This window comes from Nonomuraea jiangxiensis, from assembly GCF_900099965.1.
Classification (GTDB): Bacteria; Actinomycetota; Actinomycetes; order Streptosporangiales; family Streptosporangiaceae; genus Nonomuraea; species Nonomuraea jiangxiensis.
Genome location: NZ_FNDJ01000027.1, coordinates 57,672 through 115,342, shown reverse-complemented (window position 1 = coordinate 115,342; position 57,671 = coordinate 57,672). Strand labels below are relative to the sequence as shown.

Genomic DNA, 57,671 nt, shown 5'->3' with positions numbered 1-57,671 from the left:
CCAGCGAACTGTAGTGGTCGAGATTGTTCTCGCGTGGGGTCGCGACATCGCCCGCTATACGCGTGTATACGAGATGCTCGCGAAGGTCGTCGCGGCTGAGCACAAGTTCTCTTTCTCGTTAGGGCATCGGGTCAAGGCCGTGCAGGGGAAACACCGCATTTCGCGTAGCCAGCACCGAACGGTCTATGGGGTCCGCTGGGTCATAACCATCTGAGAACGGATGAAATTCCGGATTTCGCCCATCTGTCATGGTAAGGGGTGGAGCTTCTCCTGTACGGTCCCTGACCAAACGGCGCCACTCTTGACCCGTGGGAGTGGATGGATCGACGGGATGACCCGCCACCTCGGCGATGAGGTGGGTCCACGCCCGCGGCACCACCTGCACCAGCTCGTAACCGCCGCCCCCGGTCGCGATCCACCGGCCGCCCGCCGTCTCGTGGGCCAGGCGGTGCAGGGCGGCATATGCGGTCCGCTGGCCGTCCACGCTGAGCATCAGGTTGGCCAGCGGGTCGAGGGCGTGGCTGTCGCAGCCGTGCTGGGTGACCAAAATCTCCGGCCGGAACTCGCGCAGCAGCGGCGGCACGACCGCGTCGAAGGCCCGCAGCCAGCCGGAGTCGCCACAGCCGGCCGGGAGCGCCACGTTGACCGACGTGCCCTCGGCGCCGGTCTCCTCCGGGAACCCGGTGCCGGGGAACAGCGTGCGCGGGCTCTCGTGCAGGCTGATCGTCAGCACGCGGGGGTCGTCGTAGAAGACCGTCTGGACGCCGTCGCCGTGGTGCACGTCCACGTCCACGTACGCGACGCGGCCGGCGCCCTGGGCCAGCAGCCACGCGATGGCCAGCGCGGGATCGTTGTAGACGCAGAAGCCGCTGGCCAGCGCCGGCATGGCGTGGTGCAGCCCGCCTGCGACGTTGACCGCGTGCTCGGCGGTGCCCTCCCAGACCGCGCGGGCGGCGGCCAGCGAGGCCCCGGCGATCAGCGCGGAGGCCTCGTGCACCCCCTGGAACGCGGGATTGTCCGAGGTGCCGAGCCCGGCTTCGAGATCGGGCCGGCCAGTGGCGGACACCCGCTTGACGGCCTCGATGTAGCCCCGCTCATGGACCATGGCCAGCTCGGCGTCGGTCGCGGGCTCGCAGCCGGCCACCTCGACCTTGTCGAGCACGCCGAGGTCACGGGCGAGCGCCATGGTCAGCTCCACCCGGATGGGGGCGAGGGGATGGCCGGGACCGAAATCGTAGGAGATGAGGGCGTCGTCCCAGATCACCCGCGCCGACCGGCCCATGCAAACTCCTTCGCCTGATCCCTAGCCCGCCTGATGGTCGCTCACCGCTCGGTGTGTCGGGCTCGCTCCCTGCGCCGACGTTACAGCAGCGCAGACACCTCCTTATAGCCCTGGTCGGAAGGCGGCAAAACCGATCGGCATCCCTGGAACGCCGGTGGCTTAGGGTTTGAGCGTGCGCCCGGCGCGAACCCTCCTCAAGATCGTCCGCTATTTCAGACGTCCCAAGGTCTTCGACACGACGCTCGTGGTCGTGCTCGCCTTCCCGGCGATCGTCGGGGTCCCCATGATGCTCCTCCTGGGCGACCCCTCGGACGCGAAGGGCGGGGCGGTCTACCTGGCGGGCATGGCGTGCCTGCTCATGCGGCGCGGCCGGCCGGTCCTCACGGCGGCGCTGGTGGCCGCGGTCGACGCCGTGGGCGTGGTCACGGGGATCGTCACGGGCTCCAACGTGCACTCGCTCATCGCGCTCTACAGCCTCGGCCGCTACACCTCCGGCCGTACGGCCGTGATCGCCTCGGCGGGCGCGTACGCGGTCTACGCGGCTGTGATGGTGTGGCGCGATCCCGGGCAGGCCGCGTGGGTGGCGACCCTGTTCCTGGTCGGCGTCCCCGTGGGGCTGGGCCAGATCGTCCAGCTCCGCGCCGAACTCGACGAGCGCGGCCGGCGCGAGGCCGCCGACGACGCGGTCCGCACCGAGCGGCGGCGCATCGCCAGGGAGCTGCACGACGTGGTCGCCCACCACATCACCGTGATCAACGCCCTGGTCGGCGGCGCCCGCGCCACGCTCCCGCCGGAGCAGGAGATCACCAGGAACGCGCTGGAGAGCGCCGAGCAGACCGCCCGCCAGGCGATGTCGGAGATGCGCCACCTGCTCGACGTGCTGAGGGCCGACGGCAACGAGGGGCCCGACGCCGCGACGGGGGTGGGCGCCGACCGCCTGCCCGAGCTGATCAAGGAGGCCGGGTCCGCCGGCCTGCCCGCCCACCTGTCGGTCACCGGGGAGCCCGTCGCACTGCCGACGGCCGTGGACCACGCCGTCTACCGGATCGTGCAGGAGGCGCTCACCAACACCCGCAAGCACGCGCTCAGCGCCAGGGCGAACGTCCTGCTGACGTACGAGCCTGCGGCCGTGGAGGTCGAGGTGATCGACGACGGCCTGGCCAAGGACTCGGGCGGGATCGGCGGCGCGAAAGGCGGGGGCGCGCCGGGATTCGGGCTGGGCGGCATGGCCGAGCGGGTCGCGCTGTGCGGCGGCCAGCTGTCCACAGGCCCCCGCCCCGAAGGAGGTTTCCGCGTGCACGCCCGTCTCCCCCTGGAGCAGACATGACCTTCCAAGAGCGGATCAGGGTTCTCCTCGTCGACGACCACGAGCTGGTGCGCAAGGGGTTCAAGCTGATGCTCGACGCCCAGCCGGACCTCGCCGTGGTGGGCGAGGCCTCCGACGGCGAGCAGGCCGTGGAGCTGAGCAGGCGGCTCAAGCCGGACGTGGTGCTGATGGACCTGCACATGCCGGGTCTCGACGGGGTCGGCGCCACCGCGCTGATCACGTCGGAGCTGCCTCAGGTGCGGGTGCTCGCGCTGAGCACGTTCGACCTGGACGAGAACGTGGTCGCCGCCCTGCGCGCGGGCGCCGACGGCTTCCTGCCCAAGGACGTCTCCCCCGAGGAGCTGATCGAGGGCGTACGCGTGGTGCACCGCGGCGAGTCGGCCGTGGCGCCACGCCTGCTGACCCGGTTGATCGGCACCTTCGTCCGCCCGTCGCGTCCCAGGCAGGTCCCGGTCGAGCTGACCGGGCTGACCGAGCGCGAGCGGGAGATCCTCGTACTGATCGCCCGCGGCCGGTCCAACCCGGAGATCGCCTCCGACCTGTCGGTCTCCCCCTCCACCGTCAAGAACCACGTGACGAGCCTGTTCGCCAAGATCGGTGTCAGGGACCGCGCGCAGGCGGTGATCGTCGCGTACGAGGCCGCCCTCATCCGCCCCGGTGAGTAGGACCAGGGTCCTACCGACCCGCCCCGAGAACCAACCCAGGGCATGACGACATCGCGGCCCCGCGACGGCACGCTGGGTCCATGACCGCCATCCGAGCCACCAACCTGAGCAAACGCTACGGCGGCACCCTCGCCGTGGCGGACCTGTCATTCGACGTCGAGCCCGGTCACGTGACCGGGTTCCTCGGCCCCAACGGCGCCGGCAAGTCCACGACCATGCGCATGATCCTCGGCCTCGACCAGCCGTCCGGCGGGTCGGTGGCGGTTGACGGCAAGCCCTACCGGGAGTGGCGCCGGCCGCTGCGGAAGGTGGGCGCGCTGCTGGACGCCAAGGCCGTGCACGGCGGGCGCAGTGCCCGCAACCACCTGCTGGCCATCGCGCAGAGCAACGCCATCCCCGCCGGCAGGGTGGCGGAGGTCCTGGAGGTCGTGGGGCTGAGCGAGGTGGCCGGGCGCCGGATCGGCGGGTTCTCGCTGGGCATGTCACAGCGGCTGGGCATCGCCGCCGCGCTGCTCGGCGATCCGGAGATCCTGCTGTTCGACGAGCCGGTCAACGGGCTCGATCCCGACGGGATCCTGTGGATCCGCACGCTCATGCGCAAGCTGGCGGCCGAGGGGCGGGCGGTGTTCGTCTCCAGCCACCTGATGAGCGAGATGGCGCAGACCGCCGACCGGCTGGTGGTGATCGGCAAGGGCCGGCTGATCGCCGAGACGAGCGTGTCGGAGTTCATCGGGCGCAGCTCGCAGGGCTACGTACGCGTGCGCTCGCCCCGCCTCGCCGAGGTCGCCGAGCTGGTCAAGGTGGGCGAGCTGCACGCCGACCACCTGCGGGTGACCGCCATGAGCACGCTGGAGATCGGCGCCCTCACCGCGCGGTCCGGGATCCCGCTGGAGGAGCTGACGTTCGTGCGGCCCTCCCTCGAAGCGGCCTACATGGAGCTGACCAAGGACAGCCTGGAGTTCACGTCATGACGCACATCCTCAGGTCCGAATGGACCAAGATCCGCTCGGTGCGCTCCACGGTGTGGACGCTGGCCGCCACCGCCGTGCTGATGCTGGGCCTGTCCGCGCTCCTGAGCGCCTCGGTCAAGAGCCAGGCAGACGGGCCGATCCCGGGCGGTGAGGCGATAGCGACGAGCCTGATGGGGTCGATGTTCGCCTCGCTGTCCATGGCCGCCCTGGGCGTGCTGGTGATCTCCAGCGAATATCGCACCGGGAGCATCCGCACCTCGCTCATGGCCGTGCCCACGCGCATGAGGCTGCTGATCGGCAAGATCGTGGTGTTCACGATCGTCTCGCTGGTCGTCTGCGCGGTCGCGGCGGCCGGGTCGATCGGCGTCGGCCTGGCGATCTCCCAGCCACCGTCGGTCGATCTGGGCCAACTGGTGTGGTCCACGATGGGATGCAGCGCCTACCTGACCGCCTGCGGGCTGTTCGGGTTGGGACTGGGCACACTCATCAGGCACACGCCGGGCGCGCTCGTGTCGGCCATCGCCCTGATGCTGGTGCTGCCCCCGCTGACCTACCAGCTCCCCGGCGAGTGGGGCAAGGCCGTGAACGCCTACTTCACCACCAACGCGGGCCAGCTGATCGTGACCGGCAGGGCCAACGACTTCCTGGGCCCGGTGAGCGGCTTCGGGGTCTACCTCGCCTGGGTCGCGGTGGCCATGGTGGCAGGGGCCGTGCTACTACAGCGCCGCGACGCCTGAGCCCCGCACGCCCGACCCATCACCCCAGCGGACCTCCGCCGGGGTGATCGGCATCCCACGCCACCCTCCGAAGCCCGCACGCCCCACCCCCACCTCCTGAACCCCGCACCTCCCGGCCCACCTCGTAACCCTTGCCCGCCTACCTCGTGAAAGCCGCGCCCCGCCGCCCACCTCCGCGAGTCCTCGCCCGCCCAGCCACCTCGTGAAACCCGTGCCTGCTCGCCCACCTCCTGGAAACCACATCCGCCCGCCCACCTCGTGAAGGCTGTGCGTGCCCGCCCACCTCGTGAGAAGCCCATGCCCGATCCGCCTACCTCCTGGAGGCCGCGCCCAGCCGCATCACCCGGCGCGTAGGGCGACGACGGGGTGCGGGATCCGCCCGAAGTCCCTCGGCTGGCGGTTCGGCTGGAAGCCCTTTTCGGGTTAGCCGGAGGCGAGTTGGCGGCCGCGGTCGCGGGCGGCTTCGATGGCGGCCAGGAACGCCGCGCGTACGCTGTGCCGCTCCAGCTCCGCGATGGCCGCGATCGTCGTGCCGCCGGGTGAGGTGACGGCCTCGCGCAGGATCACCGGGTGCTCGCCCGAGTCGCGCAGCATCACGGCGGCCCCCACGATGGACTGGGTGACCATGTCGAGCGCCGCCGCCCGCGGCATGCCGAGCAGGATGCCCGCGTCCACCATGGCCTCCACCAGGTAGAAGAAGTAGGCCGGCCCGCTGCCGGACAGCGCCGTGGCGGCGTCCTGCTGGGACTCGGGGATGCGCAGCACCTTGCCCACCGGGCTGAGCAGCCCCTCGGTGCGCTGGAGGTGCTCCTCGCCCGCGTGCGCACCCGCCGAGATCACGCTCATGGCCTCGTCGAACCTGATCGGCGTGTTGGACATCACCCGCACCACGGGGACCTCCGAGCCCAGCCGCTGCTCCACGAACGAGGTCGTGATGCCGGCCGCCGCCGTGATCACCAGGCGGTCGGCGGGCACGTAAGGAGCGATCTCGGCCAGGAGCGCGGCCATGTCCTGCGGCTTGACCGCAAGGATCAGCGTGTCGGCCGTCTTGGCGGCCTCGGAGTTGGTGACGGTGCGTACGCCGTAGGCCTCGCGCAGCGCCTGCGCCCGCTCGGCCCGCCGGGTGGTCGCCATGATCTCGTGCGGCTCGAACCCGGCACGCAGCAGCCCGGACAGCAGGGCCTCTCCCATCTTGCCCGTGCCCAGAATCGCAATCATCTTGGCAGCTTATCCGGCTAGCCGCGGGACATCAGAGATCGCAGGAAGAAGGTCAGGTTGCGGGGGCGCTCGGCCAGGCGGCGCATGAGGTAGGCGTACCAGTCGGCGCCGTAGGGGATGTAGACCCGCATTCTCGCGCCCAGCCCGGCCAGGCGGGTCTGCTCGGCGGGACGTACGCCGTACAGCATCTGGTATTCGAAGCCCGTCGGGTCGCGGCCGTCGAGCACGGCCATGGTGGAGGCGATCCGCACCAGCCGCGGGTCGTGGGTGGCGACCATGGGATAGCCGGTGCCGGCCATGAGGACCTTCAGGCACCGTACGAACGAGCGGTCGATGTCGGCGGCCGAGGTGTAGGCGCCGGGCGCCGTGTAGGCCCCCTTGCACAGGCGCACCCGGGCCCCGCCCAGCTTCTCGACGCGATCCAGCGAGTCCGGCAAATAAGCCTGCACCACCACGCCCACGTCCGGATGGTCCCTGCGCAGGGCGGCGTGCACGGCGTGCAACCCGGCGATCGTGTCGTGCTCCTCGGCGTCGAGCGTCACCGTGAGGTCCCTGGGGGCGGCGGCCCGGCAGATGGCGGCGGCGTGGTCGTACGCGAGCCGCTCCGACAGCCGCAGCCCGAGCGCGGTCAGCTTGACCGACACGTCGGCGCCCGCGGGCAGCAGGTCGAGCAGCGACAGGTAGGCGGACACGGCGCGCTCGGCCTGTGCCCGATCGGTCACCTCCTCGCCGAGGTGACCGACGGTGACGAGCAGACCGCGCCGGGTCAGCTCGCGGACCGCCGCGCCGATGTCGTCGGCGACATAGCGCCCGACCACGTCCTTGGTGACGGGCGAGGAGGTGATGACGCGCTCGGCGCGTTGGCTCTTGGAGACGGCGAGCATGGCCTGACGGAGCACGGGAACCACACTAACCCGGCGCCTGGCTGAACCGTGGCCCGGCGTGATTCGTCGTAAGGGGTATGCGGACAATGACAGCGACTCCTTTCGCCGGGACAATGCTCGCAGTAAGCGTGATGCTCGTGACGGGTTGCGGCGCGGCCCCGCCCGCCGAGCGGGCCGCCGCCACGGCCCCGGCCCAGCCGCCGGTCGCGGCGGAGCCGGTCACCACCATGCCCACGAAGGGCCCTGAGCCGGTCAAGCCGACGGGCAACGCGATCAACGTGCACAAGGTCCGCTGGACCAACGCCACGCCGGTTGCCAAGGGCAGGCAGATCAAGCTCACCTGGTGGTCGGGCGTCGCCCCGTGCACGGTCCTGGACCGGGTCAAGGTGAAGGAGACCGCCAAGCAGGTCACGATCACCCTGTACGAGGGCACGTCCCCAAAGGCCAAGAACGTCTCCTGCATCATGATCGCGATCGAGAAGACCACGACCGTCAAGCTCAAGAAGGCCCTCGGCAATCGCAAGCTGGTGGACGGTTCCAGATAGTTTGTCCAACAACGGACATCCCTGGTGACAACTGATCGATTTGTTGCGATACATCGATCAGGCACCGGAGGCGCGGGGGCGTCGAGGGTGACGCCGCGCATCACTGGGGGTCCCGTGAGACGTCTCGGTCACGCCTTGTCCTCGTTCCTGCTCCTGTCCGTCGGCCTGGTCGCGGTGGCGAGCCCGGCGGCCCAGGCGCTGCCGGCCTCGTTCCAGAAGCAGACCGTGTTCAGCGGGCTCAACCATCCCTCGAACATCGAGTTCTCCCCTGACGGGCGTGTGTTCGTGGCGGAGAAGAACGGCCTGATCAAGGTCTTCGACTCGCTCGCCGACACGACGCCGGCGACGTACGCGGACTTACGCACTCGGGTGCACAACTTCTGGGACCGCGGCCTGCTCGGCCTGGCCCTGCATCCGAACTTCCCCGCCGACCCGCGCGTCTACGTCATGTACGCGTACGACGCCCTGCCCGGCGGCACGGCCCCGCGCTGGGGCACGCCGGGCGGCACCGACGATCCCTGTCCCACCCCGCCCGGCGCGACCGGCGACGGCTGCGTGGTCACCGGGCGCCTGTCCGTCATCTCCCCCTCCGGCGCCGAGACCCCGCTGATCACCGACTGGTGCCAGCAGCATCCCAGCCACTCCACCGGCGACCTCGAGTTCGGCCCGGACGGGATGCTGTACGCCACCGCCGGCGACGGCGCCAGCTTCAACTTCGCCGACTACGGCCAGGACAACCTGCCGGGCTCGGACCTCACCCCGGACAACCCGTGCGGCGACCCGCCCTCGCCGGTGGGCACCGCGCTTACGCCGCCCACCGCGGAGGGCGGCGCGCTGCGCTCGCAGGACGTACGGACCACCGGCGACCCCGCCGGCCTCGACGGCACCCTGATCCGGATAAATCCGGACACGGGGGCGGCTGCCGCGGGCAACCCGAACGCCGCCAGTCCCGACCCCAACCTCGCCAGGGTCGTCGCCCACGGCCTGCGCAACCCGTTCCGCCTCACCAACCGGCCGGGCACGCCGGAGATGTGGCTGGCCGAGGTCGGCTGGAACACGTTCGAGGAGATCAACCGGGTGCCCAACCCCACCGCGGGCGTCGCGAACTTCGGCTGGCCCTGCTACGAGGGCGCCGCCAGGCAGGGCGGCTACGACAACCTCAACCTGACCCTGTGCGAGACCCTCTACGCGGCGGGCGCGCCGGCGCACGCGCAGCCGTACTTCGCCTGGAACCACAATGCCCGCGTGGCCCCGAACGACCCCTGCCCGTCGGGCGGCTCGTCGGCCGGCGGCGTGGCCTTCTACGAGGGCGGCCGGTATCCGGACGCGTACGACGGCGCGCTGTTCCTGTCCGACTACAGCCGCCAGTGCGTCTGGGTGATGACCAGGGGCGCGAACGGCCTGCCCGACCCGGCGACCATCGCGAACTTCGACTCCGGCATGCCCACGGTCGAGCTGGAGATCGGCCCCGGCGGCGACCTGTTCGCGGTGGACTACGATCACGGCACGATCGTCCGCTACGTCTACGACAACACCCCGCCCACAGCGGTGATCAACGCGAGCGCGACGTCGGGCGACGCCCCGCTGGCGGTGAGCTTCTCGGGCACGGGTTCGACGGACGGCGACGGCGACCCCCTCACGTACGCGTGGGACCTCGACGGCGACGGCGAACTGGACGACTCCACCTCGGCCACCCCGTCGTTCACCTACACCCAGCCCGGCTCGTACGTGGTCCGGCTGCGCGTCGGCGACGGCCGGGGCGGCCAGGGCGACGCCACGGTCACGGTCAACGTGGGCAACACCCCGCCCACGGCCGCGATCATCGCCCCCACCGCCGCGACGACGTGGGCGGTCGGCCAGACGATCGCCTTCTCGGGCACGGGCACCGACGCCCAGGACGGCACGATCCCCGGCTCGCGGATGAGGTGGACGCTCGTCCTGCACCACTGCCCGGGGACCTGCCACGAGCACGAGATCACCACGGTCACCGGGGCGAGCGGCTCCTTCCAGGCGCCCGACCACGACCATCCCTCGCACCTGGAGCTGCGCCTGACGGCGACGGACGCCCAGGGCCTGACGGACACCAGGAGCGTGCTGCTACAGCCGCGCACGGTGAACCTGACCTTCCAGTCCACGCCGGCGGGCCTGCAGCTCGGCTTCAACAGCGAGCAGGTGACCACGCCGTTCACGCGTACGGTGATCGTGGGCTCGGGCAACTCCGTGTCGGCGCCCTCGCCGCAGTCCGCGGGCGGAGGAAGCCTCTCCTTCGCGTCCTGGTCGGACGGCGGCGCCGCCACCCACCAGATCGTGGCCCCGGCCACCGCGACGACCTACACCGCCGCCTACACCCCGACGCCCGCCGTGCCCGGCCTGGTCGCCGCCTATCCCATGAACGAGGGGGCGGGCACCGCTGTCGGCGACACGTCCGGCCTGGGCAACACGGGCACGGTCACCTCCACCGCGTGGACCACAGGCGGCCGCTTCGGCAACGCCCTGTCCTTCAACGGCAGCTCCAGCTGGGTCACCGTCCCCGACTCCCCCAGCCTGCGCCTGACCAACGGCATGACCCTGCAGGCCTGGGTCCGCCCGGCCGGCGTCACGAGCTGGCGCACCGTCATCATGAAACAACACGCGGGCGGCCTGGCCTACGTCCTGGCCGCCGGCAGCGACACCAACCGCCCCCACGTCACCATCCAGACCACCACCACCCTCGGCGACCTCGGCGCGCCCGCCCAGCTCCCCCTCAACACCTGGAGCCACCTGGCCGCCACTTACGACGGCAGCGCCCTCCGCCTGTACGTCAACGGCATCCAAGTCGCCCAGACCGCCAGGACCGGCAACATCCGCGCCGACAACGCCCCCCTCCGCATCGGCGGCAACAGCGTCTGGGGCGAATACTTCAGCGGCCTGATCGACGAGGTCCGCGTCTACAACCGCGCCCTCACCCCCGCCCAGATCCAGACCGACATGAACACGCCTGTCAGCTGAGCCATCCCCCTCGCGGACCCCCGGCGCGCACCCACCGCGCCGGGGGTCCGCCCTGCGGAACCACCTCCGGCACGCCACCGTTGGGCCCGATGTGTACGGTTTCTTGGGAATGCATCCCCGCTCATGAGGGTTGAGTCGAGTAGGCTCAAGTCGTTTGACAAGAACGACACCCAATCATTAGCTTGAGTCCAACAGACTCAACTTTGACTACAAGGACGTACTCATGGCACGTGCGGTAGGTATCGACCTTGGGACGACCAACTCCGTCGTCTCGATCCTCGAGGGCGGTGAGCCCACCGTCATCGCCAACGCGCAGGGCTCGCGGACCACGCCGTCCGTGGTCGCCTTCGCGAAGAACGGCGAGGTCCTGGTCGGCGAGGTCGCCAAGCGGCAGGCCGTCACCAATGTGGACCGGACGATCCGCTCGGTCAAGCGGGAGATGGGCACCAACTGGTCCCAGGAGATCGACGGCAAGAAGTTCTCGCCGCAGCAGATCAGCGCGTTCGTGCTGCAGAAGCTGAAGCAGGACGCGGAGGCCTACCTCGGCGAGAAGATCACCGACGCGGTGGTCACCGTCCCGGCCTACTTCAACGACGCCCAGCGCCAGGCCACCAAGGAGGCCGGCACGGTGGCGGGCCTCAACGTGCTCCGCATCATCAACGAGCCCACCGCGGCGGCCCTCGCCTACGGGCTCGACAAGGAGCAGGACCAGACCATCCTGGTCTTCGACCTCGGCGGCGGCACCTTCGACGTGTCCCTGCTCGACGTCGGCCAGGAGGACGGCCACGGCTTCGTCGAGGTCAAGGCCACCTCCGGTGACAACCACCTGGGCGGCGACGACTGGGACCAGCGCGTCGTGGACGAGCTGGTCAAGCGCTTCCAGAACGCGCACGGCGTCGACCTGGCCAAGGACAAGATGGCGCTCCAGCGCCTGCGCGAGGCGGCCGAGAAGGCCAAGATCGAGCTGTCCAGCCAGTCCGAGACCAACATCAACCTGCCCTACATCACGGCGTCGTCCGAGGGGCCGCTGCACCTGGACGAGAAGCTCACCCGCAGCGAGTTCCAGCGGATGACGGCCGACCTGCTCGAGCGGACCAAGGGCCCGTTCCACCAGGTCATCAAGGACGCCGGCATCAAGGTCTCCGACATCGCGCACGTGGTGCTCGTCGGCGGCTCGACCCGCATGCCCGCCGTCTCCGACCTGGTCAAGGAGCTGACCGGCGGCAAGGAGCCCAACAAGGGCGTCAACCCCGACGAGGTCGTGGCCATCGGCGCCGCGCTGCAGGCGGGCGTGCTCAAGGGTGAGGTCAAGGACGTCCTGCTGCTCGACGTGACCCCGCTGTCGCTGGGCATCGAGACCAAGGGCGGCATCTTCACCAAGATCATCGAGCGCAACACGACGATCCCGACCAAGCGCTCCGAGGTCTTCACCACGGCCGAGGACAACCAGCCGTCCGTGCAGATCCAGGTCTACCAGGGCGAGCGCGAGATCGCCTCGTACAACAAGAAGCTGGCCACGTTCGAGCTGACCGGCATCGCGCCGGCGCCGCGGGGCATCCCGCAGATCGAGGTCACCTTCGACATCGACGCCAACGGCATCGTCAACGTCTCCGCCAAGGACCTGGGCACGGGCAAGGAGCAGACGATGACGATCACCGGCGGCTCTGCGCTGCCGAAGGACGACATCGAGCGGATGATGCGTGAGGCCGAGTCGTACGCCGAGGAGGACAAGAAGCGCCGCGAGGAGGCCGAGGTCCGCAACAACGCGGACGGGCTGGCCTACCAGACGGAGAAGTTCCTCCGGGAAAACGATGACAAGGTCCCCGGCGACATCAAGACCGAGGTCAACGACGCCCTGACCGAGCTGAAGAAGGCTCTGGACGGCACCGACACCGACGTCATCCGCACCTCCGCGGAGAAGCTCGCCACCGTCAGCCAGAAGATGGGCTCGGCGATCTACGCTCAGAGCCAGGCCCAGCAGGGCGGCGAGGGCGCTCCGCAGGACGCCGCCGCCGGCCAGGGCCAGCAGCAGAAGGCCGATGACGACGTGGTCGAGGCCGAGATCGTGGACGACGACCAGCCGAAGAAGGACCAGTGATGCCGCCGCGTGACAACGGGCACGACGAACCGGTGATCCGCGACAACCGCAAGATCGACCCCGAGACGGGCCAGGTGCGTGAGGCCGCTGCCACCACGCAGCAGGAGGACGTGCCGCCCGCGGAGCAGGTGGAGGCGCAGGACGGCGAGCTGGCGGCCCAGCTCGCCGAGCGCACCTCGGACCTGCAGCGCCTGCAGGCGGAATACACCAACTACCGCAGGCGGGTCGAGCGCGACCGGGTCGCGGTTCGCGAGCAGGCCGTCGCCGGAGCCCTGACGGAGTTGCTGCCCGTACTCGACGACATCGGCCGGGCCCGCGACCACGGCGAGCTGACCGGCGGGTTCGCGAAGGTGGCGGAGTCGCTGGAGGCGGCGGTCACCAAGCTGGGCCTCAGCGCCTTCGGCCAGAAGGGCGACCCGTTCGACCCGATGGTCCACGAGGCGCTGATGCACAGCTACTCGCCCGAGGTGACCGAGCCGACCGCGGTGGAGGTCCTGCAGCCTGGATACCGCATGGGAGACAGGGTGCTGCGCCCGGCGCGGGTGGCCGTCGCCGAGCCCGGGGAAGAGGCCCCTTCCGCGTCAGATGACGACGACAACTAACACGAAGGGCTGGAGATGAGCACCAAGGACTACCTGGAGAAGGATTACTACGCCGTCCTTGGTGTGCCCAAGACCGCCACCGCCGACGAGATCAAGAAGGCCTACCGGAAGCTGGCCAGGCAATACCACCCCGACACCAACCAGGGCGACCCGTCCAAGGAGACCAAGTTCAAGGAGGTCTCCGAGGCTTACGACGTCCTGTCCGACATCAAGCGCCGCAAGGAATACGACGAGGCGCGCACGCTGTTCGGGTCCGGGGTGGGCGGCCAGCGACCGGGCGGTGGCGGTTTCCCGTTCGACTTCGGTGACCTGTTCGGCGGGACCGCCCAGGGCGGCTCCGGCGGTGGTGCGACTGGAGGGCTCGGCGATCTGTTCGGCGGGCTGTTCAACCGGGGCACCACCCGGACGACCACGACCACCAGGCCGCGTCGCGGCCAGGACATCGAGTCCGAGGTCACGCTGACGTTCACCGAGGCAGTCGAGGGCACCACCGTGTCGCTCCGGCTGACCAGCTCCGCCGCCTGCACCGGGTGCAGCGGCACCGGCGCCAAGGCGGGCACGACCCCGAGGGTCTGCCCGACCTGCGAGGGCACCGGCGCGGCCAGCCGCAACCTCGGCAACTTCGCCTTCTCCGAGCCCTGCCGCGACTGCAAGGGCCGCGGGCTCATCGTGGACGAGCCCTGCCCCGTGTGCGAGGGCAGCGGCCGGGCCAAGAGCACCCGCACCATCCAGGCCCGCATCCCCGCCGGCGTGGCCGACGGCCAGCGGGTCAGGCTCAAGGGCAAGGGCGCGCCGGGCGAGAACGGCGGGCCCGCGGGCGACCTCTACATCCTGACGCACGTCAAGCCGCACGCGGTGTTCGGCCGGTCGGGTGACAACCTGACGGTCACCGTGCCGGTGACGTTCACGGAGGCGGCGCTGGGCGCCGAGATCAAGGTGCCGATCCTCAAGGGTCTGCCGGTCACGCTGCGCATCCCCACGGGCACGCCCAACGGGCGGACGTTCCGCGTGCGCGGCCGGGGCGTCACCCGCAAGGACGGCACCAAGGGTGACCTGCTCGCCAGCGTCGAGGTGGTGGTCCCCAAGACGCTCGACGACAAGTCACGCGAGCTCCTCACGGAGTTCAACACCGCCACCGCGGGTGACGACCCACGCGCGGAGCTGATTCAGCGAGCCAGAAGCGAGTAGCCGATGGACGCCAACTATTTCGACCTGTCAGACGACACGCCCGTCTATGTGATCTCGGTGGCGGCGCAGCTCTCCGGCCTGCACCCGCAGACGCTGCGCCAGTATGACCGGCTGGGCCTGGTCAGCCCTGGTCGCACGGCCGGGCGTGGCCGCCTCTACTCGACACGCGACATCATCCAGCTCCGCGAGGTGCAGCGGCTCTCCCAGGAGGAGGGCATCAACCTCGCGGGCATCAAGCGGATTCTCGAGCTCGAGAACGAAGCTCTGCGGCTGCGTGAGGAGGTTCACCGCCTGCGCGCCGAGATGCGCATGGTCAGAGCGCTGATCCGCTACGAGCTGCCACCGGGGGCCTGAGAACAAGATGGACTACAAGCTCACCCAGAAGAGCCAGGAGGCGCTCTCGGGGGCCATGCGGCGCGCCGCCGCGGAGGGCAACCCCGAGATCGCCCCGGCTCACCTGCTGACCACGCTGCTCTCCCAGACCGGCGGCACCGCCGTGCCGCTGCTGGAGGCCGTCGGCGCCGACTGGCGCACACTGCGTGCCCGTACGGAGGAGCAGCTCGCGGCGCTGCCCAAGGCGCAGGGCGCGACGGTGGGGGCGCCGTCGAGCTCCCGCCAGCTCCTCACCGTGATGAACACCGCCGCCCAGCACGCCAACCGCCTCGAAGACCTCTACGTCTCCACCGAGCACCTGCTCGTCGGCCTGGCCGCCGACGGCGGCCCGATGGCCGAGCTGCTCAGGTCCCAGGGCGCCACGCCGCAGGCCCTGCTCGACGCGTTCGAGAAAGTACGCGGCCACGCCCGCGTCACCAGCGAGACCCCCGAGGACACCTACCAGGCGCTGCAGAAATACGGCGTCGACCTGACCGAGCGGGCCCGTAGCGGCAAGCTCGACCCGGTCATCGGCCGCGACACCGAGATCCGCCGGGTCATCCAGGTCCTGAGCCGCCGCACCAAGAACAACCCGGTCCTGATCGGCGAGCCCGGCGTCGGCAAGACCGCCGTCGTGGAGGGCCTGGCCCAGCGCATCGTGGCCGGCGACGTGCCCGAGTCGCTGCGCAACAAGCGGCTGATCTCGCTCGACCTGGGCGCGATGGTGGCCGGCGCGAAATACCGCGGCGAGTTCGAGGAGCGGCTCAAGGCCGTGCTCTCCGAAATCAAGGAGAGCGACGGGCAGATCGTGACCTTCATCGACGAGCTGCACACCGTCGTCGGCGCGGGGGCCGCCGAGGGCGCCATGGACGCCGGCAACATGCTCAAGCCGATGCTGGCCCGCGGCGAGCTGCGCATGATCGGCGCGACCACGCTCGACGAATACCGCGAGCGCATCGAGAAGGACCCGGCGCTGGAGCGCCGCTTCCAGCAGGTCTACGTGGGCGAGCCCACGGTCGAGGACACCATCGCGATCCTGCGCGGGCTGAAGGGGCGCTACGAGGGCCACCACCAGGTGCAGATCGCCGACGCCGCGCTGGTGGCCGCCGCGGCGCTGTCCGACCGCTACATCACCAGCCGCTTCCTCCCCGACAAGGCCATCGACCTGGTCGACGAGGCCGCCTCGCGGCTGCGCATGGAGATCGACTCCCGTCCGGTGGAGATCGACCAGCTCCAGCGCAACGTCGACCGGATGAAGATGGAGGAGCTGGCCCTGTCCAAGGAGACCGACGAGGCCTCCGTCCAGCGGCTCGACCGCCTCCGCCAGGAGCTGGCCGACCGCCAGGAGGAGCTCAACGCCCTCGTCGGCCGCTGGGAGCAGGAGAAGGCCGGGCTCAACAAGGTCGGCGAGCTGAAGAAGCAGCTCGACGAGGCGCGTGGCGCCGCCGAGCGGGCCCAGCGCGACGGCGACTTCGAGACCGCCTCCCGGGTGATGTACGCCGAGGTGCCCCGCCTGGAGCAGGCGCTGCGGGCCGCCTCCGAGGCCGCGCCGCCGGACAACAGCATGGTCAAGGAGGAGGTCGGCGCCGACGACATCGCCGAGGTGATCTCGTCGTGGACCGGCATCCCCGCCGGGCGGCTCCTGGAGGCGGAGACGGCCAAACTGCTGCGCATGGAGGAAGAGCTGGGCAAGCGGCTCATCGGGCAGCAGCAGGCCGTACAGGCCGTTTCCGACGCCGTACGGCGGAGCCGGGCCGGCATCGCCGACCCCGACCGGCCCACGGGCTCGTTCCTCTTCCTCGGCCCCACGGGCGTGGGCAAGACGGAGCTGGCCAAGGCGCTGGCGGAGTTCCTGTTCGACGACGAGCGGGCGATGACCCGTATCGACATGAGCGAATACTCCGAGAAGCACAGCGTGGCCAGGCTCGTCGGCGCGCCTCCCGGCTACGTCGGCTACGAGGAGGGCGGCCAGCTCACCGAGGCCGTACGGCGGCGCCCGTACACCGTGGTGCTGCTCGACGAGGTCGAGAAGGCCCATCCCGAGGTGTTCGACATCCTGCTGCAGGTGCTCGACGACGGGCGGCTGACCGACGGCCAGGGGCGCACGGTCGACTTCCGCAACACGATCCTGATCCTCACCTCCAACATCGGCTCGCAGTTCCTCGTCGATCCCAAGCTGGAGAACGGGGCCAAGCGCGAGGCCGTGATGGGGGCGGTGCGCAACTCGTTCAAGCCGGAGTTCCTCAACCGGCTCGACGACGTGATCGTCTTCGACGCGCTCGGCACCGAGGAGCTCGCCCGCATCGTCGACCTCCAGGTCGAGCGGCTGGCCCAACGGCTGGCCGACCGCAGGCTGACCCTGGAGGTCACTCCCGCGGCCCGCGAGTGGCTGGCGCTGACGGGCTACGACCCGATGTACGGCGCCCGCCCGCTGCGCCGCCTGGTCCAGTCGGCCATCGGCGACAAGCTGGCCAGATCGGTGCTGGCCGGCGAGGTCGTGGACGGCGACAAGGTCCGGGTGGAGCTGGGCGACGACGAGCTCGTCATCCAGCGCGGCTGACCCCTTCCTGAGCCCGGGGATCCATGGTCGGATCTCCGGGCTCCGGCGTGTCATGACACGGTCATCTCGCCCCTTGTTCGGTAAGGTTCGGCCCACTCTTCGGACAAGCCGCGCCCGCGCCGCCGACCGGGTGACTACGTTCAGCGTTCTGTCAGATCACCGAATCGATCAGGGGGACGTGACGTGTCATCTCGGAAGGTCCGCAGCGTCTTGGCGGCGGCCGCTCTGGCCGCGGGTGTCTCCTGGCTGACCGCGGGCCCCGCGACGGCGCGCACCTGCGCGCAGGCCGAACCCGCTCTGCTGGCGATGAGCTCCATCGCGTCCCTCTGCGACGAGCACGCCAGGCTGCGGTTGAACGACGGCACCCCGGGGGGCGGCCGGATGGTCACCGCGGAGAGCAACAAGATGGCCATGGCCGCCGGACAGCTCGCCAGGCAGCTCGGTCTGACCGGCCTGGCGACCGGCAAGACCGTGCTGGGCTCGGCCGACCTCGGCGGGATGGCGGCGACCTGGGGCATGCCGTCGCTGACCTCGGCCTCGCCCGCGCTGTTCCCCGCGGTGCCCGGGCCGGCCGACATGCGGGACGTGTCGACGATGGTCGGCATCCCGGCACTGCCCGCCCTGCCCCAACTGCCTCAGGCGCCGCTGCAGGCCAAGGTGCCGGCCGAGACGTCGTTCGGCCACGGCCCCCGTCACGACCGCGTCACGGGCAACGGCGTGAAGTCGGCGCTGGACCTCGAACGCCCGGTGAACGAGGTCGGCTCCGACGTCATCGGCACGCTGCTGCCGAAGGCGGTGGAGAGCGTGGAGGGCACCTCGATGCTGCCCGGCGGCCAGCTTCTCGTTGACGGCTTCAGCGGCATGACCCAGGGCCTCGGGCTGCCCCGGGACCTCGGGCTGCGGTGAGCCCGCGGCGTATCAGCCATCCCGTCCGGGTGCGGACCGTGCCTGCCGCGCCCGGCTTCCCAAGACCGAAGGGGCCGCGGACCACGCCAACCGCGGCCCCTTCGGCCCTTTCACCGGCACTCCAGGCGTCCACCGGAACTCCAGGGCCCGTCCGTCGGCACTTCAGGCTCGTCCGCCGGCACACCAGGCTCGTGCACTGGCGATCCGGGCCGCTTCCGGCACTTCGGGCACTTCGGGCACTTCGGGCACTTCGGGCAGGCGAGGCCCCGCGGCGGGCCATCGGCTCGCCGCGGGGGCGCCGGGCCGCTCAGGAGACGAGCTCGTCCAGCTCGTCCTCAGGCAGGCCGAGATCGACCCTGATGCGGTAGCGGGTGCGTAGCAGCGCCACCTGCTCGGGATCGTTCTCCTCACACCTCAGGGCGGCCTGGGTGGCCCATTCGAGGCCACCTTGCAGGTCTCCGTAGGCGACCAGCGTCTCGGCGATCGTATGAGCGGTCGCCGTGGAGACGCCGCCCTCCGCGCGTATCGTCTCGATGACCTCCCTAGCCTCATCGGGCCTGTCGAGCTCGAAGAGCGTGTCGGCGATGCCGGCACGCGGGTCGAAACCCGCCTCGCCACCGTCCTCGACCGCGCGCTGGAAGCACTCCAACGCGCGCGCGGGCTGGCCCGCCGCGCGCCACTCCTCGGCAGCGAGAACCAGGATGGATGCCCTGGAGACGTCGCCCGTCGAGTAGTCGAGCGCGACGTCGTAGAGCCGACCGGCCAGGGAACTGTGGTCGTCGGCCAGTAGGGCCTGCTCAAGCAGATGATCAAGGTGCTCACGGGTCACATGCGCCACACCGCGAGACTACCGAGCCGCCCGGCGCTTTGCCCGGTCAATGCACATCGCCGACGACTCACATATTCGGCCACGCAGCGCCCAACAGCGGCTACACGGCGCGTTCATGCGCAGTTCAGAGGGCATATAGGAGGCACTTGCGGCTACGCGAGCGAAGGGAGTTCGGTGGGCATGTCCAAGCAGACGACCTTCGCGCTGGCCTGTGCCGCGGCGCTGTCGGCCCTCATCCCGGGAGTGGGCGGCTATCTCTCGGCCCGCATGGAGGCCATCGAGACCGCGGAGCGCAACCTGCGCGCGCGGGAGAGCAGGCTTGAACTCCGCGAGGCCCGGCCGGTGGCGTTCCTCGGGCCGTGCCTGCGCACGCCGCCGTCACCGCGGTCCCGTCATGTGCCCGCGACCGCGCTGGGCGATCGCGAGCACAGGCAGCGCCGGCCGCGCGGGCTCCAGAAGGAGCTTGAGCGGCAGTAGGCAGGGCTACGGGGACCAGGACTTGAGCTGGCGGGCCAGGAAGCCGCGGATCACGTGCCGGGCCGCCTCGACGATCTCGGGCGAGCCGTCGGGGTCGCGGCGGAAGGCCAGCTTGAGCACGGCGTCACCGGCCTCGACCGCCACCAGCACGGCCAGGTCCAGCTCCGGGCTGTCGGCCAGCCCGAACTCCTTGAGCAGTAAACCGCGCAGGCGCCCGGCGATCACCGTGTTGTTCTCGGAGTCGGAGTCGAGCAGGTTGAGGTCCACGGCGTCGCCGAAGTGGAGGCTCTTGAAGCCGGATACGGTCCGGTGCATGTCGACGTACACGTCGATGATCGCGTCGACCGCCTCCCACCACCCGCGGTATTCCTCCGTCAGGAACCTGCGATCCACCCGGCGGACGAACTCCTCGACGTTGCGCCTGGTGAGCTCCTGGGTGATGGCCCGCTTGTCGGGGAAGAACTGGTAGACCGACCCGATGGCCACACCCGCCCGCTCGGCTATGCGCGTGGTGGACAGGGCCTCGTATCCGGTCTCGTCTAGCAGCTCGGCACACGCGTCGAGCATCCGCTCGACGCGACGGGCGCTGCGGCGCTGTGCTGGCTGCCGCCTGAGGGCTTGGGGGTGGACGTAATCGTCCTGCAGTTGCGGCGAAGACACGGATTCATCTTCTCCCGTACGGGCGATCGTTACCGGAATTTTTGTTGATTTCTCGTGCCCCCGCTCCATCGCGCCAGCCTCCGCATCAACCCGGGAGAAATCCGCGACAGGGTATAGCCGATTTTGGCCTCAGCGTTAACTGGCACCACGGCTTGATTTCTGTGTACGGCCCGCAGGATGTGGGCGGCCACCCGCTCGGCCGGATATCCGCGCCGCGCCAGCCCCCGCACGGCTTCCTCCCGCAGGTCGGCCCCCACGTACGTGGCGTTGCCCGCGATGGGCGTGGACACGAACCCCGGGCAGACGGCGGTGACCCCGATCCCGTGCCCGGCCAGCTCGGCCCCGAGACAGTCGCTGAGCATCTTCACCGCCGCCTTCGAGGTGGAATAGGCGGGCAGCAGCCGTGTGGGCGCGAACGCGGCCAGGGACGCGATGTTGACGATGTGGCCGCCTTCGCCGCGTTCCACCATGGCGGCGCCGAACAGCCGGCAACCGTGGATGACACCCCAAAGATTGACATCGAGGACCCGGCGCCAGTCGTCAACAGAATGATCGAAAAACGACCCGGCGACGGCGATCCCCGCATTGTTCACCACAATGTGTGGCACCCCATATTGCACGATGATATTTCGAGCGAAATCCTCCATCTGATCTATATTCGCGACATCGACCTCTGCGGCGTGCGCCGTTCCCCCGAGCTCACCGGCGATGGCGCCGGCCACCCGCTCGGCCGCCGCGCCGTCGATGTCGGCGCAGACCACCTCGGCCCCGTGCGCCGCGAACGCCCGGGCCGTCGCCCGCCCGATCCCGGACCCCGCCCCCGTGACCACCACCAGCCGATCACCGAACACCTCGGACCCCTTCCCGGCACGCGCCCGCCACCGTCCCCGAACAGGCACACCCGCTTTGCCATGCCCGACGAACCGGCCGATCACTCCGGCGACCACCACGGGACGGCTCCGCCACACCCGGGCCGCGACGGTGCCGGCGCTCAAGCCCACCGGACCGACCGAGGTGCGCCCGTCCCCGGAGACCTCCTATTGGACCGCTTGTCCAGGAGGATAGATCGATCAGGGTCGCGCGGCCAGGCCCGTACAGGCCCGCAGGTCCTTCCAGTCCGCGATCGCCCGCGTCCGGGCTGCCCCCGTCATCGCCACCGGCACGCCCGCCTGGATGGTCGCCGGGGTCCAGCGGTCCTTGAGGACCTTCCTGCCCTTGATCGTCAAGGTCAGCACCCCGGTCCTGCCCGTGGTGGCGGGGTTGGAGTTGTAGAAGACGAAGTTCCCGAGGCCGTAGCTGACGTACGCGTCGTCGAGGTACCCGGCGCCGAGCAGGATGTGCGCGTGCCCGCCGACCACCACGTCGGCCCCCGCCTCGACCAGCTTGGGGGCGAGCGAGCGCTGCGCCTCGTTCGGGCACTTCTGCATCTCGGTGCCCCAGTGCAGGTGGACGATCACGGTGTCGGAGTTCTTACGCGCCTTCCGTACCGCCTTGAGCAGCGCGGCCTCCTCCTTGGCCGAGGCCAGCCCGCCCTTGTCCGCGGTGGCGGTCCACGACTGGATGAACTCCGCGTCCAGCACCTGCGTGGCCCCGATGATCGCCACCCGGTTGCCGTTCACGGTCCTGCGGAACGGCTTGTACGCCTGCGCCGCGTCCTTCCCGATCCCCACCACCGGGAACTTGCTGCGCCCGATCGCCGCCAACGAGTCCGCCAGCCCGCTCTCCATGTAGTCCATGCCGTGGTTGTTGGCCATGGAGGCCACGTCCACCCCGGCCTTCTTCAACGCGGTGAACGCGCTCGGCGGCGCCCTGAACGTGTACTGCTTCCCCGGTGCCGGCGTCCCCCCGGTGGTGATGGCCGTCTCCAGGTTGACCATGGCCAGGTCAGACTCGCGCAGGACGCCGGCGATCGGCCCGAGCGCCGTGCCCGGGTTCGACAGGCGCCCCCGTAACATCCCCTCGAAGTGCACGTCCCCGCCGAACGAGATCGTGTACGGCCGCTGCTCCGGGGTCGGCTCGGCACTGGGCGTCTCCGTCGGCTCGGCCTGCGGCGAGGCCAGCGCCTGCGGCTGCATCCGTTTGCTCTGTGGCACCCGTTCGGGCACCGCCGAACATGCGGCCAGCGAAGCGGCGACGACCAGCACCGGTAAGGCTCGGAGGAGTCTCATCTGCCGCTACTTCCGCTAGGTCCGGACAATCACGGACCGAGCATTCTAGATGCCGCGCATCACCTCGCGATACCACCTTTTCCCATCAAAACGGACACAGCCGTACGGGTCTGGTCGTCCAGCGGCGTGTAGACGACCATCCGTACCTCGGGAACCGCCGTGAAACTGGTGGTGCTGAAGCGCAGCTCCCCCAGCCGTACGTGCCGGTACGCCTTCACCCGCGGCCCCGGATCGGCCACGTCCTGCCTGGCCCACAGCCGGGCGAACGTCGGGCTCTCGGCGGCGAGCCGGCGGACGAAGTCCTGCCAGCACGGGTCGTCCGTGTGGCGGCCGTAGGCGGCCCTGAAGACGGCCACGGCCCTGGCGATCTCCTGCTCCCGGTTGAGCAGCACGGTGTCCGCGTCGGGATTGAGGCACGACTGCCACAGCGAGTTCCGCTCGCCCTCCGGGGCGGCGGCGATCTCGGGGAACAGCGCGGCGTAGGCGGCGTTCATGGCCAGGATGTCGTAGCGGCTGTTGATCAGACTCGCGGGCATGTCGCCGAGCCGGTCGAGAATCTGCTGCATCTCGGGCGTTACCTGGTTGGAGTCCGCGCTCAGCGGCACCTCGGCGTGCCCGGCCAGCCGGTAGAGGTGGTGGCGCTCGGCGCTGTCCAGGCGCAGGGTGCGAGCCACGGCGTCGAGCACCTGGGCGCTGGCGTTGATCGGCCGGCCCTGCTCCAGCCACGTGTACCAGGTGACGCCGACCCCCGCGAGCTGGGCCACCTCCTCGCGGCGCAGCCCGGGAGTGCGCCTGCGCGGCCCCGGCGCCAGGTCCACCATCTCGGGGGTGACCCGTTCGCGGCGGCTGCGGAGGAATGCGGCAAGATTTGAACGTCGCTCCTCGGTCACGCTCACATTCCCCACTATGGCGACATAGCCGACACTTATCCAGGTGGCGCTAATACCAGTATAAAGGGGCTCTCGTTACTGGTACCGAGATCCCGGCAGACTGCTCTGCATGACGCGAACTGCCGACTTGGTCCCTGCCGCGGGCACGAAACCGCAGCAGGCCAAGGCCAGCGGCCTGCTCCTGGCGATCATCCTCGTGGGGCAGTTCCTGGCCATCCTGAACGTCAACATCGTCAACGTGGCCACCCCGACCATCGAAGCCGACCTGCGCTCCTCCGGCGCCGGACTGCAGATGATCGTCGCGGGTTACACCGTCGTCTACGCCGTTCTGTTGATCACCGGAGCCCGGGTCGGTGATCTGCTCGGCCAACGCAAGGCTTTCCTGGGCGGCTTGGCGGTCTTCACCCTCACCACGCTCGGCGCGGGCCTGGCGCCCACGACGGGCTGGCTGATCGCCTTCCGCCTGCTCCAGGGCGCGGGGGCGGCGATGATGATGCCGCAGGTGCTCACCTTGATCCAGCGCAATTACCACGGTGCGGCCAGGGGCCGGGCGATCGGCCTGTGGTCGCTGGTGATCAGCGGCGGCATCGTGGTCGGCCAGGCGCTCGGCGGGATCCTGCTGGGGTTCGGCGCGGGCTGGCGGATCGTGTTCCTGGTGCTGGTGCCGATCGGCGCGCTGCTGCTGGCGGCCGGGCTCCGGGTGCTGCCCGCCGACCGGGGCGGAGGCGCCACCGGGCTCGACCCGTGGGGGCTGATCAGCCTGTCGGCGGCCGTACTGCTGTTCGTGGTGCCGCTGGTCCTCGGCCGTGACCTTGGCTGGCCGGTGTGGGGATGGATCTCGATGGCGTTGAGCGTGGTGACGTTCGTCGTGTTCGTCCGCATTGAGCGGTGGGTGACCGCGCGTGGCGGCCGTCCCCTGGTGGACTCGCGGGTGCTGCGGGCGCCCGGCATGCGGCCGGGGCTGGCGATCCTGCTGTTCGGCCCGGCCACCTGGGGCGCGTTCCTGTTCACCTCCTCGCTGCACCTGCAGAGCGACCTCCACCTGTCGCCGCTGGCAGCGGGCCTGATGCTGGTGCCGTGCGCGCTGGCCTTCGGCCTGGTCGGGCTCCTCTGGCCACGCCTGCCCATCCGCCTGCAGCGCCCGCTGGTGCCCGTCGGCTACGTGGTGGCCGCCCCCGCCTACCTCGGACTCGGGTTCGCCGCCGGCGGCGGTGTCCCGTACGCGCTCATGGGCGCGCTCATCGGCACCGGCCTCGGCGTGCAGGTCGCGGTCACCAACATGGCGACCGAGCAGGTGGACGGCGCCTACGCGGCGGACGCCAGCGGCGCCCTGCTCACGGTCATGCAACTGGGCCAGGTCATCGGGGTCTCCACGGTGGGCACCCTGTTCATCTCACTCAGCCAGAACACACCCACCGCGCCCCCGGCCTCCCTGGCGGCCGCCATCGCCATGGCAGCCCTGGCGGTCCTGGCCGGACTGAGCTCCCTTTTCCTCGTACGACGCCGCGTCCCGGCCCGAATCTGAAAAGGCCACGGCCTGGCATGAAACCCAGGGAAGCCGGGGCCCGGGACATTTCCCGGCCACAACACGAAAGACCCGCGTCCACCGGTGGGCGCGACCTTTCTTGCTCAAGAAAAGTTTCGTGAAAAGCGGCGGCCGGACGCGTTATTTACTGTTGCCGGCGGCCGCTGCGGAGAAAACCGACGGTGTAGGACCCGACCATCCGTGACGGCGGGGCGAGGGCTCCGCGGAAACGGCGAAACATGACCGGTGCGGTTGATCAGCTTGGGTGTTCCTGTGCCATGATGTTCATGTTGTCCGAGCTCAAGTCAGCCAACGAGCCGGATCGGGGTGTGCCATGCCCCGGCTCCAACGGCCCTGCGAGTTGTGCCAGCAACTTGCCAGGGCCGTTCTCATCTAAACGCCGACCGTCGGCGCCAAATCAAACTCGCCTTCCCGGACACCCGCGGTGAAAGCCTCCCACTCGGATGACGTGAAGACCAGCACCGGACCGCTCTGGTCCTTGCTGTCACGCAGCGCGATATTCCCATCGGCCAAGGGGGCGATTTCGACACAGGCGTCTGCGCCGTTGCAGAAGGAGCTCTTCCGCCAAGCCGCCGCCGTAGGGTGGTTGTGCATTTTCTCCCCAAATAGACAAAGGGGCTCCATTGCCCCTTGTTGAGGTTGGATGGCCTAACGCCGCCACAGCATAGCTTTACGCTGTATCAGCACGCGCGACTCATCCTCGTCCAGCGCCTCCGACCTTATGTGGCCGAAGGCGGTTTCGTATCCGGCCACCCGTTCGAGGTCCTCGACGAAGTGGGCAGTGTACAACTGTTCGAGGTAGACCACATCGTCGAAGTCCCTGAACTTCAAGTGGATGAACGCACTGGTGTTCACCGGATGAAGCGAGTCCAGCGTTAGGATGTGAAGACTGACCTGTGGCAGCAGTGAGATCTCCAGGAGATGCTCCATCTGCTCGCGCATCACCGAGGGTTCACCGAAACGACGGGTCAAGGCCGACTCGTCCAGCACGACCGTCAGCGCGCATGGATTGGCCCGGCGTAAAACCCGCCGCTGCCGATCGAGGCGGGCCTCGACCCGGCTCCGGACACCGCTGTGCGTGATGCGCGCGATGCCGCTGGAGGCCAGGATGACTTCCCGCGCATAGTCCTCGGTTTGCAGCAGACCAGGCACGATCTGGGGTTCCCAGGATCGCTGATAGGTCGCCTCCGCCTCCAGCCCGAGAAATCTTGTGTACTCCCCGGGCAGAGTGTCCTCGTAATCTTCCCACCACCCGCGCTGCTCCGCGTCCCGCAACAAGCCGAAGAGTTCCTCAAGTTTTTCCGGGTCGGTGCGGTAGAGCTCCGCCATGGCCTTGATGTCGTCGGCGCTGGGCATGGTCTTGGCCGCTTCGATGCGGCTGACCTTGCTCGCGGACCAGCCGAGCACCCCGGCCGCCTTGGCTCCCGTGAGCTTTCTTTTCTCCCGGAGGAGGCGCAGCTCCTGGCCGAGCCGGAGTCTGCGTACTGTAGGACTGCCCTGCTGCGATGGCACCGTCCACTCTCCTTGTCGGGAATGAAGGTGTAGCCGGTAGGGGTCGTTTGCGGTCCGGCTTCCTGGGCCGTTCGCTCAATCTTACACTGCAAGTTGCATGTGTAGTGCCACTTGGCCTTGCCAGCAGGCTTTCATGCAGGAAGCGTAGGAGCAAGACGAGATCCGCGAATGTGCCAGGTCCAGGGCGGGTTTTCCAGGCTGCTCCCCCTGCCCTGCCCGCTCCGATAGTTCTCGTGCAAGTTGCACGGCAAGCTCATCAGCAAGCTGCGAAGAAAGTTAAATCTTCCCTTGCTCAAAGTATTGCAGCATCGCGGACGCCGGAGGACGATCGGGATCAGGAGGGATCTCGACAGACGAGGAGGCCGGACATGACGACACGGCCGTACGCTTCGAGCCTTCCCGCTGTGACAGCGCGCCCGCACCATGGGCGCCTCGCCGGCAACGTCGCCGTCCCGGAAAAGAAACTTCACCCCAGGGAGGCCGCTTGCCGGAAGGATTTCGTAACCGCCTGAAGAGTCCAGCGCACATCCGCTCGTTCGAGCACGCAAAAAGCCGGCCGACGCTGACCACCGGATCGCCGCATATGGGCTGCCACCCTGCGACGAGACCGATCGCCAGTCGTCGGACCGGCCAAGAAGCCACCTCTAAAATGCCGCGAAAGGGGTCTTCTTATGTACTCACAAGGTACCAAGGGACTCAGCCGAATCAAGTCCCGGATCCAGGAGCTCATCTCCTGGGCCGACCGTGAAATCTGCATGGAGCCCGACGAATTCGCCTACCGGATCGGCTGGACGGTCAGCAGGACGGGATTCGGCGCCCGTCGTTACCGGGACCCACGGTTCGACCAGCTCAGCGTGCCACGCAGGGTGCCAGAGGAGGTGTCCTGACGTGTCGAGGAACCCGCGCAACCAGATCTACCCCGCCAACGAGGACCTCCCCACCCCGGGCGGGAGCGGGCTGCTGGTCAGGCTGTGGCGGATCCGCACCGAGTTGCTGCTGGCCGCCGGGCTGGGGCTGTTCACGCTGACCCTGCTCGGCGCCACCCAGGAAGGCCGGTGGCTGCCCTTCGTCCTGCTGACCAGCGCGATCTCGGTGCCGGCGGCCACCAGGACGGGACGCAACTGGGTCGTCGCCCACTTCTGGTGCGTGGTCTCCAGGCACCGCCTGCAGCGGGTCTGCCTGGAGACCACGATGCACACCAGGGCAGGGCGGATTCCGCTGGTGCTGTGGATCACCCCGACCGCGACGGGCGAGAAGGCACTGATCCTGTCCAGGGCCGGGATCTGCGCCGAGGAGTTCGAGGCGTACAGCGAGGAGATCGCGGCCGCCTGCTGGGCCAGGAGCGCCTGCGTCTACCGGCACCGCAAGCGGGCGCAGTTCCTGATCGTGGAGATCGTCCGGCGCGACGAGACGCCCGGCGCCACCTCTCCCGGCCTGGACCGGCTGTACGGCCGGCGAGCGTGGATGTCGCTGAGACCCGACCTTGAGGAGCCGCCTGATCTGCGCGCGGAACGGGTGCTGCCGCGGGTCGGCTGACGACGCGCTCAATGCTGTGAAGAACCTCACTGGAAGGCCTGGGGAATCCGGGAAATCCCCCGGGCGGGCAAGCCCCGGAGACCGCGGGGGCTCCGGGGCTTCCCCATGTGTACGGCACGAGCCAAGATGAGTTCATCTGACGAACTCAGGAGTCGCGATGACGTCGACCGTCCACCGGACCTGCCCCCTCTGCGAAGCCGTCTGCGGCCTGACCCTCACCCTCGATGAGGGCGGGCACGTGACCAGCGTCCGGGGCGACAAGGAGGACCCGTTCAGCAAGGGATTCATCTGCCCGAAGGGCGCCAGCCTCGGCCGGCTCGACGAGGACCCCGACCGCCTGCGCAAGCCGCTGATCAGGGAGGGCGAGCTGTGGCGGGAGGCCGGCTGGGAGGAGGCGTTCGCGGCCGTACGGGCGGGCCTGGAACGGGTGGCCGACCGCAGGTCCGTCGCGATCTACCTGGGCAACCCGAACGCGCACACCATGGCGGGCGCCCTCTACGTCGCGCCGCTGGTCAAGGCGCTCGGAACCCGCAACCTCTACTCCGCCAGCACGGCCGACCAGATGCCGAAGCACGTGGCCAGCGGGCTGATGTTCGGCCATCCGCTGGCCATCCCGGTCCCCGACCTCGACAGGACCGACTACCTGCTGATGCTGGGCGCGAACCCGCTGGAGTCCAACGGCTCCCTGTGCACCGCGCCCGACTTCCCCGGCCGGCTGAAGGCCCTGCGCCGGCGCGGCGGCCGGCTCGTCGTGGTGGACCCGCGGCGCACCAGGACCGCGGCGCTGGCCGACGAGCACGTGTTCGTACGTCCAGGCACGGACGCCTACCTGCTGTTCGGGCTCGTGCACACACTGTTCGAGGCGGGCCTCGTGACCCCCTCGCACGCGGTGAACGGGCTGGGCCAGGTACGGGAGGCGGCCAAGCACTTCCCGCCCGAGGCGGTGTCCCCGCGTACCGGGGTGCCCGCCGAGGTGATCAGGCGGCTGGCCGTGGAGCTGGCGACAGCGCGTACGGCGGCCGTCTACGCCCGGATCGGCACCTGCACGGCCGAGTTCGGCACGCTGGCCCAGTGGCTGGTCGAGGTGCTCAACGTGCTCACCGGGAACCTGGACCGTCCCGGCGGCGCCATGTTCGCCAAACCAGCGACCGAGCCGGGGGTGCGACGCGGCAGACCGTACGCGGTGGGCCGGTGGAAGAGCCGGGTCCGGGGGCTGCCGGAGACCAACGGCGAGCTGCCGGTGGCCACCCTCGCCGACGAGATCGAGACGCCGGGCGAGGGCCAGGTCACCTTCCTGCTCACGGTGGCGGGCAACCCCGTGCTGTCGGCCCCGCACGGGCCCCGGCTGGACGCGGCGTTCCGGCAGCTGGACTTCATGGTGAGCGTGGACCCGTACCTGAACGAGACCACCAAGCACGCCGACGTGATCCTGCCCCCGCCGCGGGTGCTGCAGTCGGGGCACTACGACTTCGCGCTGCTCGGGTTCGCCGTGCGCAACTACACGCGGTACTCCCCGCCGCTGCTGCCGCTCGACGGGCAGCCCTCGGAGGCCGAGATCCTCGCCAGGCTCGCCATGATCGCCTCGGGCCTGGAAGGTGACCTGGACGCGTTCGTCATCGACGAGATGCTGCGCAAGGCCACGGAGACGCCCGGCTCCGGTGTCGAGGGACGGGACGTGGCGGAGCTGCGGGCGGCGCTGGAAGGCGGGACGGGCGCCGAGCGGCGGCTGGACCTCATGCTCCGGCTCGGCCCCTACGGCGAGTGGGCGGGCAAGGGCGACCTGTCGCTGCGCAAACTGCTCGACAATCCGCACGGCCTGGACCTGGGCGCGCTGGAGCCGCGGCTGGACGAGGTGCTCAGGACCGCCTCCGGGCTCATCGAGCTGGCGCCGCGCGAGCTCATCGAGGACGTGGAGCGGCTGCGCGGCCGGCTGGCGGAGGAGCCGCCGGAGATCGTCCTGGTCGGGCGGCGCCACCTGCGCTCCAACAACAGCTGGATGCACAATGTGGGCCCGCTGGTGGGCGGCAGCAACACCTGCACGCTGCAGATCAACCCGGCCGACGTGGCCCGGCTCGGGCTCGGCGAGCACGCCGTGGTCCGCTCGGCGAAGGGGCAACTCACCGTGCCGCTCGAACCCACCGACACGATCATGCCGGGCGTGGTGAGCCTGCCGCACGGCTGGGGGCACGCCGACAGCGCACAGAGCGTGGCGGCCGATCATCCGGGAGTGAGCGTCAACGCTCTGACCGACGAGACCGCGGTTGACGTTCCGAGTGGTAACGCAGTGTTCAACGGAGTTCCGGTAAGCATTTCACCAACCGGGGTGATCATCGCGCAATAGGGTGGCGCGCGTGACTATCGCGCCAGAAGAGGACCGCCTGCACACCCAGATCGCATTCGCCGTCGAGATCGACAAACTGAAGCGGATCATCCGCCGCAACCATCTGATAGACGGTTCGCGGCGGGAGAACACCGCGGAGCATTCTTGGTACGTGGGCACGTTGGCGATGGTCCTCGGTGAGCACGCCCCGCCGGGGACCGACCTGCAGCGGGTGGTGGCCATGCTCTTGGTACACGACCTGGTGGAGATCGACGCCGGTGACACCTTCGTCTATGACCAGGTGGCGGTCGAGGCCCAGGCCGTGGCCGAGTCGGCGGCCGCCGACCGCATTTTCGGCCTGCTGCCCGCCCCCCAGTCCACGGAGTTCCGGCAGCTGTGGGACGAGTTCGAGGACAGGAAGACGCCGGAGGCCAGGTTCGCCAAGGCACTTGACCGTTTCGCCCCCATCCTGGCCAACCACCACACCGAGGGCGGCACCTGGCCGCTGTTCAAGGTCACGGCCGCGCAGGTCAGGGAGAAGGTCCGGATCATCGAGGAAGGATCACCCTCGCTCGGCGCCTACGCCCTGGAGCTGGTAGAACTCTCCGTGGCGAGGGGTCATCTGTCCGAGTGATCCCGTCATGGCCGGGGTAGGGGACTTGTCGTGAAAGAGACAGTACGAGCGGGACGTCGGCATTTGCGGCGTCTCGCTGGGCCGGTTGCCCTCGCCGATCGGCTCGAGAAGTCGAAGGCCATGGACACGCCGGTCAGGGTGCTGGCCAAGACCGTACGCCAGCGGGTCCGCCCGGCCTGGCTGCGTGACCTGCTGCACGGCGTACCGATCGGCAAACCGCTGCACCCGCCGCTGGCCACCGTCAGCCTGGGCTGCTGGCTGTCGGCGGCCGTCCTGGACGTGGCCGACGCCGACCCCCGCGCCAGCCGACTGCTGCTGGCGACCGGCATCGCCAACGCGCTGCCGACGGCCGCGGCCGGGCTGACCGACTGGTCCTCGCTCCACCGCGAACAGCAGCGCGTCGGCTTCGTCCACATGTTGTCGAACATGGTCGCGCTCGGCCTGTTCTCCGCCTCCCTGCTGGCCCGGCTGCGCGGCCAGGAACGTCCCGGCCGGCTGCTGTCGTTCGCCGGACTCGGCGTCGGCACCCTCGGCGCCTACCTGGGCGGCCACCTCGCCTACCGGCAGGCCGCGGGCGCCAACCACGCGCCGCAGGTCACCCACCTGGTGCCGCTGGGCTGGCACGACCTCTGCCTGCTCAGGGACCTGCCCGACGGCCGGCCGGTGGCGCGGCGGCTCGGCTACATCCAGCTCTTCGTGCTGCGCAGGGGCGAGGCCGTGACCGTGCTCGGCGACCGCTGCCCCCACCTGGCGGGCCCGCTGCACCAGGGCAGGCTCATCGTCGAGGGCGGGGACGCCTGCGTGGTCTGCCCGTGGCACGGCAGCACGTTCAGGCTGGCCGACGGCTCGGTGAAGCACGGCCCGGCGACCGCCCCCGCGCCCATGTTCGAGACGCGGATCCGCCGGGACGGCACGATCCAGGTCCGGCCGGGCGTGGCCTGAGGTCCTCAGCCCGGCCCGTCGGGGGACTGCCCGGCCTCGTCGGCCGGATGCTCCACGAGGGCGAGGATGCGACTGGACATGAACCTGGCCGTCCGTACGGGCGTTCCGCTGCGGGTGACCTCGCTCACTTCCACGAGCGCCCGCCGTGTGGCCACCTCGACCCGCCGACCGGCGCGCGTGGCCTTGATCTCGTAAGTACGCGGGGTCCCACCGGCGTCGATGACGATCTCCACCCGATCACCCTTCATGTACGGATTTATACCCATAAAGGCTGCTGTTCATCCGCACACCAGTGCGACAATCCTCCGGGAACCGGGCTCCGGCGGCTAGGACTCCACGGGGGGCTGGGGCGGGGAGAAGAGGCCGCCCAGGCTCTCCAGGACCTTGCCCATCTCCGACGGCACGATCCAGATCTTGTTCGCGTCGCCCTTGGCGATCTCCGGCAACGTCTGCAGGTACTGGTAGGCCAGGAGCTGCTGGCTCGGATTGCCGTCGTGGATGGCCTTGAAGACCATGCCGATCGCGTCCGCCTGCCCCTTGGCGCGCATGGCCTGCGCCTCCGCCTCGGCCTGCGCGCGCAGCACCGCCGCCTCCGCCTCGCCGCGTGCCCGCAGCACCGACGCCTGCTTCTCGCCCTCCGCCGCCAGGATCGCCGCCTGGCGCTGCCCCTCGGCGGTCAGCACGGCGGCCCGCTTGTCGCGGTCGGCGCGCATCTGCTTCTCCATCGAGTCCTGGATGGAGGCGGGCGGGTCGATGGCCTTGAGCTCGACCCGGTTGACCCGGATGCCCCACTTGCCGGTCGCCTCGTCCAGCACGCCACGCAGCGCGGTGTTGATGTCCTCGCGCGAGGTCAGCGTACGCTCCAGGTCCATCCCGCCGACCACGTTGCGCAGCGTCGTGACGGTGAGCTGCTCGACGCCGGTCAGGAAGTTCGCGATCTCGTACGTGGCCGCCTTCGGATTGGTGACCTGGAAGTAGATGACGGTGTCGATGGACACCACGAGGTTGTCGGAGGTGATCACCGGCTGGGGCGGGAAGGACACCACCTGCTCCCGCAGGTCGATCAGGTCCTTGATGCGGTCGATGAAGGGCACCACCAGGTTCAGTCCCGGGGTCAGCGTCCGGTGGTAGCGGCCCAGGCGCTCGATGATGGCGGCCGTGGCCTGCGGGATGATGCGGATCGTACGGGCCACACCGAAGCCCACCGCCGCGACCACGACGATGGCGACGATGAGCTGCTGCGTGGACATGGCGACGCTCCGAAGCCGAGGGGGCCGACTTCGCAAATGCTATTGGGTTTCAGCTTTGAGCGGCTTTCATCGGCATAAATGGCGATTAGTGAGCTCGGGCGTACCAGCGGCCCTCGGAGCCGCGCTCCAGCGACAGCGGCACCCCGAACGTGTGCGACAGATTGTCCGACGTCATCACGGTCTCCAGCGGCCCCTGGGCCACCACGGAGCCGTGCCGCAGCAGCAGCCCGTGCGTGAACCCGTTCGGCACCTCCTCCACGTGATGCGTCACCAGCACCAGCGTCGGCGAGCGGTAGTCGCCCGCCAGCACCGACAACCGGCGCACCAGGTCCTCGCGCCCGCCCAGGTCGAGCCCGGCAGCGGGCTCGTCGAGCAGCAGCATCTCGGGGTCGGGCATGAGCGCGCGGGCGATCTGCACCCGCTTGCGCTCCCCCTCCGACAGGGTGCCGAACCGCCTCCTGATCAGATGGGCCGCGCCCATCATGTCGATCAGCTCGACGGCTCTGGTCACGTCGTTGGAGTCGTATTCCTCCGTCCAGCGACCCATGATCGCGTAGGAGGCGGTCAGCACCAGGTCGATGACCTTCTCCTCCGGCGGGATCTTCTCGGCCAGTGCGGAGCTCGCCAGCCCGATCCGTGGCCGCAGATCGAACACGTCCGCCTGTCCCAGCCGCTCCCCCAGCACCTCGACCAGGCCCTCACTCGGATAGAGCAGCGTGGCCGCGACCTGCAACAACGTGGTCTTGCCCGCACCGTTGGGCCCGATGACGACCCACCGCTCATCCTCGTTGACCGTCCAGTCGATGCCGCGCAGCAGGGCCGCTCCGTCGCGCCTGACGGCCACGTCCTGGAGCCGCAGCACCTGACCACCCATCCCCGAACCTCCTTTAGGAGTCACCCTCGGGACAAACCTATTGCAGGGCGAGCGCTTATCGTGGATCGGTGCGCCCTGAATCGCCTGTCTGTCCCTCCCTGGTCGCCTGGGGCAACGCGTGGCTCGCCGGTCACGTCGGCCTCGACGAGGCGGCTGACCACGTGGAAGCCGCCTGCGGACCCATCGTCGCGGGCGACGTACCGTTGCGTAAATACCTGGCAAACCTGCGGTCCGACGGCTTGCGGGAGTTGCGGCTCGCGCTTCCCGCGCCCGGCGACCCGCTGGGGTTGTCGGGGCCCGCGCCGTTCAATTCGGCGGCGGTCGACGTGGGTCAGGCCGCGATCGCCGTGCTCGGCGAGCGCAACCTCGGGCTGGTGCCCGCGTCGGACCTGCGCGGGTCCTCCTACGTCGGAGTACGCCTGGAGGTGCACGACGCCGGACCCGTACGCCAGGACCTGCCGTCGTTGGCGGAGGCCGAGCGCGAGCTGTCGGACGCCATGCGGTCCGCCACCGAGGGGCTGGCCTCCGTGGAGGGCCCCGGGCAGGCCCGCCCCGAGCGGCTGGAGCGGCAGGGCGGCGAGCTGGCGCCCGGCTATCCTGCGCGGGCCCACCGGGTCTCCTCGCTGGCCACCCGGCTGCTCGCGGTGCTGCGCCTGGCCGACGAGCGCGGGCTCACCTCGGGGCAGATCTCCGCCCGCCAGGCCGCCCTGCGCGAACTCGACCGGGCCGTACGCCGTGCGCTCGTCGCCGCCCACCACGCGATCTTCGAACCGCTCAAAAGCCCGTAGCCGGTCAGCCCAGCCCGTGCCGGACGGCATAGAGGGCGGCCTGGGTGCGATCCTGCACGCCGAGCTTCATCAGCACGTTGGAGACGTGGGTCTTGACCGTCTTCTCCGCCACGGCGAGGCTCCTGGCGATCTCCCGGTTGGACCGGCCGGCCGCGATCAGCGCGAGCACCTCGCGCTCACGTTCGGTCAGCGGCACCGGGGCCGGCGCCCCGGTCGTCCCGGCCAGCATCGCCTCCGCCGCCTCCGGGGCCAGCAGCACCTGCCCGCCGTGCACCGCGCGTACGGCCTGGACCAGCGCGGGCGGGTCGACGTCCTTGTAGAGGAACCCCGACGCGCCGGCCCGCATCGCGGGCCCCACGTCCGACGGGTCGCTCACCGACGTCAGCACGACCACCCTGGTCGCCGAGCCGTTCAGGCGCTCCAGCGTGCCCAGCCCGTCCAGCACCGGCATCTTCAGATCCAGCAGCAGCACGTCGGGGGCCAGCTCCCCGACCAGCGCGACGGCCTGCTCCCCGTCGCCCGCCTCGCCGACGACCGTGATGTCGTCCTGGAGGTCGAGGAACGTCCGCAGGCCCTGGCGCACCACGGGATGATCGTCGGCGATCAGGACCCGGATCAAACGCCCACCTCCATGCGTACGGTCGTGCCGCCGCCATGGGCCGACTCGACGGTCATGACGCCGCCCACGGACTCGGCCCGGTCGCGCATCGACGCCAGGCCCAGCCCGCGCGACTCCTCCTGCGCGAATCCGGCGCCGTCGTCGTGGACGGTCAGGGCCAGCCTGTCGCCTTCGAGGGCCAGGCACACCGAGACCAGGGCGGCCTCCGAGTGCCGCAGCGCGTTGTGCAGCGCCTCCTGGGCCACCCGCAGCACCGCCACCTCGACCGCCGCGTCGAGCGGGGGCAACTCGTCGCACTCGAACGTGACCGAGGAGGTGTGCAGCCGGTCGAACATGCGTACCTGCTTGCGCAGCGTCTCGGCCAGGCCGTGCCGGTCGAGCTCGGCCGGGCGCAGCTCGACGATCACCGCGCGCAGCTCGGACAGGGCCTCCCCGGCCAGCCGCTGGACGCGTTCGAGCTCGGTGGCGGCCTGCTCGGGCGCCTTGGCCAGCATGGCGGCCGCGGACTGGGCGGTGAGCCGGAGCGAGAACAACTTCTGTGTCACGGCGTCGTGCAGCTCCCTGGCCATCCGGTTGCGCTCCTCCAGCATGGCCAGCTCCCGGCCGCGCTCGTAGAGCCTGGCGTTGGTCAGCGCGATGGCCGCGTGCGCGGCGAACAGCGTGAGAAGGTCCTGGTCCTCCTGCGTGAAGCCGCCGGACGCGCGCTTGTTGGCCAGGAAGATGATGCCGAGGACCTGCTCGCCGTCGCGGATGGGGACGCCGAGGAAGTCCTTCATCACCGGGTGGGCCTTGGGCCACCACTCGAACCTGGGGTCGCTGCGCAGGTCGGGCAGCCGGGCGGGGGCGCCGTCGCGGAGCATCGCGCCGAGCATCCCGTGCTGCCTCGGGAGCGGCCCGATCGCGTCCCACTGCTTGTCGGTCAGCCCCTCGGCGACGAACTCGGCGAACGACCCGTCCTCGTCGGGCACGCCGAGCGCGGCGTAGCGGGCGTCGAGCAGGCGCTGCGCCGAGCGTACGATGACCTGCAGCACCTCGCGGACCGACAGGTGACGGGTGACCGCGAGCACCGCGGAGCTCACCGCCTGGAGGATCTCGTCTCGGTCGGCCGTCACGGCACCACTCTATTGCGGGGCCGCCGCCGGGATCGGGGGGCTTTGGTCCTAGGTCGATGTGCCCAGGGCGGGCCGGGCGTCGGCCCGATGTGCGGCCGGACCCGCGTTCCTACCGTCGAAGCATGACGAACACCGCACTCATCACCGGCGCTTCCCGCGGACTCGGCCTGGCACTGGCCCGCTCACTGGCCGGCGCGGGATGGAACCTCGTGCTCACCGCCCGTGGCGCGGCCGACCTGGAACGGGTCGCCGCCGAGCTGGGCGCCACCGCGATCCCGGGTGACGTACGGGAGCCCGCGCACGTCGAACGCCTGGCCCGCGCGGCGCCCGAGCTGAACCTGCTGGTCAACAACGCCGGCGACCTGGGCGTGACCCCGCTGCCCCCGCTCGCGGACTACCCGCTGGACGCCTTCGCGGCGCTGCTGGAGACCAACGTGACCGCGCCCCTCGCCCTGATCCAGGCCACGCTGCCCGCCCTTCGCGCCGCCCGCGGCGCGGTCGTGAACGTCACCTCGGACGCCGCCACCGGCGCCTACGAGGGCTGGGGCGGTTACGGCGCCACCAAGGCGGCCCTGGAGCAGCTCTCCAACGTGCTGGCGGCCGAGGAGCCCGACCTGCGGGTCTGGTGGGTCGACCCGGGCGAGATGAACACCCGGATGCTGGCCGACGCCGTGGGCGCCGAGGAGGCCGCGGCCGCCGCCGACCCGGCCAAGGTGGCGGCCTCCCTGCACGACCTGATCGGCGCCCGGCCCGCCAGCGGGAGAGTGAGCCTGCAATGACGGCGGCACTCGACTTCGCCCTGCCGGCCGACCTGTCGGCCCACGAACCGCCCGAGGCCAGGGGGCTGTCCCGGGACTCGGTTCGGCTGATGGTCTCGCGCGGCACGCTCGACCCCTCGCACCACCACTTCAGCGACCTGCCCGAGCTGCTCGCCCCCGGGGACCTGATCGTGGTGAACAACTCGGCCACCCTGCCCGCGGCCGTCCGGCTGGACCGGCTGGCCGTGCACTTCTCGACCTCCAGGCAGGACGGCACGTGGCTGGTCGAGCTGCGCCGCCGTACGTCGCGGGCCACCGAGCCCTACGGCGGGGGCGAGCCGGGCGAGTGGCTGCCGCTGCCGGGCGGGGCGACGTTGCGGCTGCTCGCGCGGGAGACGCCGCGGTTGTGGCGGGCGGTGCTCGACCAGGAAGTGGAGCCGTACCTGCGGGCGTACGGGGTGCCGATCCGGTACTCGTACGTGGAGCGGGACTGGCCGATCGAGGCGTACCAGACCGTGTTCGCGACCGTGCCGGGCAGTGCCGAGATGCCGAGCGCGGCCCGGCCGTTCACCGCCGATCTGGTGACGGCGCTGGTGGCCCGCGGGGTGGGGATCGCGCCGATCACCCTGCACACGGGGGTCGCCTCGCCGGAGAAGGACGAGCCGCCCTACGCGGAACGGTACGAGGTGCCCGCTTCCACCGCACGACTGGTCAATTCCAGCAAGGAGGGCGGAAACCGGGTGGTGGCTGCCGGAACGACCGTCGTACGGGCCCTGGAGACCGCCGTGGGCGCCGACGGGCGGGTGGCCGCGGCCGCGGGATGGACACGGCATGTCGTCACCCCGGAGCGTGGTGTACGGGCCGTCACGGGGTTGATCACCGGCCTGCACGAGCCGCGCTCCAGCCACCTGCTGATGCTGACCGCAGTGGCGGGACCGGCCGCGCTGGCGAAGGCGTACGAGGCGGCGCTGCGGGAGGGGTATCTGTGGCACGAGTTCGGCGACACGCACCTGATCCTGCGCGACTAGGATTTACCCAGAATTTGCCTGGTGGGGCTGGCGGGGGCGCTCATCGCGCGTTCGGGGCCGCGCTCTGCCCCGCGAGCCCGCCGTGCAAGTGTCCGAATGCCGAACCTGCTTCGCGAGCACCGGACCAAGCGCAGTACCGTGGCTGGATGTGGACCAGCGCACCCTCCTGATCACACTGACCGGCCCCGACCGCCCTGGCGTTACTTCGCGCCTTTTCTCCGTTCTGTCCCGTTTTCCGGTGACCGTCGCGGACATCGAGCAGGTCGTCATCCGGGGCAGGCTGACGCTGGGCGTGCTCGTCGCCTACGCGGGCGGCGCCCCTTCCGGCACCGGCACCACCCTCGGCGCCATGTGGACCGCCGTCGAACAGGTGGCCGACGACCTCGGCATGGAGGTGGAGCTCTCCACCGGATCCCAGGCCAAGGAGCAGCGCCGCCGCGGCCGCCTGTCGGTCAGCGTGCTCGGCGCCACGCTGCAGCCCGCCGCCATCGCGGGCATCGCCGGCCGCATCGCCGCCGCCGGGGCGAACATCGACCGCATCGAACGCCTCGCCCAGTGGCCGGTCACCTGCATCGAGATGTCCGTCTCCGGCGCCGACCCGACATTCCTGCGCGTCGAGCTGGCCGCCGAGGCCGTCGCCCAAGAGGTGGACGTGGCCGTGCAGCGCACCGGCCTGTCGCGCCGGGCCAAGCGGCTGATCGTCATGGACGTCGACTCGACGCTCATCCAGGGCGAGGTCATCGAGCTGCTGGCGGGGCACGCGGGCTGCCAGGAGGAGGTCGCCAGGGTCACCGAGGAGGCCATGCGCGGCGAGCTGGACTTCGCCGAGTCGCTGCGGCGCAGGGTGGCGCTGCTGGAGGGGCTGCCCGCCGAGGTGTTCGAGAAGGTGCGCAAGCAGGTCGTGCTCACCCCGGGCGCCCGTACGCTGGTGCGCACGCTCAAGCGGCTCGACTACCGCTTCGCCATCGTCAGCGGGGGGTTCACGCAGATCACCGACGCGCTGGTGGAGGAGCTGGGGATCGACTACTCGGCGGCCAACGTCCTGGAGGTCATCGACGGGCGGCTGACCGGGCGGGTGGTGGGCGAGATCGTTGACCGGCCGGGGAAGGCACGGGCGCTGGAGAGGTTCGCCAAGGAGGCCCACCTGCCGATCTCGCAGACGGTGGCCATCGGCGACGGGGCCAACGACCTGGACATGATCGCGGTGGCCGGGCTGGGGATCGCGTTCAACGCCAAGCCGGTGGTGCGGCAGGCGGCGGACACGGCGGTCAACACGCCTTATCTCGACTCGATCCTCTACCTGCTGGGGATCTCCAGGGACGAGGTCGAGGCGGCGGACGCGGAGGACGGCGCACTCAGCGCAGGCTGACTCGCACACTCAGCGCGGGCTGACCCGACGCTCAGCGCAGGCTGACTCGCGCACTCAGCGCGGGCTGACCCGGACGCTCAGCTCGGGCTGACCCGGGCCCTGGTCTCGGCTCTTCTTCGGGTGCCGCCGGCCTCAGCTCTCCTTGGGGTCCCAGCGGGTGACCAGGCGGCCCTCGCCGGGTGAGAGCTCCTCCCAGCCGGACTCCACCCCGATCACCGCGAAGGTGCCCGGGCGGAACGTGTAGTCCCCTCCGGTCAGGCCCAGGGCCAGCTCGTGCACGCCCGGATTGTGCCCGCACAGCACGACGGTGCCCAGCTCGGGGTCGGACCGGCGTACCAGCTCCAGCAGCTCATCCGGATAGGCCTGGTAGATGTCGCCCTCGTAGCTGATCTCCGTCGCCGGGAAGGCGATCTCGGCGGTGCGCCTGGTCCTGAGCGCCGGTGAGCAGAGCACCAGGTCGGGGGCCAGCCCGGCCGCCCTGATCTCCTCGCCCGCCCGCTCGGCGTCCCGCTCGCCCCGCCCGGTCAACGGCCGCTCCCGGTCGGCCAGACCGGGAACCTGGGCGGCCTTCGCATGCCGCAGCACAATCAAGGTCCGCACCGGCTCACCCCGTCCCTGAGGCCCAGACGGCCAGCCCGATGATCGCGGCCAGGATGACCACCATGGCCAGCAGGATCAAGCCCAGGGTCTTGCCGCCGTTGGGCTGCTTGCTCTCGTTCACCCGCCCAGTTTCCCACCGCAGGCGCCCGGTTCCACGCCCACCCTCACCACCTCATCCCCCGGCCCCTCCCCACCCACCTCGCATTCCGCCGCTCGCCGGCACCACCTGCGAATCGAGCCACCCCGAACCCCGCGGCGCCCCCAGAAACGAGAGACGCCCGGCCCCCACGTTGTGGGAGCCAGGCGTCTCAGGTGTGAACCGAAGCCTGCGCCTCAGCGCCGCCGGGCAGCGTCTTACGAAGCCACCGGCTCGTGCTCACGGTTGTTGTTGTCGCTGGCCGGCTCGCTGGTCACCGACCGCCGCTTGGACACGACGATGGCCGCGACCACCACAGCCACCGCCAGCACCGTGATGCTGATGCGGACGGTCGGGTTGCCCGCGTACAGCACCACCGCAGGGGCCACCAGCAGCGCCACCAGGTTCATCACCTTGATCAGCGGGTTGATGGCAGGGCCGGCCGTGTCCTTGAACGGGTCGCCGACCGTGTCACCGATGACCGTGGCCGCGTGCGCCTCGGAGCCCTTGCCGCCGTGGTGCCCGTCCTCGACCAGCTTCTTGGCGTTGTCCCAGGCACCGCCGGAGTTCGCCAGGAACACCGCCATCAGGGTGCCGCAGGCGATGGCCCCGGCCAGGAAAGCGCCCAGCGGCGCGTAGCCCAGCGCGAAACCGACCGCGATCGGGGTCATGACCGCCAGCAGGCCGGGCGTGGCCAGCTCGCGGAGGGAGTCGCGGGTGCAGATGTCCACGACCCGGCCGTACTCGGGCTTCTCCGTGCCGTCCATGATGCCGGGCTTGTTGCGGAACTGGTCGCGTACCTCGAAGACCACCCGCATCGCGGCCCGTCCGACCGCCATGATCGCCAACCCCGAGAAGAGGAACACGACGGCGGCCCCGATGATCAGACCCACCAGGACGTTCGGCTGATCGATGCTGAGGCTGAAGGTGGAGAACGCGCCGAGCGCGCCCTTGACCGCCGAGGTCGCGGAGGCCAGTTCGGTCTCCACGGCGGTACGGAAGGCGCCGAACAGCGCTGTGGCCGCCAGTACGGCCGTCGCGATGGCGATGCCCTTGGTGATGGCCTTCGTGGTGTTGCCGACGGCGTCGAGGCTGGTGAGCACCCGGGCGCCCTCGCCCTCGACGTCGCCCGACATCTCGGCGATGCCCTGGGCGTTGTCGGAGACGGGTCCGAAGGTGTCCATCGACACGATGACGCCGACCGTGGTCAGCAGACCAGTGCCCGCCAGGGCCACCGCGAACAGGGCGATCGTCACGTTCCCGAACCCGAGCAGGAACGCGCCGTAGACCGCACCGCCGATGATCAGGGCGGAGTAGACGGCCGACTCCAGGCCGACGCTGATGCCGGCCAGGATGACGGTGGCCGGGCCGGTGGCCGAGCTCTCGCCGATCTCCCGTACGGGACGCCGGTTCGTCTCGGTGAAGTAGCCGGTCAGCAGCTGGATGGCGCTGGCTAGAACCAGGCCGATGAGGACCGCGCCGATCGCGATGAGCCGCGGGTCGGCGTCGGACTGCACGGACGAGTTGGTGAGACCGCCGAAGCTGTCAGGCAGGTACAGGTACGCGGCGCCCGCCACCAGCACCGCGGAGATCGCGGCGGAGATGAAGAAGCTGCGGTTGATGGCGGCCATGCCGCTGCGGTCCCGGTCGCGCATCCCGGTGACGAAGATGCCGATGATCGCCGTGATCACACCGATCATGGGCACGATCAGCGGGAAGACCAGCCCTTCCTCACCGAAGGCCACCTTGCCCAGGATGAGGCTGGCGACCAGCATGACCGCGTACGACTCGAACAGGTCGGCCGCCATGCCCGCGCAGTCGCCGACGTTGTCGCCCACGTTGTCGGCGATGGTGGCGGCGTTGCGCGGGTCGTCCTCGGGGATGCCCTGCTCGACCTTGCCGACCAGGTCGGCGCCGACGTCGGCGGCCTTGGTGAAGATACCGCCGCCGACTCGCATGAACATCGCCAGCAGCGCCGCGCCGAAGCCGAAGCCCTCCAGCACGCCGGGCGCGTTGCCCTGGTAGATGAAGACGACCACGGCCGCGCCGAGCAGGCCGAGGCCCACGGTGAACATCCCGGCCACGCCGCCGGTACGGAACGCGATGCGCATGGCGCGCTTCTCGCCGGATTCGTTGGCCGCGGCGGCGACGCGTACGTTCCCGCGCACGGCCAGCCACATGCCCATGAATCCGGTCAGCGCGGAGAACACCGCGCCGACCACGAAGAAGAGCGAACGCCCTATGCGTACGTCGGTTTCTCCAGGTAGCAACAGCAACAGAAAGGGAATCACGATGACGAAGATCGCCAACGTGCGGAACTGGCGGGTCAGATAGGCGGCTGCGCCTTCCTGTACGGCACGGGCGATGTTCTGCATGCGCTCCGTGCCTTGGCCGGCCGCCAGCACCTCGCGCACCAGGCCGCCGGCGACGGCTAGCGCGATCAGTGCGACCGCGGCGACCACGATCACGATAGTGAGATTGTTTCCGCTCAGGGCCAGATTGGACGCTGGCTCCGCTGCCAGCATGTGCCTGCTCATCGTTCTCCTCGGCAAGACCGGTCGTCCTGCCCGGGCGGTGCTGCAGTTTTCCTCGGCGGGTGTTGCGGCACCATCCGGGTTGTGGGTGCCGCTTCCGGTTGAATCCGCGTTCCGCCGGATCACCTTGGCCGGTGCGGGGAGTCTACGCAGGCACTCAACGGATATGAAGGCTCTGGAGGCGGCTAATTGTGCGTGCGTCTGGCAATGCCCTGCCAGCGGCCCGGTTTGGGTTCTGACAGGTAGATTATCCCTTGGTTTAAGGTCATGACAGGAGTCTATAACGGCCTGTCCGTAACCCCGATTTCCGGGCGGAGGCGCAGCGCGAGGGAAGGCGTAGCGCCAGGGCCCGTCCAAACCGAAGCATCTTGCGCGACAGGCCCGTTACACCGGAAGCCACGGGCCCATCGGAACGGAAGATCGTCGGCATGAACGGTTGACGATGACCGGGCGGGGGTAGGTGGCTTTCAGCCTGCAAACCCTAAAGAAACGATCGCGCCGTGAGCTGGTTCTTCCGCAATCGTCAATCTTTAAATAAAGAACCCCGCACGCCCATCTCGGGCGTGTCAGCCAGCCCGCAGGTGAACAACCCAAACGGCCGCCCCACAAGGCGAACAACGCCCCGATCCTCCCACGACCCGGATCCACCACCAGCGGCCTGAACGATCAGACGGACCACCTGACGGACCACGGCAGGGATGTGTTGGCCCACCTGGCCGAGCAACCCCACATGCCCATGCAGCCCCTGCCCCGAGAACCCGCCATGCCCGAGCAACCCGCCATGCCCGCGCTATACCCGCCATGCCCGTGCCGCCCACCATTGGCCCCGCCATGAAGCACACCGCTCACCACACGAGGCCTGCTCACCCGAACACCGCCACCCACCACCAGCGCCCGCCGAGCACCTCGCTGACGTCTCACCGGCGCCTGCCGGACACCTCGCCGACCGTCCCCCCGGCACCCGCCAAGCACTTCGCTGGTCGTCCCACCAGCGCCCGCCCAGCACCTCGCCGACCGTCCCACTGGCACCCGCCGAACACGCTCGCCGACCGCCTCACAAGGGCCTACCGAGCACCTCGTTGACCGTCCCACAGGGGCCCGCCGGACACCTCACCGGCCGTCCCCCGGCACCCGCCGAGCACTTCGCTGGTCGTCCCACCAGCGCCCGCCCAGCACCCCGCCGACCGTCCCACTGGCACCCGCCGAACACGCTCGCCGACCGCCTCACAAGGGCCTACCAAGCACCTCGTTGATCGTCTCTCAGGGGCCTGCCGGACACCTCGCCGACGGTCCCCCGAGCACTTCGCCGTCCGTCTCTCAGGGGCTTGCCGACCACCGCGCTGGCCACCTCAGGGCGTAGGCCGACCGCCTCTCAGGGGCCTGCCGACCACCGCGCTGGCCGCCTTCAGGTGTAGAACGTCACACAGGCCCTCGCCATCACAGCCCCTGTCCCTCACGGGCATGCCCACATAGGAGCCACCAGAGGTCGTCCATCACGCCCGTATGCCATACGAACCCCACCCACCAGCCAGTTCATCGCCGGCCAGGGGAAACGGAAGCCACGGTGCCTGTGCGCCGTTACGGTGGCCCGCCCCGTGCGGGTCAGCGGGCGTCCTCCTGGAAGTCCCCCGACACGTACGGCGGGTGGCGGTCCACTTGGCTCCGCCGTACGAGATGGGTGTGGGTGTTGAGAAGATGGGTGTGGGTTTGGAAAGACGACACACAACAGCTGCATGTGATCAAAGAGAAGCCGCGACATCAGCGCGACGACGGATCAGGCTCCATTGGTGGCAGGCCACGACATGCGGATGTTGGTCCCCTTGGGGCTGGGGAAGACTTCGACGTCGTCAGCCAGCCCTTCGATGACCGCGATGCCGAAGTTCGACATGAACGAGTCAGAGAGCATCCCGAGATCGAGCGGCTGCTCCTGCTTGATCTCGTCGCTGGGGGCATGATCGCTCACCGTGACCTCGAAACGTCCCGAGTCGTCACGTAGCTCGATGCGGATGGGCTCACCCGGACAGTGCGCGCGGTGCGCCTCCACTGCCCGGGAACACGCCTCACCCACGGCGAGCCTGACCTCGTCCAGCAGTGACTCCTCCACGCCGGTGCGACGGGCGATCGCCGTCGCCACCAGCCGGGCGGTCCGCACATGCGCGGGGAGAGCGCTGAACGTCAGCTCGACGGTAGCCATGCTACTTGTCTTTGCCGTGAGCTTCCTTGGCCTCGTCGACCGAAGCGTAGATCCCGAAGACCTTGGTCAGACCGGTGATCCGGAAGATCTTGAGGATGCGCTCCTGCGTGCAGACCAGCTCCAGCGAGCCGTCGTGCGCCCGAACCCGCTTGAGCCCTCCGACCAGGACGCCAAGACCCGTGGAGTCGAGGAAGTCGACCTTCTCCATGTTGACCAGCAGGTGGAAATTGCCCTTGTTCACCAGGTCGATGAGGAGTTCACGCAATCTCGGCGCAGTGTAGACATCGATCTCACCCTCGACCTCGACGATGGTGAGTCGGTCCTCGTTGTGGTGATCCAACTTCAGATCCACAGATCCTCCAGCGCCTCGCCTGCGAAAGTACTCTTGCGGGCCTGGCAATCTGGAGCGTGGCCCCAGATCGTCCGACCCTGACGCGCGGCATTCAACCACGCGTCTGGCTTGTGTCTATACGAAATCACGATTCCCGGCGACTTTGCCCACCGATGCAAGACTGGAAACAGTGACTTCCTTCGCATCCTCCCCACATCAAGCAGGTCCACTCCTCCACCACCTGCTTGGAGTTCCCGCACGTCACCAGCGTGTCACTCATGTGGAGCATGTTCCAGCACGTCAGGCTGGTCAAGTCAGTTGGCCCAAGTGGACCCCAGAAGTCCTTGTTACGCGCTTGGCGAACCGCGGGGTGACAGGACTCTGGCCTCACCAATACGAAGCCGCCGACCTGGCATTCCGTGGCCGAAACGTGATCATTTCCACAGGGACGGCGTCCGGGAAGTCCCTGGCGTACCTCACACCGGCGGTCGCCTCCTGCCTCGACGGCGGCACGATCCTGTACCTCACGCCGACCAAGGCCCTGGCCGCCGACCAACTGCGCGGCCTACGCGAGCTGCGCATCACTCAGGTGCGTGCCGCCACCTTCGACGGCGACACACCGTTCGAGGAACGCGCCTGGGTACGCCAGCACGCCAACTACGTCCTCACGAACCCGGACATGCTGCACCGCAGCATCCTCCCCCGCCATGCCCAGTGGTCGTCGTTCTTCCGCCGGCTGCGCATGATCGTCGTGGACGAGTGCCACGGATACCGCGGCGTCTTCGGCTCCCACGTCGCCCAGATCATGCGCCGCCTGCGCCGCGTCTGCGCCCGGTACGGCTCGCGCCCCACGTTCCTGCTCGCCTCGGCCACGGCCAGTGAGCCGGGGCTGTTCGCCAAGAGGCTGACGGGGCTTGAGATGGACGAGGTGACCGTGGACGCCTCACCCAAGGGTTCCACCACCATCGCGCTGTGGGAGCCGCCCCTGACGGAGCTCCGGGGCGAGGGCGGGGCTCCGGTACGGCGCACCGCCACGGCAGAGGCGGCGGACCTGCTGGCCGACCTCGTCCTGGCCGACGTCCGCACCCTCGCCTTCGTCCGCTCCCGCCGCGGAGCCGAAACGGTCGCCCTGGCCGCCCGCGCCAAACTCGCCGACGTCGCCTTCTCCCTCTCCACCTCATTCCCCACCACACCCCACCACCACAGCACCCAACGGCCAACAACCCCCAACACGGACACCGGTACGAGTACCGGCATAAGCCCCAAAACCCACACCAGCACCGAAACACCCCCTCACCCCACCCCGAACCCATCACCAGCGAACTCCGACCAGCCCGCTTCCACCTCCGGAAACTCCGGCCCTCACCCCACCGACCCACGTAACGAGCCACACGACGAGGGCGAACGCGTCCCCGCCGCGAAACACAGCAACAACAACCCCCTAACCTGGGCAATCCCCACCCAATCGGACGGCTCCACCCCGGCCGACTGGGCCGATCTCCCCAACAAGATCGCCGCCTACCGAGCCGGCTATCTCGCGGAGGACCGCAGGCTCCTGGAGAAGGCCCTCCGCGCAGGCACTCTCATGGGCCTGGCCTCCACGAACGCCCTCGAACTGGGCGTGGACATCTCGGGCCTGGACGCCGTGCTGATCGCGGGTTGGCCGGGCACCCGTGCCTCTCTCTGGCAACAGGCAGGCAGGGCGGGCCGCGACGGCCGGGACGCACTCGCCGTACTGATCGCCAGGGACGATCCCCTGGACACCTACCTCGTACACCACCCGGATGCCCTGTTCGGCCAGCCCGTCGAGGCCATCGTCCTGGACCCCGACAACCCCTACGTCCTGGGCCCCCACCTCTGCGCCGCAGCCGCCGAGATCCCGCTGACCGAGGACGAACTGCCCATTTTCGGCACCACCGCCTCAAACCTGCTGGACGACCTCGTCGCCGAGGGCATGCTCAGAAGGCGCCCCGCGGGCTGGTTCTGGACCAGACGAGAGCGCGCCACCGACCTCGCCGACATCAGGGGCGGCGGCGGCTCCCCCATCCAGGTCGTGGAGTCGTCCACCGGCCGCCTCCTGGGCAGCGTGGACGAGCCCTCCGCCCACACCACGGTCCACACGGGCGCGGTCTACCTCCACCAGGGCGAAACCTTCCTCGTCGAACTCCTGGACCTGGAGGCCGGAGTGGCCCTTGTCTCCGCCGCGAACCCGGACTACAGCACCTTCGCCCGTGACATCACCGACATCTCCATCCTCGGCACGCAACGCTCCCACCCTCTGGGCTCCGGCACCCTCCACTTCGGCGAGGTGGAGGTGACCCGGCAAGTGGTCTCCTACCTCATAAGGCGCCTCCAATCCGGCGAAATGCTCGGCGACGAACCCCTAGATCTCCCGCCCCGCACCCTCCGCACCCGCGCGGTCTGGTGGACGCTGCCCGCCGAGGCCGTATCACCCCTGGCGGAGTCCGGCATCGACCTCGGCGGAGCCGCCCACGCCGCCGAACACGCCTCCATCGGCCTCCTCCCCCTGTTCGCCACGTGCGACCGCTGGGACATCGGCGGCGTCTCCACCGAACTCCACGCCGACACGGGTCTACTCACCGTCTTCGTGTACGACGGCCACGAGGGCGGCGCCGGCTTCGCCGAACGCGGCTACGCCCGTGCGACGGACTGGCTGACGGCGACCCGCGAGGCCATCGCCTCCTGCGAGTGTGAACGCGGTTGCCCGTCCTGCATCCAGTCCCCAAAATGCGGAAACGGCAACGAACCCCTGGACAAACGCGGCGCCATCCTCCTGCTCAACACTTTGCTGACACCTCAACCCACAAACGAACCCTGATCACCGCAGGCACTTATAAATCAAAACCACACTCACAAACCACGAGATTCGGGCCCCGCGAAACAGCCGCAACCAAGGCACCCCTCACCGCCAGCCCGCAACCCCCAACCCAACCCCTACCTGCACCTACCGCCGGGCCCCACAGGACACTTAACCCGCCGCAATCAACCTCAACCAGACCAGTAACAAATACCGCTCGCCAATTAACTGTCGCCGTTTAAGTGCCGCCGACCGGCAAAAGTACGTTCATCGCCAGCGCCGGTGACGTCATTCTCATCGTCATCATCATCAGCCGCCCAGAAATCAGCGGCCCCTGGCTGCGGACGTTCCCAGAAACCACTGTCTTCCATGGCTCGTGGCGAGGGCGGCAGGTAATCGTCCCAACGATCCTCGATCGATACGGAGGCGCGCGGGCTCTCGGACGCCGAGGACGCGGAAACGTCGGTCACCGCCGAACTGGGCAAGGCAATACGGACAGGCCCCTTAGCACCAACCTGCCCCACCCCCTCACCCCACTCCTGCCCTTCCCGCTCACCACGCGAGCGGCGTTCCCCTTCATCACGCGAGCGACCTTCCTCCTCGCCGCGCGGACGGCCTCCCCCCTCGCCAGGCGAACGGCCTTCTCCCTCGCCACGCGAACGGCCTACCTCGCCGTTGTAAAACAGCTCATCGCACTCACCACGCCCGCGCGCCGCTTCATCGCTGTAGACGAGCCCACCCCGCTCATCCCACCCTTCCCCATCACCGCACGCTGGCCCGCCCCCTTCGCCGCTCATGTGCCCCTGCGGAGAACCGTTCCCCCGCACGTACCCCTGCGGAGCATCGTTCGCCCGCCCCTGCGTGCCCCCACGCGTGTCGTCCTTGGCTTCTCGAACGGTGCGCACTTCAACCTCTCGAAGGTCGCGCAGCCGTACTTCCGCCGCGGCACCCAGCTCGGTCTCCGCGGCACCCGAAATCCCAGCCGCACTCCTCACCGCGTCCTGGTCTTCAACGCCGCCGCCCTCCAGCGCACGGACATCACCCGTACCGAGATACAGCGCACGCGCCGCCGGTACTTCCTTGCGCGCTCGCTCGGGCGTGGACGACTGCGCCCGTTCGGGCTCGGCTGCTGCCTGCCGCCCATCGCCGGGCGACGACGGGGTCCGCGTACGGCTCTGCTCGGGGACACGTGTCTTGGCGACGGCCAGGATCACAGCAGGCCGTCGAGGTGTGGTCCTCGTGGGCGGGGCACCTTCGTTCGCCCGCGTGACCCGTACTCCATCAGCCGAGGGTGCACCGGCACCCGCAGTAGTGGTAGCCGCGGGCATGGGGTTGGCCGCGGAGGCCGCGAGCGCACGCCGTCGGGCCCAGGCACCTCCATGGGCGCCGAGCAGCAACAGCAGTAGCCCGCCCGCGACGTAGAACCCGTACTGGTTGATGTTCGCGAGCGGTGACTCGCTCGACTGCGCCTTCACATCGCTCGTCTGGACGGGAGCGGAGCCGGCGCCGTCCGTGGTGCCCGCCGGTGCCAGACCGTCCGTTCCGCCCTGGTCGTTCGTAGTCGGGATGGGCAGGTTGCCGTTCTCATCGGTGTTCGGCATGTCCGGCAGCTTGGAGCTCTGCTTGGGAGTCGCCGGTTTACTCGTGGGTACGGACCGTTGCCCGGAGGGCAAGGTGGGCAACGGGTCGACGTTCTTGGCGTCGTTGGCCTTCGGGGTTCGCCGGCTACCGGTCGTCTTCTTCGGCTGGGCCGTGGGCTTGGCGGGGAAGGAGATGTAGGTGGCGGGCGAGTCGCCTGATCCGACCAACCCCCCGTCGCCATCGCCCCTGAACGCCTTGACGGTGAACCCCACCCTCTGTCCCGCCGCGTTCTCCGGCACGGCGAGCGCCGCCTCGCACGATGAGCCCCCGCACGCGCTGTCGGCGGACAACCTTCCCACGATGCCGGAGCGGGTGCTGGACACCTCGTACGACTGCAGGTCGGGCTCGGACCCCTTGCCCCAGGTCACGAGCACCTTGCTGGTGCCCTGCATACTCGCGTTCACATTGCCCGGCGCCTCCGGCGGCCGCCTCAGCTTGAACGTGCTGGTCGCGTACGTGGAATTGGTGAGCTCTCCCCTGAGGGTCACGGTGAAGGTGCCGTTGGGGGCGTTTCCGGTGTCGAACGTTCCGGAGATCGTCTGGTTCGCGCCCCCTCCGGCGACTTTCTGGCTGGGCGTGTCGGGGCCCTCGACGTACAGGCCCATGTTCAACTGCACAATCCCGGTACGCGCCGAGATCGTCACGGACGAGCCAGTGATCACTTGGCCGTCGGAGGGCGATGTGATCTGGTCGGCGGAGTCGGATTGCCACATCGTCTCGGCCGCTTGAGCAGACCCGCCGAGCACGATGGATGCGGCCACGATCATCCCTGCGGCCACGACTCTGCCGACTACCGTCACGACGCTTCCCTCCATCGAGAGCCTCGCGCCGCCCGACCGCCCTGGGGCGTTCACGCGACGACCGGAAGTGCAGTGCGCCCGGCCGATGCGGTCATCGACCGCCCCCGGACCCGCACCTTAGCGACTTCGTCCCAGCTCTCCCAGGCTTCCCGTCACAGACGGCATGGACTGAGGGTAACCGGAACCTTACGGGAGCAATCCAACTCTTGGACACCATGTCTAAGTAGTCGTGATTCGATTGCGACATAGCCTCGTAAACCCCAATCACCACTTGAATCGCCGTCATAGGCGTGGCCGGCCGGCGGCACCCGATGACAGCCGATCGATCGGCAGGGCTTTCGCCCTTCCGGAGGTATTTGCGCTGGCGGTAAGCAGATCCGACCCATTTCTGGCGCTCGCCGGCCTCCCCTGCCGTTCGTCCGTTCGCCCGTTCGCCCGTTCGCCCGTTCGCCCGTTCGCGTGTTGGTGTGTTGGGTGTGTTGGGTGTTTGGGTGTTGGGGCCTCTGCGCGCTCTCACCTCAGCGCCGTTCAGGTCTTGGCGTCCTCGCGCTGTCCGCAGCATTTGCGCTGTTCGTGCCGTTCGTGTGTTCGCTGGGAAGTCCCGCCAAAGGTGGCGAGGTGAACGTGGTCTCTATTGATCATTTCCGGCTGGCCGCTGTGAAGGTGACATCGCATCGGCCGGGCCGGCGCGGGATCTGCCCGTGAGGGTTCGGGCGCCCACGATCGGGAGTGAGATCGGTAATGCGGTCCGGACATCGGCGATCTCGTCGGTGATCTCGCACTGGGTTAGCTGGACGCCGTTCTGGGTGGCGAGGGTGGAGGCCGTTTGGCAGGCGCCCTCGGGGTCGATCAAGGCGTATTTGGCCGCTGCGAGGGCGCTCAGATCGGCGGCGCTGTTGACTCGGTGGCGGGCCACGCGTACCGAGCCCGCGATGGCGAACGCCGTGGCTAGTGCTACGAGCATTGCCATGAGGGCGACGCCCCACAGGGTGGCTGAGCCTCGTTCTTTGGGGTTGATCACTGCCTCCCGACCGGAGCGTCTTTGGACGTCATGGCGGAATGTCTTTGGGGCTGGAGTTGGTGCCGCTTTCCAAGGTCGAGTCCGTAGGGGCTCATGAGTCTGGGTTCACGACGCCTTTGGGATCCGGGTTCGTGGCGACTTCCGGTTCTGCGTTCGTTGCGGCTTCTGGGTCTGGGTTTGGGCCGTCATCCGGGCTCAGGTTCGTGAGTGGTTCTGTGGCTGCGCTGGCTGTGGCGGATACGTGGACGGCGGGCAACGAACGGCCCCACGCTGGGCGTACTTCTACTGTGATTTGGACCTTTGTGGTTTCCGTGTCACGGGTCACTTCGATGTCCGCGTCGGGGCGGGTGGCTGAGCGCGCAAAGTCGCGGACTTGGTCCAAGGGCTCACCTCTGGCTGCGGCTCTTGCTGCCGCGCGGGCCGCGTCCACGCATTCGAGCTGGGCGCCGACTGCCTGGATGGCCCATAGGGCGGCTGCCAGGACGACCATGAGGGCGGGCAGCATCGCGGCGGTCTCGGCTGTTACCGAACCCCGCGATGCTGACCCTTTGTCGCCCTTGGAAGTCCGCTTGTGGCGGAAGGTCATCCGCTGTTGGTCTTGAGTGCTCGATCAATGAGGGATGTCAACATTTCCTGCACCTCTGTGCTACTGACCACTTTGAAGAGGAGCGCGGCGAAAGCGCAGGCCGCGATCGTTCCCACTGCGTATTCGGCGGTCGACATGCCACGCTCACGGTTCACGGCTGCGTAGTGGAGCCACCTGCCGGCGCTGCGCCGGGTGCGGGCGATCAGTCGGTTGCCGATCGATGTGGGGGACGCGGCCTTCCTCAGGACTTTGCTGCGGTTTGTGGCGATTGGGTTGGAAATTGTTATGTGCCTGCTTGGCCTGATGATCAGGGTGGAAGTGGGGGTGATCTTGGCTGCTGTGTCGATGGTTGATTCGGTGTCCGTGGTCTCTGGGGCGGCTTTGATGTCGTCTGGCTTGGTGGCGGGACTGAGCATCGGGCCTCCAGGTTGTTGGAGCCGGGGTTGGCCCGGCGGGAGTTCAAGGTTCGCGGAGCGGGGGTGGGAGGCAGCGAACCGAACGACGTTCTGTGGATAAGGCGGCGGGCTGGAGCCGACCCTGTGGATAAGGGTGCGCTGGAGGTGACCGATGGGCTGCTTCCGAACGCGGCCCATGGGCTGTGCCTGGACGCGACCAATGGGCTCGCCCGGACTCGGCTGATGTCTATGCCTGGATGTGGCTGATGGCCATACCAGGACGCGGCTGATGGCGGTGCGGATGATCAGGTCAACATCCGGCGTGTCGCATGCCCGGATGATGCCGATGGTCATTGCGCCGTACGCCGGCTGCCCCTGTCTCACGCCAGGGCTTGGTGCCCTCCTGGTCAACGTGGGGAGCAGCATGTCGTCGCCGCCGTGGCTCGTGCGGTTACCGGCGGGGGCTTACAGCGTCGCCGTGTCGGAGACGTGCCGGGGCTCGAACCGATGCTTCTGCCAGCGCGTCGCCCGGTGCCCATACGCCACGTCCGTGGACGTGACCAGCCACCCGTCGGTGTCGCCAGGGCCACCGACCCGTCGATGTAGTGGCCACCGGACGGCACGGGCCTGTGATCGCCGGATCGCCGAGGTCCACGTCCATGGCCGCTGGATTACAGGTGGCATCCCGTGGTTGCCGGTACGGGCCGTGCAGAGAGCCGCCGATGGCTGGTGGCCATTGAGTCTGCGTCCGTGGGTTGTGGGATCGATGGTGTGTGGCCTTTGGGGGCGTGGGTTGGGTTTGTTCGTGGTTCGTGCTGGCCTTTGAGGCTGGTTGGTTTGGTTAGCTGGCTATTGGGGCGGTGCGGGGTCGTTCGTGGAACGTTCGGCGGTAGGTGGTGGGTGGGACCCCTACTATCCGGGCGAAATGGGCTCGTAGGCTGGCTGCTCCGCCGAATCCACAGGTGGCGGCGATCCATTCGATCGGTCGGTCGCTGGTCTCAAGGAACTGCTGGGCCAGACGCACTCGCTGCTGCAGCAGCCAGCGCAGTGGCGACATCCCGAGGGCCTCGGCGAACCGGCGTTCGACCGTGCGTACGCTGACATTGGCCTGGGCGGCCAGGTCGGCGTTGGACAGCGGCAGATGCAGGTGGCCGCCGGCCCATTCCAGCAGGCCGGCCAGCCAGTCGTCGCGGGCCGCCGGCGAGGCCGGGCGGCGGTACTGGGCCTGCCCGCCATCCCGGTGGGGCGGGGTGACGAGGCGGCGGGCGAGTTCGGCGGCCACCGCGGCACCGTGGTCGATCCGCACCACGTGCAGGCAGGCGTCGATGCCGGCCACCGTTCCCGCGGAGGTGATCACGTTCGCGTCCTCGACGTACAGTACGGACGGGTCTACCCGGACGGCGGGATAGCGGCGGGCGAGTTCCTCCGCGTGCAGCCAATGGGTGGTGGCCCGGCGCCCGTCGAGCACCCCTGCGGCGGCCAGAACGAAGGCGCCGGAACAGATGGACAAAATCCTGATCCCGCGCCGGTACGCCTCCCGGACCACCTCCACCAACTCCGCCGGCGGGTCGTCGTGCACGTTCGTGCAGGCGGGGATGACGAGGGTGTCCGTCGATTCCAGATCCCAACCGTCGCGAACCGGGGCGAGGGTGAATCCCGGGCTCAGCCGTACCGGAGCATTCCCCACCGGGACAACAGAGAACTGGTACCACGGATCCGACAGATGCGGCCGATCAACGCCGAAGACCTGACACGGGACGGCCGCTTCGAAGATCGGCATGTCGTCGGTAACGGCCATCACGACACGATGGGGACGCATGACGCGAATCTAGCGCAGGCTGACGCCGCGGACGGTGGCTCCCCGCAGCGCCTCTCAGCAGGATCGGGAAGGTCCCGACGGCTGGAGGAGGCCTGATGACGGAGATCAACAACCAACCCGACCCGGAGCGCGGGAAGCCGGCGATCGCCGTGTTCGGAGCGTACGGGCACACCGCCCGATTCGTGACGGCGGAGCTGCTGGAGCGCGGCTGGAGGCCCGTGCTGTCCGGGCGGAACGCGGCGAAGCTGGAGGCGGCCGCCGCCGCTCATCCCGGCGTGGAGTGGCGGATCGCCTCGGCCGACATGCCGGACTCGCTCGACCACGCGATCGCCGGTACGGCCGCGATGATCAACTGCGCCGGACCGTTCGCCGAAACCGCGCCGCCGCTGATCGAGGCCGCGCTGCGGGCCGGGATCCACTACCTGGACGTCACCGGCGAGACCCTGGTCGCGATCGATACGTTCAGCGCCTACCGGGATGACCTGCGGGTGAAGGAGTCGGGCATCGTGGTGGCGCCGGCGATGGCGTTCTACGGCGCGTTGGGCGATCTGCTGGCCACCGTCGCGATGGGTGACTGGTCGGAGGCCGACGAGATCTCGATCGCCGTGGCGCTGGACAGCTGGCATCCCACCCGGGGAACCCTGCTGGCCGGCGAGCGCCGGGCCGGGCGGCGAGTGGTCTTCTCGGACCATCACCTCCAGGTCGTCGCGGGCGACGAGCCGCCCCCGAGGGGGTCGTGGACGTTCCCTGCTCCGTTCGGAACGCAGGACGTCGTGGGGCAGTTCTCCACCGCTGATGTGGTCACCATCTCCCAGCACCTGGACACCCCGCGGATCAACGCCTTCCTGAACACCACCCCGCTGAAGGATCTCAACGCCTCGGACGCCAAGGGTCCTCAGGCGGCTGACGCCAGCGGCCGATCGGCCCAGATCTTCCTGGTTGAGGTGGTTGTCCGCCGGGGGGACGAGCGGCGGCGGGTGGCGGCGCGCGGTCGCGACATCTACGCCATCAGCGCGCCTATCGTGGTGGAGGCCGCAGAGCGGATCTTGGCGGGTCGTGGCCGGGCTATCGGCGTCGTCACCGCCGGGGAGCTCTTTGACGCTGAGGACTTCCTGCGTTCCCTACCGCTGGACGAACTGCTGCTGCTGGACGACCAGTGACCTCCAACCGCGCAGAGGCTGCCCACGGGCTCGCGGGCTCATGGCCTCACGACGTCCCGGTCTCCCGGTCTCCCGGTCTCGCAGCCTCGTGGCCTCACGACGTCACGGGCTCGCGGTCTCCCGCTCTCGCGGTCTCGCGGTCTCGCGGTCTCGCGGTCTCACAGCCTCATGGCCTCCCGGCGTCGCGGGCTCACGGCGTCGCGGGCTCTCACGGGATGACGATGGTGGAGGCGAGGCCGGCGATCACTGGGATGATGCCGAGCAGGACGAACGCAGGTAGGAAGCACAGGCCCAACGGTGCCACGGCCTTCACGCCGACTCGCCTGGCTGAGGCCACGGATGCGGCTCTGCTTGTCTCGCGGGCGTCGTCGGACAGGCGGGTCAGGACGTCTGCCACCGGAGCGCCGCTTTGGGCTGCACGGCTCATGGCGCGGGAGAGTTGGCCCATGGCGGGGTCCTTTGCGAGGGTGGCCCAGGTCGGCTCCGGGTCCGCGCCCAGGCGCAGTTGGCTGCTCACCCACGTCAGCCGATGGCCCAGCGGGCCTCCGATGGCGGTGGCCGCGATCTCGGTGGCGGCGCTCACCGGCCGTCCGGCGAGCAGGCAGGCGGCCATCAGATCGGCGGCGAACGGCAGGTCAGCGGTGATTCGGTGGCGGTCGTGCCGGGTCTGCTGAGACTCCATTCTGCTCAGGTACATGGCTATTGCCGGGGCTGTCAGGAGGCCCACGACGATGCCGGGAATGCCGCCGATCAGGAGCGCTATGAGCAGGGCTACGACTGCCGCTTTGGTGATCGTCTTTCGGGTGATCGGTGGTCGTGGCTGCTTGTGGGGCAGATCCAGCCAGTCTGGGGGGTGTGGCTCGCCAGTGAAGGGCTGCTCTCGATGATCTTGCGGGTCCTGGTGATCTTGAGGGCTCCGGCGGGCTTGGGGGCCTTGGCGGGCTTGGGGGCCTTGGCGGGCTTGGGGAAATGGGGTGGTGGGGGAACGGGGCTTGTTCGGTGGGCAGAGCCGGGCTAGCCGCTCCCCTGGTGTCCTGGGCGAGAACCACAGCCAGGCTGCCAGGCCGGCGCACAAGGTCGATAGGAGGTAGAGCATCGGTCGGATCCGATCGGGGGGTGGTTGGTGTGCCGAGGTGAGCGGGGTGGGTGCGTGGGTGGTCAGGTGCGGGGTCTGCTTGAGCCGGTTGGGCGATCTGGGAGTTCTGTGGGCCGGTGAAAGGTGCCTGAGCTACGGGTCTGGGGGCGATGGTCGAGCGGGCGGACGTGAGTTGTGGGGGAGCAGGTGCAGCGGTCGAGTCTTAGGGGCGGATGTATGCAGGTCTGCCGTAGGGGGGGTGTGCGGGTTCGGCGGGAGGCATCTGACCTGTGGGGGGTGGGATCAGGATTGGGCTTGGGTTGCCATGCGGTTGGTCCATAGCAGGCCGCAGGCGTCGAGGGTGATTCCCGCTATCAGGCAAGCCAGGCCAGGGAGGCTGCCGAACAGGAAGCTCAGGGGGTGCATGTTGAGGGCTGCGGCCATGAGGAGGCCGAGGGCGGGGAGTATGGCGAGCATCTTCGCCGTAGTGCGCGGACCTGCGAGTTGTGCTGCGACGTCCTGGCGGTGGGCCTGGGCTGTGCGGAGTGTGGTGGCCACTCGTTCGACCAGGGCGGCCAGGCCGGCGCCCACGGTGATGGAGACCTCCCAGCAGGCGGCGAGTTGACGTAGGCCCTCGCCTCCTTGGGGTGGGGTGGCTGCGATCAGGGCCGCGGAGACGTCGCCTCCGTCTCTTGCCGCGGCCAGTATCGGGCGTAGGGACTCCGGGTCGGGGAAGTCCACTGCCGCTATGGCTCTGGTCAACGCCTCTCCTGGGGTGCGGCCGGCGGATAGTTCCGCTGACAGGGCCTGGCATAACTCGACGGATGCTTGTCGCCAGGCGTCGGCGCGGCGGGTGGGGTTGGGGCGGGTGAGCCGTCTACTCAGGGAATGCCATTGGGGCTTTTG

The 57,671-nt window shown here is 69.5% G+C and carries 51 protein-coding genes and 1 pseudogene (2 of these 52 cut by a window edge); 25 read left to right on the top strand and 27 right to left on the bottom strand.

What is annotated here, in order from left to right; all coding sequences use genetic code 11:
• On the bottom strand, nt 1–103 hold the 5' end (the start) of the coding sequence (locus BLS95_RS42185; RefSeq protein ID WP_090945213.1) for a phosphatase. It extends 680 nt beyond the left edge of the window; only the first 103 of its 783 coding nucleotides appear in the window; the start codon lies at nt 101–103; its stop codon lies beyond the left edge, outside the window.
• A 15-nt stretch (nt 104–118) separates the two neighbouring features.
• Nucleotides 119–1,282 carry an acetoin utilization protein AcuC gene (locus tag BLS95_RS42180; protein WP_090945212.1) on the bottom strand — a complete coding sequence of 388 codons (1,164 nt, stop codon included), beginning with the start codon at nt 1,280–1,282 and terminating at the stop codon, nt 119–121.
• Between the two features lie 172 nt (nt 1,283–1,454).
• Here BLS95_RS42180 and BLS95_RS42175 point away from each other — a divergent pair, with 172 nt between their 5' ends.
• The 4 genes from BLS95_RS42175 to BLS95_RS42160 all read left to right on the top strand — a co-directional run bounded on the left by BLS95_RS42175 (nt 1,455) and on the right by BLS95_RS42160 (nt 4,982).
• The gene (locus BLS95_RS42175) at nt 1,455–2,609 is read left to right on the top strand and encodes a sensor histidine kinase (RefSeq protein ID WP_090945211.1); all 1,155 of its coding nucleotides are present in this window, start codon (nt 1,455–1,457) and stop codon (nt 2,607–2,609) included.
• Nucleotides 2,606–3,274: a response regulator gene (locus tag BLS95_RS42170; RefSeq protein ID WP_090945210.1), complete on the top strand. Its 669-nt coding sequence runs from the start codon at nt 2,606–2,608 to the stop codon at nt 3,272–3,274. The genes BLS95_RS42175 and BLS95_RS42170 overlap by 4 nt, the downstream gene beginning before the upstream one ends.
• A gap of 80 nt (nt 3,275–3,354) precedes the next feature.
• Nucleotides 3,355–4,245, top strand: a complete 891-nt coding sequence (locus BLS95_RS42165) for an ATP-binding cassette domain-containing protein (protein WP_090945209.1) — start codon at nt 3,355–3,357, stop codon at nt 4,243–4,245.
• Complete coding sequence (locus BLS95_RS42160) at nt 4,242–4,982, top strand: ABC transporter permease (protein ID WP_090945208.1); 741 nt, start codon at nt 4,242–4,244, stop codon at nt 4,980–4,982. The genes BLS95_RS42165 and BLS95_RS42160 overlap by 4 nt, the downstream gene beginning before the upstream one ends.
• 423 nt (nt 4,983–5,405) lie before the next feature.
• Here the strand turns inward: BLS95_RS42160 and proC are convergent, their stop codons facing one another.
• Together proC and BLS95_RS42150 are read right to left on the bottom strand one after the other, a co-directional pair.
• The gene (proC, locus tag BLS95_RS42155; RefSeq protein ID WP_090945207.1) at nt 5,406–6,200 is read right to left on the bottom strand and encodes a pyrroline-5-carboxylate reductase; all 795 of its coding nucleotides are present in this window, start codon (nt 6,198–6,200) and stop codon (nt 5,406–5,408) included.
• A 17-nt stretch (nt 6,201–6,217) separates the two neighbouring features.
• A complete protein-coding gene (locus tag BLS95_RS42150; protein ID WP_090945206.1) occupies nt 6,218–7,099 on the bottom strand; it encodes a proline dehydrogenase family protein in 882 nt (293 codons plus the stop codon).
• Between the two features lie 71 nt (nt 7,100–7,170).
• Here BLS95_RS42150 and BLS95_RS42145 point away from each other — a divergent pair, with 71 nt between their 5' ends.
• The 8 genes and pseudogenes from BLS95_RS42145 to BLS95_RS42110 all read left to right on the top strand — a co-directional run bounded on the left by BLS95_RS42145 (nt 7,171) and on the right by BLS95_RS42110 (nt 18,343).
• Nucleotides 7,171–7,629, top strand: a complete 459-nt coding sequence (locus tag BLS95_RS42145) for a hypothetical protein (RefSeq protein ID WP_245765628.1) — start codon at nt 7,171–7,173, stop codon at nt 7,627–7,629.
• Nucleotides 7,630–7,743: 114 nt separating this feature from the next.
• A complete protein-coding gene (locus tag BLS95_RS42140; RefSeq protein ID WP_218136248.1) occupies nt 7,744–10,617 on the top strand; it encodes a LamG-like jellyroll fold domain-containing protein in 2,874 nt (957 codons plus the stop codon).
• 223 nt (nt 10,618–10,840) lie between these two features.
• On the top strand, nt 10,841–12,715 hold the full coding sequence (gene dnaK / locus BLS95_RS42135; RefSeq protein ID WP_090945204.1) for a molecular chaperone DnaK: 1,875 nt from the start codon (nt 10,841–10,843) through the stop codon (nt 12,713–12,715).
• Nucleotides 12,715–13,317, top strand: coding sequence for a nucleotide exchange factor GrpE (gene grpE / locus BLS95_RS42130; protein WP_090945203.1), 603 nt, complete (start codon nt 12,715–12,717; stop codon nt 13,315–13,317). The genes dnaK and grpE overlap by 1 nt, the downstream gene beginning before the upstream one ends.
• 15 nt (nt 13,318–13,332) lie before the next feature.
• Entirely contained in the window at nt 13,333–14,505 is a 1,173-nt protein-coding gene (gene dnaJ / locus BLS95_RS42125; protein ID WP_090945202.1) for a molecular chaperone DnaJ, read from the top strand.
• Between the two features lie 3 nt (nt 14,506–14,508).
• Nucleotides 14,509–14,832: pseudogene (locus BLS95_RS42120) on the top strand (heat shock protein transcriptional repressor HspR); the annotation flags it as partial.
• Between the two features lie 34 nt (nt 14,833–14,866).
• Nucleotides 14,867–17,437 (top strand): ATP-dependent chaperone ClpB, encoded by a 2,571-nt coding sequence (gene clpB, locus BLS95_RS42115; protein ID WP_090945201.1) that lies wholly within the window; start codon nt 14,867–14,869, stop codon nt 17,435–17,437.
• 183 nt (nt 17,438–17,620) lie between these two features.
• Entirely contained in the window at nt 17,621–18,343 is a 723-nt protein-coding gene (locus BLS95_RS42110) for a hypothetical protein (protein ID WP_143044097.1), read from the top strand.
• Between the two features lie 307 nt (nt 18,344–18,650).
• Here BLS95_RS42110 and BLS95_RS42105 read toward each other — a convergent pair whose 3' ends face one another.
• Entirely contained in the window at nt 18,651–19,181 is a 531-nt protein-coding gene (locus BLS95_RS42105) for a tetratricopeptide repeat protein (RefSeq protein WP_245765627.1), read from the bottom strand.
• A gap of 171 nt (nt 19,182–19,352) precedes the next feature.
• Between BLS95_RS42105 and BLS95_RS42100 the strand changes: the two genes are divergently transcribed.
• On the top strand, nt 19,353–19,649 hold the full coding sequence (locus tag BLS95_RS42100) for a hypothetical protein (protein WP_143044096.1): 297 nt from the start codon (nt 19,353–19,355) through the stop codon (nt 19,647–19,649).
• 6 nt (nt 19,650–19,655) lie between these two features.
• Here BLS95_RS42100 and BLS95_RS42095 read toward each other — a convergent pair whose 3' ends face one another.
• The 4 genes from BLS95_RS42095 to BLS95_RS42080 all read right to left on the bottom strand — a co-directional run bounded on the left by BLS95_RS42095 (nt 19,656) and on the right by BLS95_RS42080 (nt 23,373).
• Complete coding sequence (locus tag BLS95_RS42095; RefSeq protein WP_090945198.1) at nt 19,656–20,216, bottom strand: TetR/AcrR family transcriptional regulator; 561 nt, start codon at nt 20,214–20,216, stop codon at nt 19,656–19,658.
• A gap of 122 nt (nt 20,217–20,338) precedes the next feature.
• Nucleotides 20,339–21,259 (bottom strand): SDR family NAD(P)-dependent oxidoreductase, encoded by a 921-nt coding sequence (locus BLS95_RS42090; protein WP_245765626.1) that lies wholly within the window; start codon nt 21,257–21,259, stop codon nt 20,339–20,341.
• Nucleotides 21,260–21,379: 120 nt separating this feature from the next.
• Nucleotides 21,380–22,477, bottom strand: a complete 1,098-nt coding sequence (locus BLS95_RS42085; protein WP_090945196.1) for a CapA family protein — start codon at nt 22,475–22,477, stop codon at nt 21,380–21,382.
• 59 nt (nt 22,478–22,536) lie between these two features.
• Nucleotides 22,537–23,373 (bottom strand): helix-turn-helix transcriptional regulator, encoded by an 837-nt coding sequence (locus tag BLS95_RS42080; RefSeq protein WP_090945195.1) that lies wholly within the window; start codon nt 23,371–23,373, stop codon nt 22,537–22,539.
• Between the two features lie 103 nt (nt 23,374–23,476).
• Between BLS95_RS42080 and BLS95_RS42075 the strand changes: the two genes are divergently transcribed.
• Entirely contained in the window at nt 23,477–24,892 is a 1,416-nt protein-coding gene (locus BLS95_RS42075; RefSeq protein WP_090945194.1) for an MFS transporter, read from the top strand.
• Nucleotides 24,893–25,285: 393 nt separating this feature from the next.
• On the opposite strand, the gene BLS95_RS42070 is transcribed toward BLS95_RS42075, so the two are convergent.
• Nucleotides 25,286–25,507: a DUF397 domain-containing protein gene (locus BLS95_RS42070; protein WP_090945193.1), complete on the bottom strand. Its 222-nt coding sequence runs from the start codon at nt 25,505–25,507 to the stop codon at nt 25,286–25,288.
• 54 nt (nt 25,508–25,561) lie between these two features.
• On the bottom strand, nt 25,562–26,425 hold the full coding sequence (locus tag BLS95_RS42065) for a helix-turn-helix domain-containing protein (RefSeq protein WP_090945192.1): 864 nt from the start codon (nt 26,423–26,425) through the stop codon (nt 25,562–25,564).
• Between the two features lie 671 nt (nt 26,426–27,096).
• On the opposite strand from BLS95_RS42065, the gene BLS95_RS42060 reads away from it, so the two are divergent.
• The 5 genes from BLS95_RS42060 to BLS95_RS42040 all read left to right on the top strand — a co-directional run bounded on the left by BLS95_RS42060 (nt 27,097) and on the right by BLS95_RS42040 (nt 31,857).
• Nucleotides 27,097–27,312, top strand: coding sequence for a hypothetical protein (locus tag BLS95_RS42060; RefSeq protein ID WP_090945191.1), 216 nt, complete (start codon nt 27,097–27,099; stop codon nt 27,310–27,312).
• Between the two features lies 1 nt (nt 27,313).
• Nucleotides 27,314–27,961, top strand: a complete 648-nt coding sequence (locus tag BLS95_RS42055; protein ID WP_090945190.1) for a hypothetical protein — start codon at nt 27,314–27,316, stop codon at nt 27,959–27,961.
• 157 nt (nt 27,962–28,118) lie between these two features.
• Entirely contained in the window at nt 28,119–30,302 is a 2,184-nt protein-coding gene (locus tag BLS95_RS42050) for a molybdopterin-dependent oxidoreductase (RefSeq protein WP_090945189.1), read from the top strand.
• A 1-nt stretch (nt 30,303) separates the two neighbouring features.
• Complete coding sequence (locus tag BLS95_RS42045) at nt 30,304–30,915, top strand: HD domain-containing protein (RefSeq protein WP_090945188.1); 612 nt, start codon at nt 30,304–30,306, stop codon at nt 30,913–30,915.
• Nucleotides 30,916–31,035: 120 nt separating this feature from the next.
• A complete protein-coding gene (locus BLS95_RS42040) occupies nt 31,036–31,857 on the top strand; it encodes a Rieske (2Fe-2S) protein (protein ID WP_245765625.1) in 822 nt (273 codons plus the stop codon).
• Nucleotides 31,858–31,862: 5 nt separating this feature from the next.
• On the opposite strand, the gene BLS95_RS42035 is transcribed toward BLS95_RS42040, so the two are convergent.
• From BLS95_RS42035 to BLS95_RS42025, 3 genes are all read right to left on the bottom strand, one after another.
• Nucleotides 31,863–32,105 carry a hypothetical protein gene (locus BLS95_RS42035; RefSeq protein ID WP_090945186.1) on the bottom strand — a complete coding sequence of 81 codons (243 nt, stop codon included), beginning with the start codon at nt 32,103–32,105 and terminating at the stop codon, nt 31,863–31,865.
• 78 nt (nt 32,106–32,183) lie between these two features.
• Nucleotides 32,184–33,107: an SPFH domain-containing protein gene (locus tag BLS95_RS42030; protein WP_090945185.1), complete on the bottom strand. Its 924-nt coding sequence runs from the start codon at nt 33,105–33,107 to the stop codon at nt 32,184–32,186.
• Nucleotides 33,108–33,192: 85 nt separating this feature from the next.
• The gene (locus BLS95_RS42025; protein WP_090945184.1) at nt 33,193–33,981 is read right to left on the bottom strand and encodes an ABC transporter ATP-binding protein; all 789 of its coding nucleotides are present in this window, start codon (nt 33,979–33,981) and stop codon (nt 33,193–33,195) included.
• Between the two features lie 68 nt (nt 33,982–34,049).
• Between BLS95_RS42025 and BLS95_RS42020 the strand changes: the two genes are divergently transcribed.
• Nucleotides 34,050–34,769, top strand: coding sequence for a hypothetical protein (locus BLS95_RS42020; RefSeq protein WP_245765624.1), 720 nt, complete (start codon nt 34,050–34,052; stop codon nt 34,767–34,769).
• Between the two features lie 4 nt (nt 34,770–34,773).
• Here the strand turns inward: BLS95_RS42020 and BLS95_RS42015 are convergent, their stop codons facing one another.
• Nucleotides 34,774–35,388 (bottom strand): response regulator, encoded by a 615-nt coding sequence (locus BLS95_RS42015; protein WP_090945183.1) that lies wholly within the window; start codon nt 35,386–35,388, stop codon nt 34,774–34,776.
• Nucleotides 35,385–36,500: a GAF domain-containing sensor histidine kinase gene (locus tag BLS95_RS42010; RefSeq protein WP_090945182.1), complete on the bottom strand. Its 1,116-nt coding sequence runs from the start codon at nt 36,498–36,500 to the stop codon at nt 35,385–35,387. Before BLS95_RS42010 ends, BLS95_RS42015 begins: the two co-directional genes overlap by 4 nt.
• A gap of 122 nt (nt 36,501–36,622) precedes the next feature.
• On the opposite strand from BLS95_RS42010, the gene BLS95_RS42005 reads away from it, so the two are divergent.
• The 3 genes from BLS95_RS42005 (at nt 36,623) to serB (ending at nt 39,655) form a co-directional block, all read left to right on the top strand.
• The gene (locus tag BLS95_RS42005; RefSeq protein ID WP_090945181.1) at nt 36,623–37,279 is read left to right on the top strand and encodes an SDR family oxidoreductase; all 657 of its coding nucleotides are present in this window, start codon (nt 36,623–36,625) and stop codon (nt 37,277–37,279) included.
• Nucleotides 37,276–38,286 (top strand): S-adenosylmethionine:tRNA ribosyltransferase-isomerase, encoded by a 1,011-nt coding sequence (locus tag BLS95_RS42000; RefSeq protein ID WP_090945180.1) that lies wholly within the window; start codon nt 37,276–37,278, stop codon nt 38,284–38,286. The genes BLS95_RS42005 and BLS95_RS42000 overlap by 4 nt, the downstream gene beginning before the upstream one ends.
• A 148-nt stretch (nt 38,287–38,434) precedes the next feature.
• Entirely contained in the window at nt 38,435–39,655 is a 1,221-nt protein-coding gene (gene serB / locus BLS95_RS41995) for a phosphoserine phosphatase SerB (RefSeq protein WP_176993665.1), read from the top strand.
• Between the two features lie 132 nt (nt 39,656–39,787).
• On the opposite strand, the gene BLS95_RS41990 is transcribed toward serB, so the two are convergent.
• The 4 genes from BLS95_RS41990 to BLS95_RS41975 form a co-directional block, all read right to left on the bottom strand.
• Complete coding sequence (locus tag BLS95_RS41990; protein ID WP_245765623.1) at nt 39,788–40,255, bottom strand: SixA phosphatase family protein; 468 nt, start codon at nt 40,253–40,255, stop codon at nt 39,788–39,790.
• A 354-nt stretch (nt 40,256–40,609) separates the two neighbouring features.
• A complete protein-coding gene (locus BLS95_RS41985) occupies nt 40,610–42,928 on the bottom strand; it encodes a sodium-translocating pyrophosphatase (protein ID WP_090945178.1) in 2,319 nt (772 codons plus the stop codon).
• Between the two features lie 1,771 nt (nt 42,929–44,699).
• Nucleotides 44,700–45,119 (bottom strand): ATP-binding protein, encoded by a 420-nt coding sequence (locus tag BLS95_RS41980; RefSeq protein WP_090945177.1) that lies wholly within the window; start codon nt 45,117–45,119, stop codon nt 44,700–44,702.
• Between the two features lies 1 nt (nt 45,120).
• Nucleotides 45,121–45,471: an STAS domain-containing protein gene (locus BLS95_RS41975; protein WP_020542579.1), complete on the bottom strand. Its 351-nt coding sequence runs from the start codon at nt 45,469–45,471 to the stop codon at nt 45,121–45,123.
• 409 nt (nt 45,472–45,880) lie between these two features.
• On the opposite strand from BLS95_RS41975, the gene BLS95_RS41970 reads away from it, so the two are divergent.
• Nucleotides 45,881–48,289: a DEAD/DEAH box helicase gene (locus tag BLS95_RS41970; protein ID WP_245765622.1), complete on the top strand. Its 2,409-nt coding sequence runs from the start codon at nt 45,881–45,883 to the stop codon at nt 48,287–48,289.
• Nucleotides 48,290–48,492: 203 nt separating this feature from the next.
• Here BLS95_RS41970 and BLS95_RS54855 read toward each other — a convergent pair whose 3' ends face one another.
• The 5 genes from BLS95_RS54855 to BLS95_RS41940 all read right to left on the bottom strand — a co-directional run bounded on the left by BLS95_RS54855 (nt 48,493) and on the right by BLS95_RS41940 (nt 54,530).
• A complete protein-coding gene (locus BLS95_RS54855; RefSeq protein WP_143044095.1) occupies nt 48,493–50,709 on the bottom strand; it encodes a hypothetical protein in 2,217 nt (738 codons plus the stop codon).
• Between the two features lie 631 nt (nt 50,710–51,340).
• Nucleotides 51,341–51,730, bottom strand: coding sequence for an Rv3654c family TadE-like protein (locus BLS95_RS41955; protein WP_143044094.1), 390 nt, complete (start codon nt 51,728–51,730; stop codon nt 51,341–51,343).
• A 91-nt stretch (nt 51,731–51,821) separates the two neighbouring features.
• The gene (locus tag BLS95_RS59330; RefSeq protein ID WP_281250099.1) at nt 51,822–52,316 is read right to left on the bottom strand and encodes a TadE family type IV pilus minor pilin; all 495 of its coding nucleotides are present in this window, start codon (nt 52,314–52,316) and stop codon (nt 51,822–51,824) included.
• Nucleotides 52,313–52,732, bottom strand: coding sequence for a DUF4244 domain-containing protein (locus tag BLS95_RS59650; protein WP_342742820.1), 420 nt, complete (start codon nt 52,730–52,732; stop codon nt 52,313–52,315). Before BLS95_RS59650 ends, BLS95_RS59330 begins: the two co-directional genes overlap by 4 nt.
• An 820-nt stretch (nt 52,733–53,552) precedes the next feature.
• Nucleotides 53,553–54,530, bottom strand: a complete 978-nt coding sequence (locus BLS95_RS41940; protein ID WP_090945172.1) for a helix-turn-helix domain-containing protein — start codon at nt 54,528–54,530, stop codon at nt 53,553–53,555.
• A gap of 95 nt (nt 54,531–54,625) precedes the next feature.
• Here BLS95_RS41940 and BLS95_RS41935 point away from each other — a divergent pair, with 95 nt between their 5' ends.
• Entirely contained in the window at nt 54,626–55,690 is a 1,065-nt protein-coding gene (locus tag BLS95_RS41935) for a saccharopine dehydrogenase family protein (RefSeq protein ID WP_090945171.1), read from the top strand.
• 208 nt (nt 55,691–55,898) lie between these two features.
• Here BLS95_RS41935 and BLS95_RS41930 read toward each other — a convergent pair whose 3' ends face one another.
• Together BLS95_RS41930 and BLS95_RS59325 are read right to left on the bottom strand one after the other, a co-directional pair.
• Nucleotides 55,899–56,372 carry a type II secretion system F family protein gene (locus BLS95_RS41930; protein ID WP_245765621.1) on the bottom strand — a complete coding sequence of 158 codons (474 nt, stop codon included), beginning with the start codon at nt 56,370–56,372 and terminating at the stop codon, nt 55,899–55,901.
• Nucleotides 56,373–57,068: 696 nt separating this feature from the next.
• Nucleotides 57,069–57,671: the 3' portion of a type II secretion system F family protein gene (locus BLS95_RS59325; protein ID WP_090945168.1), read on the bottom strand. Its footprint extends 105 nt past the window's final position; only the last 603 of its 708 coding nucleotides appear in the window; the start codon falls outside the window, past its right edge; its stop codon occupies nt 57,069–57,071.

Excerpts from the sequence above, each read along its gene's own strand:
- BLS95_RS42040 (WP_245765625.1), top strand. The coding sequence starts at position 31,036 with ATGGACACGCCGGTCAGGGTGCTGGCCAAGACCGTACGCCAGCGGGTC.
- dnaK (WP_090945204.1), top strand. The coding sequence starts at position 10,841 with ATGGCACGTGCGGTAGGTATCGACCTTGGGACGACCAACTCCGTCGTC.
- BLS95_RS41985 (WP_090945178.1), bottom strand. The coding sequence starts at position 42,928 with ATGAGCAGGCACATGCTGGCAGCGGAGCCAGCGTCCAATCTGGCCCTG.
- BLS95_RS41980 (WP_090945177.1), bottom strand. The coding sequence starts at position 45,119 with ATGGCTACCGTCGAGCTGACGTTCAGCGCTCTCCCCGCGCATGTGCGG.
- BLS95_RS42180 (WP_090945212.1), bottom strand. The coding sequence starts at position 1,282 with ATGGGCCGGTCGGCGCGGGTGATCTGGGACGACGCCCTCATCTCCTAC.
- BLS95_RS42160 (WP_090945208.1), top strand. The coding sequence starts at position 4,242 with ATGACGCACATCCTCAGGTCCGAATGGACCAAGATCCGCTCGGTGCGC.
- BLS95_RS42060 (WP_090945191.1), top strand. The coding sequence starts at position 27,097 with ATGTACTCACAAGGTACCAAGGGACTCAGCCGAATCAAGTCCCGGATC.
- BLS95_RS59650 (WP_342742820.1), bottom strand. The coding sequence starts at position 52,732 with ATGCTCAGTCCCGCCACCAAGCCAGACGACATCAAAGCCGCCCCAGAG.
- clpB (WP_090945201.1), top strand. The coding sequence starts at position 14,867 with ATGGACTACAAGCTCACCCAGAAGAGCCAGGAGGCGCTCTCGGGGGCC.
- BLS95_RS42070 (WP_090945193.1), bottom strand. The coding sequence starts at position 25,507 with ATGCACAACCACCCTACGGCGGCGGCTTGGCGGAAGAGCTCCTTCTGC.
- BLS95_RS42030 (WP_090945185.1), bottom strand. The coding sequence starts at position 33,107 with ATGTCCACGCAGCAGCTCATCGTCGCCATCGTCGTGGTCGCGGCGGTG.
- dnaJ (WP_090945202.1), top strand. The coding sequence starts at position 13,333 with ATGAGCACCAAGGACTACCTGGAGAAGGATTACTACGCCGTCCTTGGT.
- BLS95_RS42100 (WP_143044096.1), top strand. The coding sequence starts at position 19,353 with ATGTCCAAGCAGACGACCTTCGCGCTGGCCTGTGCCGCGGCGCTGTCG.
- BLS95_RS42075 (WP_090945194.1), top strand. The coding sequence starts at position 23,477 with ATGACGCGAACTGCCGACTTGGTCCCTGCCGCGGGCACGAAACCGCAG.
- BLS95_RS41940 (WP_090945172.1), bottom strand. The coding sequence starts at position 54,530 with ATGCGTCCCCATCGTGTCGTGATGGCCGTTACCGACGACATGCCGATC.
- BLS95_RS42085 (WP_090945196.1), bottom strand. The coding sequence starts at position 22,477 with ATGAGACTCCTCCGAGCCTTACCGGTGCTGGTCGTCGCCGCTTCGCTG.
- BLS95_RS42145 (WP_245765628.1), top strand. The coding sequence starts at position 7,171 with ATGACAGCGACTCCTTTCGCCGGGACAATGCTCGCAGTAAGCGTGATG.
- BLS95_RS42035 (WP_090945186.1), bottom strand. The coding sequence starts at position 32,105 with ATGAAGGGTGATCGGGTGGAGATCGTCATCGACGCCGGTGGGACCCCG.
- BLS95_RS42165 (WP_090945209.1), top strand. The coding sequence starts at position 3,355 with ATGACCGCCATCCGAGCCACCAACCTGAGCAAACGCTACGGCGGCACC.
- proC (WP_090945207.1), bottom strand. The coding sequence starts at position 6,200 with ATGATTGCGATTCTGGGCACGGGCAAGATGGGAGAGGCCCTGCTGTCC.
- grpE (WP_090945203.1), top strand. The coding sequence starts at position 12,715 with ATGCCGCCGCGTGACAACGGGCACGACGAACCGGTGATCCGCGACAAC.
- BLS95_RS41930 (WP_245765621.1), bottom strand. The coding sequence starts at position 56,372 with ATGGAGTCTCAGCAGACCCGGCACGACCGCCACCGAATCACCGCTGAC.
- BLS95_RS41935 (WP_090945171.1), top strand. The coding sequence starts at position 54,626 with ATGACGGAGATCAACAACCAACCCGACCCGGAGCGCGGGAAGCCGGCG.
- BLS95_RS42025 (WP_090945184.1), bottom strand. The coding sequence starts at position 33,981 with ATGGGTGGTCAGGTGCTGCGGCTCCAGGACGTGGCCGTCAGGCGCGAC.
- BLS95_RS42095 (WP_090945198.1), bottom strand. The coding sequence starts at position 20,216 with ATGCTCGACGCGTGTGCCGAGCTGCTAGACGAGACCGGATACGAGGCC.
- BLS95_RS42000 (WP_090945180.1), top strand. The coding sequence starts at position 37,276 with ATGACGGCGGCACTCGACTTCGCCCTGCCGGCCGACCTGTCGGCCCAC.
- BLS95_RS42050 (WP_090945189.1), top strand. The coding sequence starts at position 28,119 with ATGACGTCGACCGTCCACCGGACCTGCCCCCTCTGCGAAGCCGTCTGC.
- BLS95_RS42170 (WP_090945210.1), top strand. The coding sequence starts at position 2,606 with ATGACCTTCCAAGAGCGGATCAGGGTTCTCCTCGTCGACGACCACGAG.
- BLS95_RS42005 (WP_090945181.1), top strand. The coding sequence starts at position 36,623 with ATGACGAACACCGCACTCATCACCGGCGCTTCCCGCGGACTCGGCCTG.
- BLS95_RS59330 (WP_281250099.1), bottom strand. The coding sequence starts at position 52,316 with ATGACCTTCCGCCACAAGCGGACTTCCAAGGGCGACAAAGGGTCAGCA.